Below are 48,781 nucleotides of genomic sequence, written 5' to 3' on the forward strand. Positions count from 1 at the left end.
GGGCGGGCAGCGCGGCTGGCACGCGCTGGTCACCGTCAAGGTGCGCGGCGACGTCGAGCTGCCCGACAACTCCGTTGCGACGATCGGCCAGACCAGCCTCCTCGGCGAGAAGTTCGTGCAGCTCGACTCGCCGGAGAACGAGGCCCCGTCCGGGGAGCTCGGCGAGGGCGACCTGATCCCGCTGAACCGCACGACGCGCGGCACCGAGATCGAAGAGGTGCTGTCGGCGATGTCGCTGCTGCTGAACGGCGGCGGGCTGGAGCAGGTCTCCACGATCAGCCACGAGCTGCAGGCCGCGATGGGCGGCCGCGAGTCCACGATCAAGTCGGTGCTGCACCGGGTCAACACCTTCGCCGGGACGCTGGACCGCAACCGGGCCGCGATCACCCGGGCGCTGGACAGCATCGACCGGCTGAGCGGGAAGCTGGCGGCCGAGCGCAAGACGATCCAGGACACCATTGACAAGACGGGTCCGGCGATCTCCGTCCTCAACCGCAACCGGGCCGACCTCACCAAGATGCTCGTCGCGCTGAACAAGCTCAGCCGCACCACCACCAACGTGATCGACCGGTCCAAGGCCGACCTGCTCGCCAACCTCAAGGATCTCGACAAGATCCTGCGGAACCTCAACAAGGCCGGCTCGGACCTGCCGAAGTCACTGGAGACGCTGATCACCTTCCCGTTCCCCGCCACGTTCCAGAACGTCATCGAGGGCGACTACGGCAACGTCCACCTGACCGTCGACCTGGACTTCGAGTCCCTGGGCCGGAACCTCCTCGGCGGCACCGACCTGGAGGGCCTGCTCGGCAGCGGCACGGAGATGCGCGGCATGCTGGACGTGCCGAACGTGACGCTGCCCGAGACCCCGCTGGGCGTGCTGCCGCAGTCGTCCGGCGGCGGTGGCGGCTCCGGGGGCCTGCCCGGCCTGCCCGGCACGAACCAGCAGGGGAACCAGCCATGATCCTCAAGCGCGGCGTCATCTTCCAGCTGCTCGTCTTCGCGGTCATCACGGTCGTCGGCGTGTCGATCGTGCTGGTGAACTACATCGGGGTCGGCCGCGACCTGCTCGGCCGGGAGTACGTCAGCTACGTCGACCTCACCGACTCCGGCGGCGTGTTCACCAACGCCGAGGTCACCTACCGGGGCGTCCCGGTCGGACGGGTCGGGCCGATCGAGCTGACCGACGACGGCATCCGCGTCAAGCTGGAGCTCGAACGCGGCGAGCGCATCCCGCGCGACGGCTTGAAGGCCGTGGTGGCGAACCGGTCGGCCGTCGGCGAGCAGTACGTCGACCTGGTGCCCGCCAAGAAGGGCGGGCCGTACCTGGACGAGGGCGACCCGTACACGATCCCGCGCGAGCGCACGACGCTTCCGGTGTCGACCGCCGAGCTGCTCCAGAACGTCGACTCGCTCGTCGGGTCGGTGGACACCAGGGACCTCGGCGTCATCGTGGACGAGCTGAACAAGGCGTTCTCCGGCTCCGCCGAGGACCTGCAGTCGATCCTGGACGACACCGACCGGATCCTGCAGACGATGGACGAGTCCTACCCCGACACCAAGCGCCTCCTGGACAACAGCGTGACCGTCCTCGGCACCCAGCGCGAGCAGGGCGCCAACATCCGGGGCTTCGCGCGGAACCTGAACGAGCTGACGACCTCGCTCCGCAACGACGACCCGGCCCTGCGCAGGACCGTCGACGCCGTGCCGGGCGCGGTGGACGAGACGCACAAGGCGATCAACCAGCTCGCGCCGACCCTGCCCGTCTTCCTGGCGAACCTCACCACCACCGGCCAGATCATCTCGTCGCGCAAGGCGGGCCTGCGTTCGCTGTTCATCCTCTACCCGGTGACGGTCGCGGGCGCGCAGACCGTCACGCCTGGCGACGGGACGCAGCACCTCGGTCTCGCCCTGAACATCGACTCGCCGCCCCCGTGCACCGAGGGCTACGAGAAGGTGAAGCGCCGCTGGCCGCAGCAGACCGAGAAGAAGAAGCCGCGCCTGGACTCCGGCTGCAAGGCGCCGAACGACGCGCCCACCGCCGTGCGCGGCCCGCGCAACTTCCCGAGCGACGCCATCGCCCCGTACCCGCAGGTGCCGCCCGGCGCCACCGCGGGCGCCGGTTTCCCGGACGGCGGCGCGACCGCCGAGGACGACGAGGACGGCGGCAAGTCGCAGGCCAAGGGCAAGGACCAGGGCGAGGGCAACGGCAAGGCGCCGGTGGCCCCGACCGCGCAGCTGACGAACAACCGGCTGTACCTGTCGTATCCGGCGAACTCAGTCGAATTCGCTGGATACGATCCAACGACCGGTGCGGTCTTCGGACCCGATGGCAAGCGCTACGCCATGCCGCGCAGCGCCGGTACCCGTGAGTTGGGAGAGGAAAACTCGTGGAAGTGGCTCCTGCTCGGTCCGCTGAGCCAGTGAATTCCGGAGGGCGGATCTGATGCGGCGCCGGCTGCCCCTGATCGTGCTGAGCGTCGTCGTGGCCGGCCTGGCCGTCGCGGCGGGCTGGCTCGGCGTGATCAGCCTCCAGAACAAGGAGGAGGCCGACCAGCAGGCGAAGGCGATCCAGTCGGGACGGCAGATGGGCGTCAACCTCATGTCGCTCAACGTCGACACCGCCCAGAAGGACCTGGACCGCATCGTCGACGGCACCACCGGCGAGCTGAAGAACAAGCTGGCGTCCCAGTCGAAGGCCTTCATGGACCAGGTCACCAAGGCCAAGGCCAAGTCGTCGGTCAGTGACGTCGAGGCCGCGCTGGTCTCCATGGACGACGACTCCGCCGAGGTCATGGTCTCCCTGACCGGGACGGTCACCAACGACAAGGTGAAGAACGGAACGCCGCAGTCGTACCGCTATCAGATGGACCTGACGCGGGTCGACGACCGCTGGCTCGTGTCCGGACTGGAGGTTGTCCCGTGACGATGCTCGGCCGGGGCAAGCGCTCCGCGAAGGACAAGAAGAAGCCGCAGACCAAGGCGGACAAGGCCGCCGAGCAGGCCGCCGAGGCGGCCGACCGTGCGGCGACGGCCGAGGAGCGGGCCGCGAAGGCCGAGGAGGCCGCCGAGGCGGCCCGCCTGGCGGAGGAGGCCGCCGCCAAGGCCAAGGAGGCCGCGCGGCTGGCCCAGATCGCGGCCGACGAGGCCGCCGCCGAAGCCGACGAGCCCGAGGACGAGCCGGACGAGGCTCCCAAGTCCACCGAGAAGCCCGAGAAGGCCCAGAAGGTCTCCGAAGTCCCGTCCGACACCGAAGACGCGGCAGAGGAAGACTCAGAAGCCCCAGAGGTGACCTCCGCAGACGCCGAGACCGGGTCCGAGGTCGAGGCCGAGTCCGAGGCCGACTCCGAGGAGTCCGGCAAGGACGAAGCGGAGTCCGGTAAGGACGAAACCGCCGGAGTCGAGGACGCCGAGGAGCCGGCGAAGGCCGAAACCGAAGCCGACGCCGACGAGGAACCGGAAGAGGACGACGGCAAGCCGGCGAAGCCCGCCCGCCCGAAGCTCAAGAAGACCGTCAAGGCGCCGAAGGCGAGCGACGACGACGATGACGACGAAGCCGCCGACGACGACGAAGCGGACGAGGACGACGACGCGGCCGTCACGTCCCGTCGGCGGTTCCGTGCGGGCGGTCTCTCGTCGGTCGTCGGCGTCCTGGTCGTCCTGGCGATCGCGCTGGGGGTCGGCACGACGATGCTCGCCCTGAAGGTGCAGGAGCAGAAGGCGACCGACGCGGCGTCCAAGGAGGCTTCGATGGCCTCGTCCCGCGCGGCCCAGAAGCTGTCGTCGTACGACTTCCAGACGCTCGACTCCGACCTGAAGTCCGCGTCCGCCACGACGACCGGCAAGCTGCGCGGCGAGTACGAGAAGCTCGCCGAGCAGCTCAAGACCGTCGCCGTCCAGCAGCAGGCCGTCTCCACCACGACGGTGATGAAGGTGGGCGTGATCGACGCGTCGCCGGACAAGGTCGAGACCCTGGTCTACGCCAACCGCTCCTCGGCGACCAAGGACGACAAGCAGCAGCGCCTCCCCGAGCCGCTCCGCATCAAGATGACGATGGTCAAGGACGGCGACAAGTGGCTCGCCTCCGAACTGATCGTCCTGTCCTGACCCGCCCCTGACGTACGCGACGGCGTCGGCCGACGACCTCGGCCGACGCCGTCCGCGCTAGGTACACACCGGGGTCTTCCCGCAATAAACTATGGCCTTCCTCACTGCAGGTCAGGGCCCGAAAAGTCCAAGTCCGCTCTTGACTGAGAGGCGCTGAGGGGCGATGCTCCATGACAACGTGATGCATACTGCGGCGCTAGAGTTGCGAGCGGTGTACCAGTCGGCTACACTGCCCCTTTGCGCTGCCCTCTGACTATCCGCGTGTGAGAGCACCCCTGCCTTGGCCCTTTTCGGGCCCGTCTGTGCAGGTCTCGGACGTGGACCGTCTGGCGTGCGTGTTACCAGTTACGCCGCGAGCCCTCGGAAGGACCACTCTTGGCAGCCTCGCGCAACGCCTCGAATACCGCAACCGGTCCGAACCGCGTCTCCTTCGCGCGCATCAAGGAGCCGCTCGAAGTCCCGGACCTCCTTGCTCTGCAGACCAACTCCGTTGACTGGCTGCTGGGCAATGAGAGGTGGAAGGCCCGGGTCGAGGCGGCCCAGAAGGCCGGAAGTAAGAGCGTCCCGACACAGTCGGGCCTGGAGGAGATCTTCGAAGAGATCAGTCCGATCGAGGACTTCTCCGGAACCATGTCCCTCTCGTTCCGGGATCACCGGTTCGAGCCGCCCAAGTACTCCGTCGAGGAGTGCAAGGACAAGGACATGACCTACTCCGCCCCGCTGTTCGTCACGGCGGAGTTCATCAACAACACCACCGGTGAGATCAAGAGCCAGACGGTGTTCATGGGCGATTTCCCGCTCATGACCCCGAAGGGCACCTTCATCATCAACGGCACCGAGCGCGTCGTGGTCTCGCAGCTGACCCGTTCGCCCGGTGTCTACTTCGACCGCGCCCTCGACAAGGCGTCCGACAAGGACATCTACGGCTGCCGGGTCATCCCGAGCCGTGGCGCCTGGCTCGAGTTCGAGATCGACAAGCGCGACAACGTCGGCGTGCGCATCGACCGCAAGCGCAAGCAGCCCGTCACGGTGCTGCTCAAGGCGCTCGGCTGGGACGAGGCGCGCATCCGTGAGCGCTTCGGCTCCTACGAGTCGATCAACGTCACCCTGGAGAAGGACCACACGTCCGGCCAGGACGACGCGCTGCTCGACATCTACCGCAAGCTGCGCCCGGGTGAGCCGCCGACGCGCGAGTCCGCGCAGACGCTGCTGGAGAACCTGTACTTCAACCCGAAGCGCTACGACGTCGCCAAGGTCGGCCGCTACAAGATCAACAAGAAGCTCGGCCTCGACCTGGAGATGCGGCAGGGCACCCTCACCGAGGACGACATTGTCGGCACGATCGAGTACCTCGTCCGGCTGCACGCCGGCGAGGAGGAGGCCACCCTCGGGGCGGTCGCCGTGCCGATCGAGGTCGACGACATCGACCACTTCGGCAACCGGCGCCTGCGCACGGTGGGTGAGCTGATCCAGAACCAGGTCCGCCTGGGCCTGGCCCGGATGGAGCGTGTCGTCCGCGAGCGGATGACCACTCAGGACGTCGAGGCGATCACGCCGCAGACCCTGATCAACATCCGGCCGGTCGTGGCCTCCATCAAGGAGTTCTTCGGCACCAGCCAGCTGTCGCAGTTCATGGACCAGACCAACCCGCTGGCCGGGCTGACGCACAAGCGGCGCCTGAACGCGCTGGGTCCCGGTGGTCTGTCGCGCGAGCGGGCGGGCATGGAGGTCCGCGACGTCCACCCGTCCCACTACGGCCGCATGTGCCCGATCGAGACGCCGGAAGGCCCGAACATCGGCCTGATCGGCTCGCTCGCCGCGTACGGCCGCGTCAACCCGTTCGGGTTCGTCGAGACCCCGTACCGCCGGGTCACCGACGGCATCGTCACCGAAGAGATCGACTACCTGACGGCCGATGAGGAAGACCGCTTCATCATCGCCCAGGCCAACTCGCTGATCAACGACGACGGCACGTTCGTCGACGACCGCGTGCTGATCCGCAAGAAGGGCGCCGAGGTCGAGCTCGTCCCGCCGCAGGCGGTCCAGTACATGGACGTCTCGGCGCGGCAGATGACCTCCGTCGCCACCGCGATGATCCCGTTCCTGGAGCACGACGACGCCAACCGGGCGCTGATGGGCTCCAACATGCAGCGCCAGTCCGTCCCGCTGCTGCGCAGCGAGGCGCCGCTGGTCGGCACCGGCATGGAGTACCGTGCCGCGACCGACGCCGGCGACGTCATCACCGCCGAGAAGGCGGGCGTCGTCGAGGAGGTCTCCGCCGACTACGTGACCGTCATGAACGACGACGGCACGCGGACGACCTACCGCGTCGCCAAGTTCAAGCGGTCGAACCAGGGCACCTGCTTCAACCAGAAGCCGATCGTCGAGGAGGGCCACCGGGTCGAGATCGGTCAGGTCGTCGCCGACGGTCCCTGCACCGACGACGGCGAGATGGCGCTCGGCAAGAACCTCCTCGTGGCGTTCATGCCGTGGGAGGGCCACAACTACGAGGACGCCATCATCCTCAGCCAGCGCCTCGTGCAGGACGACGTCCTGTCCTCGATCCACATCGAGGAGCACGAGGTCGACGCCCGCGACACCAAGCTGGGCCCCGAGGAGATCACCCGGGACATCCCGAACGTCTCCGAGGAGGTCCTGGCCGACCTCGACGAGCGCGGCATCATCCGCATCGGCGCCGATGTCGTCCCCGGCGACATCCTGGTCGGCAAGGTCACGCCCAAGGGCGAGACCGAGCTGACCCCCGAGGAGCGGCTGCTGCGCGCGATCTTCGGCGAGAAGGCGCGCGAGGTGCGCGACACCTCGCTGAAGGTGCCGCACGGCGAGCAGGGCAAGGTCATCGGCGTCCGGGTGTTCTCCCGGGACGAGGGCGACGAGCTCCCGCCCGGCGTGAACGAGCTGGTCCGGGTGTACGTCGCCCAGAAGCGCAAGATCACCGACGGGGACAAGCTGGCCGGCAGGCACGGCAACAAGGGCGTCATCTCCAAGGTGCTGCCGGTCGAGGACATGCCGTTCCTGGAGGACGGCACCCCGGTCGACATCGTCCTGAACCCGCTGGGCGTCCCCGGGCGCATGAACGTGGGCCAGGTCCTGGAGACCCACCTCGGCTGGGTCGCCTCCCGCGGCTGGAAGGTCGAGGGCGACGACCAGGACTGGAAGAAGGCCCTCAAGGCGATCGGCGCCGACGAGGCCGAGCCGTGGACGAACACCGCCACGCCGGTGTTCGACGGCGCCCGCGAGGACGACGTCACCGGCCTGATCGAGAGCACGCTGCCGAACCGCGACGGCGACCGGCTGGTCGGACCGGGCGGCAAGGCGAGGCTGTTCGACGGCCGCACCGGCGAGCCCTACAAGGAGCCCGTCTCGGTCGGCTACATCTACATCCTCAAGCTGCTCCACCTGGTCGACGACAAGATCCACGCGCGCTCGACCGGCCCGTACTCCATGATCACCCAGCAGCCGCTCGGCGGTAAGGCCCAGTTCGGCGGCCAGCGCTTCGGTGAGATGGAGGTGTGGGCGCTGGAGGCGTACGGCGCCGCCTACGCACTCCAGGAGCTGCTGACCATCAAGTCCGACGACGTCCTCGGCCGCGTGAAGGTGTACGAGGCCATCGTCAAGGGCGAGAACATCCCCGAGCCCGGCATTCCCGAGTCCTTCAAGGTGCTCATCAAGGAGATGCAGTCGCTGTGCCTGAACGTCGAGGTGCTCTCCAGCGACGGCATGTCGATCGAGATGCGCGACACCGACGAGGACGTCTTCCGTGCGGCGGAGGAGCTCGGCATCGACCTGTCCCGGCGTGAGCCGAGCAGTGTCGAAGAGGTCTGATCAACTCAAGGGGAAATCTGTTGCTTGACGTCAACTTCTTCGACGAACTACGCATCGGCCTGGCGACCGCTGACGACATCCGCCAGTGGTCGCACGGCGAGGTGAAGAAGCCGGAGACGATCAACTACCGGACCCTCAAGCCGGAGAAGGACGGGCTCTTCTGCGAGAAGATCTTCGGTCCGACCCGGGACTGGGAGTGCTACTGCGGCAAGTACAAGCGCGTCCGGTTCAAGGGCATCATCTGCGAGCGCTGCGGCGTCGAGGTGACCCGCGCCAAGGTGCGCCGTGAGCGGATGGGCCACATCGAGCTGGCCGCGCCGGTCACGCACATCTGGTACTTCAAGGGCGTCCCGTCCCGGCTCGGCTACCTGCTGGACCTGGCCCCGAAGGATCTCGAAAAGATCATCTACTTCGCGGCCTACATGATCACCAGTGTGGACGCCGAGAAGCGCGACCGCGACCTGCCCACGCTGGAGGCCCACATCTCCGTGGAGCGCCAGCAGATCGAGCAGGCCCGCGACGCGCAGGTCGAGGCCCGCCAGCAGAAGCTGGAGGGCGACTTGGCGGAGCTGGAGGAGGCCGGCGCGAAGGCCGACCAGAAGCGCAAGGTGCGCGACGGCGCCGAGCGGGAGATGAAGCAGCTGCGCGACCGCGCGCAGCGCGAGATCGACCGCCTCGACGAGGTCTGGAGCCGCTTCAAGAACCTCAAGGTCCAGGACCTCGAGGGCGACGAGCTGCTCTACCGCGAGATGCGCGACCGCTTCGGCAAGTACTTCGAGGGCGGCATGGGCGCCGCGGCCATCCAGGCCCGGCTGCAGAACTTCGACCTCGACGCCGAGGCCGAGAAGCTGCGCGACGTCATCCGCACCGGCAAGGGCCAGAAGAAGGCCCGCGCCCTCAAGCGGCTGAAGGTCGTCTCGGCGTTCCTCAACACCCGCAACAGCCCGCTCGGCATGGTGCTGGACTGCATCCCGGTGATCCCGCCGGACCTGCGTCCGATGGTGCAGCTGGACGGCGGCCGCTTCGCGACCTCCGACCTGAACGACCTGTACCGCCGTGTCATAAACCGCAACAACCGGCTCAAGCGCCTGCTCGACCTGGGCGCGCCCGAGATCATCGTCAACAACGAGAAGCGGATGCTGCAGGAGGCCGTCGACGCGCTGTTCGACAACGGCCGCCGCGGCCGCCCGGTCACCGGGCCGGGCAACCGTCCGCTGAAGTCGCTGTCCGACATGCTCAAGGGCAAGCAGGGCCGGTTCCGGCAGAACCTGCTGGGCAAGCGCGTCGACTACTCGGGCCGTTCGGTCATCGTCGTCGGCCCGCAGCTCAAGCTGCACCAGTGCGGCCTGCCCAAGCAGATGGCGCTGGAGCTGTTCAAGCCGTTCGTCATGAAGCGGCTCGTCGACCTCAACCACGCGCAGAACATCAAGTCCGCCAAGCGGATGGTCGAGCGGGCCCGCCCGGTCGTGTGGGACGTGCTGGAAGAGGTCATCACCGAGCACCCGGTGCTGCTGAACCGGGCGCCGACCCTGCACCGTCTCGGCATCCAGGCGTTCGAGCCGCAGCTGGTCGAGGGCAAGGCCATCCAGATCCACCCGCTCGTCTGCACCGCGTTCAACGCGGACTTCGACGGCGACCAGATGGCCGTGCACCTGCCGCTGTCGGCCGAGGCCCAGGCCGAGGCGCGCATCCTGATGCTCTCGACCAACAACATCCTGAAGCCGTCGGACGGCAAGCCCGTCACCATGCCCACCCAGGACATGGTCATCGGCCTGTACTGGCTGACGACGCAGAAGGACGGGGCCGAGGGCGAGGGCCGCGCGTTCGGGTCGATCGCCGAGGCGATCATGGCCTACGACCGGAACGAGCTGGACCTGCAGGCCAGGATCAGCCTGCGGCTGAAGGACGTCCCGCCGCCGCGCGACTGGATCGCGCCCGAGGGCTACGACTCCGGCCGGCCGTACCGGCTGGAGACGACGCTCGGCCGCGCGATGTTCAACGAGACGCTGCCGGCGGACTACCCGTTCGTCGACGACGAGATCGGCAAGAAGCAGCTGTCGGCGATCGTCAACGAGCTGGCGGAGACGTACCCGAAGGTCGACGTCGCGACGGCCCTCGACGCGCTGAAGAGCACCGGGTTCCACTGGGCGACCAGGTCCGGTGTCACGATCGCGATCGACGACGTCATCACGCCGCCGAACAAGCAGGACATCCTCGCCGGCTACGAGGCGCGCGACGAGAAGGTGCAGCGGGAGTTCAACCGCGGCCTGATCACCGACGATGAGCGCAAGCAGGAGCTCATCGAGATCTGGAACAAGGCCACCGCGGACGTCGCGGTGGACATGGAGGACGCGTTCCCGAAGGACAACCCGATCTGGATGATGATCCAGTCGGGCGCCCGAGGCAACCCGCTCCAGCTCCGCCAGATCGCCGGTATGCGCGGCCTGGTCTCCAACCCCAAGGGCGAGACCATCCCGCGTCCGATCAAGTCGTCGTTCCGCGAGGGCCTGTCGGTCGTCGAGTACTTCATCTCGACGCACGGCGCCCGCAAGGGCCTCGCCGACACGGCGCTGCGCACCGCCGACTCGGGTTACCTGACCCGGCGCCTGGTGGACGTCGCGCAGGACGTCATCGTCCGGGAGACCGACTGCGGCACCGACCGCACGATCCCGTTCGAGGTCGCCGACAGGATGGCCGACGGCACGCTGGTCAAGCTGGCCACGTCGGAGACCAGCCTGGTCGGCCGCACGATCGCCGAGGACGTCGTCGTCGACGGGACGGTCATCTTCCCGGCCGACACCGACCTGGCCGACTCGGTCGTGTCCCGCCTGGTCGAGGCCGGTGTGGACAAGGTCCGCACCCGCAGCGCCCTGGTCTGCGAGGCCAAGATCGGTGTCTGCGCCGCCTGCTACGGCCGTTCGCTGGCCACCGGCAAGCGGGTGGACGTCGGTGAGGCCGTCGGCATCATCGCCGCGCAGTCCATCGGCGAGCCCGGCACGCAGCTGACGATGCGCACCTTCCACACCGGTGGTGCGGCGGGCAGCGACATCACGCACGGTCTGCCGCGTGTGCAGGAGCTGTTCGAGGCCCGTACCCCCAAGGGTGTCGCCCCGATCAGCGAGGTCGCCGGCAGCGTCAAGATCGACGAGACGGAGAAGTCGCGGAAGGTCGTCGTCGTCCCCGACGACGGGGCCGAGGAGATCGCCTACCAGGTGCCGATGCGGTCCCGCCTCCTGGTCAAGGAGGGCGAGCGCGTCGGTGTCGGCCAGCAGCTCATCGCGGGTGCCGTCAACCCGCACGAGGTGCTGCGCATCCTCGGTCCCCGCGCCGTGCAGCTCCACCTGGTCCAGGAGGTCCAGGAGGTCTACCGGTCGCAGGGCGTGTCGATCCACGACAAGCACATCGAGATCATCGTCCGCCAGATGCTGAAGCGGGTGAACATCCTCGAGTCGGGCGACACCGACCTGCTGCCCGGTGACCTGATCGAGCGGCCGATCTTCGAGGGGCGCAACCGGAACGTCGTGGCCGAGGGCGGGGTTCCCGCCGCCGGCCGTCCCGTCCTGATGGGCATCACCAAGGCCTCGCTCGCGACCGAGTCGTGGCTGTCGGCGGCGTCCTTCCAGGAGACGACCCGGGTGCTCACCGAGGCCGCGATGCACGCCAAGAGCGACCCGCTGCTGGGCCTCAAGGAGAACGTCATCATCGGCAAGCTCATCCCGGCCGGTACCGGCATGCCGCAGTACCGCAACGTCCGGGTGGAGCCGACCGAGGAGGCCAAGGCGGCGGTGTACTCCGTCGGTTCCTACGACGACGGCGCCGAGTACGCCTTCGGTTCGGGTTCCGGCGAGGCCGTGCCGCTGGAGGAGTACGACTTCGGTCAGTACAACCGGTAGTTCACGCACGCACGAAGGCCGCCGCCCGCAGCACGCGGGCGGCGGCCTTCGTGCTTGCGGGCCCGTGCTTGCGGGCCCGTGCCGCGGACGTCAGGGCTCGGATGTGTCGTGGATGAGGCGTTGGACGCGGTCGACGTCCGGTAGCCGCGAGGTGGTGTCGTCCCGTGCCGGGGGCGGTTCGTTCGCGGCGTTCGCCGGGTCCACGAGCCGGCGCAGGCCGGTGCGCAGCAGCGCGTCGCCGGCGGAGGCGACGCCGCTGAGCGCGAGTACCGATATGCCCTGGTCGAGGGCGGCCATGAGCCGCGCGACGTCGTCGGCGGGGAGATCCTCGCCGGGCGGCCGTCGCGCGGCGGCGGCGCGTTCGTAGGCGTCGATCAGTACCTGGGACCGTGCGCGGAGCGAGTCGATGAGGCTGGCGTCGCGGGCCGCGGTCGTGATGAACTCCAGCGTCGCGAGGCCGAAGCCGCGCACCATCTCCGCCGCGTCGGCCTCGCCCTGCTCCGCCGCGCCGGTCTGGCCTTGCTCCGGTGCGCCGGGCTCGCCCTGCTGCGGTGCGCGGTCGTCGCCCGTCTCCGCCGCCGCGAACGGGTCCCAGTCATCGCCGCGCAGCGTTTGCAGGCTGTAGTCCATCACCGCCAGGAACAGCTCCGCCTTGCCGCCGAAGTTCGAGTAGACGGCGCCCTTGGAGAACCCGGCATCGCCCGCGATGGCCTCCAGGCTCGCGCCGTGGTAGCCGTCGCGGGCGAACGCCACCAGTGCGGCCAGGGTGAGCGCGTCGCGGGTCTCGCGCTGGCGCTCGGCGCGGCTCCGCCGCACCCGCGCGGCGGGCGTCGAGTGGCGATCCATGTACGCAGCCTAGTTGACGTACCCTCGGTATCGGGATACCAATAGTATCCAAATACCGACGGTATCTCGATGCTGGGAGGCGCGATGGGCGCGGTGCTGGAGGTCGAAGGCCTCACGAGACGGTTCGGCTCGGTGGTGGCGAACGACCAGGTCGGCCTCCGGGTCCGGCCCGGCGAGGTCGTCGGGCTGCTGGGACACAACGGCGCCGGCAAGACCACGCTGGTCTCGCAGGTCGTGGGGCTGCTCAAGCCGCACGGCGGTTCGATCCGGGTGGCCGGTGCGGACGCGGTCGCGGACCCGGCGACGGCACGCCGCTGCGTGGCGCTCCAGGCCCAGGCCCAGGCGCCGATCGACGGCCTCACCCCCAGGGGAGCGATCGAGATCGCCGGGCGGCTGCGCGGCATGTCCCGGGCCGACGCGAGGGCCGCCGCGCGCACCCTGGCCGACGAACTGGACATCGGCGAGTGGTTCGACCGGCGGGCCACACCGGACGGCGGCGGGCTGTCCGGCGGGGTGCGCCGCCTGACCGCGTTCGCCATGGCCGCGGTCGCGCCGGTGCCGCTGGTCATCCTCGACGAACCGACCAACGACGTCGACGCGGCCCGGCGGCGGCGCCTGTGGGAAACCGTCCGCCGGCTCGGCGACGGCGGGGCGGGCGTCCTGCTCGTCACCCACAACGTCGCGGAGGCCGAGCGCGTGGTGGACGAGCTGGTGGTGCTCGACCGCGGCGAGGTCGTCGCCGCCGGGTCCCCGAGCGGACTCCGGGGGACGGGCGACCACGACCTGCGGCTTGAGCTCTCGCTGCATCCCGGCGGCGCCGACCCGTCCGACCCCCTCACCGATGTGCCGATCCCGGTGACCCGGCGCGTGCGGGCCGGCCGGCGGGTGCTGCTGACCCTCGGCGCGCCCGACGCCGAGGCCGCCGTCGCCTGGGCCACGACCCTGCGCTCGGACGAGCGCATCGAGGGTTACGCGCTGGCCCCCACCACCCTCGAAGACGTCTACCTCGCCGCCACCACCAGGGAGACCGCCACCGATGACCGAGACGAGCACCGATGACTGAGACGACGACCGTCACGACACCCGCGCGGGTGCCCGCCGGGGTCCCGCCCCGCACCGCCCTCTGGACGACCTACGGAACCCTTCTGCGCTGGACCATGGCCCAGACCGGCGCCATGCTGCCGCTGATCATCGTCGTCCAGGCACTGCTGGCCGCCGGCGTCATCCTCGGTTTCGGGTTCCTCATCCCCGGCATCGACACCCGCTCCGCCCAATTCCTCTCCACGGGCGCCCCCACCGTGCTGCTGATGGTCATGGGCCTCGTCATGGTCCCCCAGGGCGTGGCGCAGTCACGCACCAGCGGCACGTTCACCTACCTGCGCGCCCTGCCGGTGCCTCGCGCGTTGCTGCTGCTGACCGACCTGACGGTGTGGACGCTCGTCGCGCTGCCCTCCGTCCTTGTCGCGGTGGTCGCGGCACGGTTGCGCTACGACTTCGCCTACAGCTTCGACTGGCCCATGCTGGTGGCCGCGTCCGTCCTGACGGCGGTGATGGCCGCCGCGGTCGGCTACGCGGTCGCCGTGCTCCTGCCTCCGCTGCTGGCCCAGCTCATCAGCCAGGTGCTGGTGTTCTTCGTGCTGCTGTTCTCGCCGATCACCTTCCCGGAGACCCGGCTGCCCGAGTGGTTCCAGTCGGTCCACGACGTGCTCCCGTTCCGCCCGGCCGCCGACCTGCTCCGCGCTGGGCTGCTGTCGCAGACCTACAGCGCGGGCTGGCGGGAATTCGCCGTCCTGCTGGCCTGGTGCGCGCTCGGGCTCCTGATCAGCGTCCGCGCGCTCGTTCGCCGCGCTTGATGCCTTCCGAGGCCCCGCTCGTCCGGGGCGAGAGGGAGTGCCGGTGGGTGCGGACGGCGAGGACGAGACGCAGGAGTGCGGTGGCGGCACCGGCGACGGCCGCGGCGCACACGGCGGCGAAGGCGTCGGGCACCCAGATCATCAGCGGGCGGATCTGGCCGGACTGCGTCATCGCGGCGACCCCGGGCAGCGCGCCTATCGCGACCCAGGCGGAGGTCACGGTGACGAGGCGTCGCCGTGTGGCGGGGACCGCCGGGCGGCGCAGGAGCAGCGCCGAACGTCCCGCCGCCAGGAGCAGCACGGCGGCCAGCGCGGTGAGGCCCCAGACGGTCAGGTGATGGACTGACGCCGAGGGCGCGGCGGCGGGCTCGCCGCCCGCGAGGAGGAGGGCGGCACCGAAGCCGGCCTGCATGACGGCCTTGTCCTGCATGAGGCCGTAGAGGTTCTGGTGCAGGACGAGGGCGACGTTCTGCCGTGGCAGCAGGAACAGCATCGCCGAGTAGCCGGGGGTTCCGCCCGTGTGCCAGATCGCATCGTCCAGGGGAGCCTCCAGCCCTCCGACCCGCCAGCCCAGTCCGTAGCCCGTCCCCGAGCCTCCGGCGCTGCCCTCCTGACGCATGAGCCGCACGGACTCATCGGTGAGGACGGTACCTGCGCCCTTCCCCGCTCGGAGTTGCAGTGCCGCGAAGGCGGCCAGGTCGTTCAGGTCGCCGCCCAGGTAGCCGTAGGCGGCGCCGTGGTCGTCGTACCCGTCCGAGGTCGCGGCTGGAAACCCCCAGAGGAGCTGGTGTCCGGGCGGCAGGTTCCGCTTCCGGGCCGAGGCGGCGTCGGCGATGGCGCCGTCCATCCCGGCGGGTCCGAGCACGGTGCGCCGGAGGTGGTCGGCGAACGGGCGTCCGGTGACCGACTCGGCGACGGCGGACAGGGCGAGGTAGTTGGCGCTGCTGTAGGCGTACTCGGTGCCGGGAGGCCCGAGCGGCGTCACGTCGTTGAGCGCGTCGAGGCGTTCGGCCGGGCGGGGGCATCCCGAGCCGTGGCAGTCGGTGACCTTGAACGTGGCCGCCGCGGGGATCCCCGCGGTCTGGCCGAGCAGGTGACGGATCGTGACCTCGGACGCGTGCGCCGAGCCTCCGAACCGGAAACGCGGCAGATGATCGACGACCCGGTCGTCCAGCCCCAGCCGCCCGGACTGGACGAGCGTCATGACGGCGGTCGCCGTGACGGGCTTGGCGACCGACCCCCAGAGGAACGGGGTCTCGGCCGTGACGCGCTCGTCGTGCCCGTCCGTCCCCCAGGCCCGCTGGTGGATCGGGCCGCCGGGGCCGACCACGGCGTAGGCGAGCCCGGGTGCGCTGGTGGCCTCCATCCGGTCGCGGACGTAGGCGTCGATCGTGGCGTACCGGTCGGGCTGCGCGGAGGCGGGGGTGATCGGGATGCAGAGAAGGGTTGCCAGCAGGGCCGCGACGAGCCGCCACGGACGTCGGATTCGCATCGGAGGTCCTTGCGAGGAGGGGATAACCGTATCGTCATACGGTTTTACCGTACGACGATATGGTTATCAAGTGCCGAGAACCGCCGATCACGAGCAGCGCCGCCGCCAGATCGCCGTGGCCGTCTGCGACCTCATCTCCGAGCACGGGCTCGACGCCGTCACCGTGGCCCGCACCGCAGGCGCCGCGGGCATCTCCGTCGGCCTGGTGCAGCACTACTTCCGCACCAAGGACGAGATGCTCCTGCACGCGTTCAACCACGTCAGCGCGTCGATCCGGGGCCGGATCGACGAACGCATCCAGGCCGGGATCGAGCACCGGCAGCCCATCTCATGGGTTCTGTCCGAGGCGCTGGCCGAGTTCCTCCCCCTGGACGAGAAGCGCCGCGCCGAGTTCCGCGTCGCCAAGGCGTTCGCCGGCCGCGCCCTCGACGCCCCGGCCCTGGCCGAGATCGACATGGCGACCTCCAGCACGCTGCTCGACGATCTCGCGAGGGCCGTCCACAACGGCAAGGAATGCGGGGAGGTCGAGCCGGACCTGGACCCCCGCCCCGCCGCCGTCCGCCTCGCCGCCGTGACGGAGGGGCTGGCGATGCAGGCCTACCGCGACCCGGCCGAGCTGAACGACGTCGCCCCTGCGATCATCGAAACCGAACTCGCCGCCGTCTTCACCGGCGAATGCCGCCAGTACACCGCGTCCCCGGCATCCCAGGGCGATGACCTGGGCGTTTAGTCGTTTTCTTTGACCTTGAGGGTGTTTTGTCGTCAGATGCCTAGGGCATGGTGACGGCCGTTGGCTGATGTGCACGACGGGGGAGGAAGTATGAAGAGGGTCATGACCGGGGTACTGGTCGCCGCGGCCGTCGGCGTCACCGGTGTGGGCGGTGCGACCGCCGCGCAGTCGTCGCCCCACGAGCCCGCACGCCAGGACTGCCGCACGTATTCGAGCGTCAAGGAGTGCGGCCAGCCCAAGCTGAACGAGAAGCAGCAGCAGTGCGTGACCGCCGCGACCCAGCAGGGCATGACCGAACGCCGAGCCACGGTGGAGTGCCGAGCCTTCGCCTAACCCGCCGCACGCACAAGAAGGGGCCCGTCTCCCGGCGGGCCCTTTCGCGCCATCTGAAGGCTGATCACCGCGACTCTTGGGCCGCCTCCACCGCCTCCCGGACGTCCGGGTCCGGGTCGCCGGCGAGACCGTCCAGCAGCTCGGTGACCCCGGGGGTGGTCCAGCGAGCGACCGCCCACACCAGGTCCTCCCGGACGCCGGGGTCGGGGTGGGCGGCAAGGCGGATCAGCTGGTCGAGCGGGCCCCGCCGGCGCATGCCGAACCAGTGCAGTGCCTCCCGCAGCACGGCCGGGTCTCCCGGGTCGCCGGCCGCCGTCACGCTGGCGAGCAGCACTCTGGCGGGCGGCGGCGGACCGTCCTGCGGATGCGGCAGCCGCTCGCGCAGGCGCCGGGACCCGTACTCTCCGCGTACCCGGCATCCGAAGCAGGTGCAGGGACGGCGACCATGCGCGTCCGGCTTGTACCGCCAGCCCACGACCTGCGGCGCGGCGCGAATCCGGTGCACCTCACGCGGCCGGACCGCCCGGGGTACGAAGACCTCCCACCCGCGCGGGTCGTCCAGCGCGGCGATCCACCGGACCGCCTCGGCCGCGGCGACGGTGGAGCGCGTCCGGTCCCCGTAGTGCCCGACCAGCACCTGCTCGTCGTCGTCCAGCCGCAGGTGGACGGCCACGAGCCTGCCCCGGCCGCCGAAACGGGCCAGTTCACGCAGCCACTGGTGGGTGAGGGTGTACGACCGCAACACCGGGAAGCAGTACACCCCGCGCTCGCCGTCCGGCCCGTGGTCGGCGGCCCGGATCCCGGACCGTCGGATGCGCGGCGCGTTCGCGGCCGACGTCAAATGCACGAACATCGCCATGAACCGGCATGTTAGGTGAGGAAACTGCCGGACAAGGTCGCCCGGTGGAACCGGGCCGGCCCGATCTTCGCCGCACACGGCGTCCGATGGGGCCCGGCGGCGTGGGCTGCGGCGGTACGACTGGAGCTCGCACCGAGCGACGCCGAGGACGACCTGACCGCCCTGCCGACCCAGGGGCTGGCGACCACTGCCCCCAGCCACCGCCGCGACCCCGTCTGGGGCCGCACGGCACTGGCCGCGCTGCGCGGGGCCAGCCTGTCCGCGCGCCGCCTCGGCCACCCGGTCTCGGCCCGGACGATCGCGGCTATTCGGCGAAGCCGGCACCTGATAGCATCTGATGAATATAGCGTAGCTGCTATGGACGACACCTATGTGATCGAAGTAGAGCCCGAGGTACGAGCTTGGCTGGACGCGCTGTCCCTGGGGGAGTATCGACATGTGATGTTCTATGCCGACTTACTGGCTGGCAATGCGACGACACTGGGCGAGCCGTACTCTCGTCACCTTGGTGAAGGCGTGCGGGAGTTGCGTTTCTACATGGGTAGGCAGGCGACTCGCATCACATACTGGCTGGCGCCCGGACGACGTGTGGTGCTCCTGACCGTGTTCTGCAAGACCCGTCCAGTGGAGACCGCGGAGGTCGACAGGGCAAAGCGAGCGAAAAAGGTCTGTGAGGCAGAGCACGGCATGGCGGGCGAGATCTACGATCGCAGAGATCAGTGAGACTGCGGGAGCTGGGTATGAGCGACGAGCACTCCAAGTTGGTGATTACCGATGAGGATCGGCAAAGCGAGGAGTACCAGGCGGCCCGCTATGCCTATGAACTGGGCAAGGCGGTGCGAGAGCGGCGCTTGGAGCTTGGGCTGACTCAGGTCGAGTTGGCGCGCCGGAGCGGTATGACGCAGTCTCAGCTGTCCCGGCTCGAAGCGGGTGGTACGGAACCGACCATCCGGGTTCTCGACCGGCTGGCGCACGCCTTGGACGCGACTCTCGAAGTGGCCTTCGTCCCGCACGCGGCCTGACGCATGACATGACCGGACGTCGGCTTGGCGGGTGGACGGGTCCATGCGGTGTTTGAGGAGGCCGTCCGGAAGCGGGGCGGGCCGGTAGAGCTTGGCCTACGGGGCCGTTTCGGCGGGTGAAGTCGCTGGTTGTAGGCGTTTTTCTTGATCATCTACAGGTTTGGCGGCATGAATGCTAGCGTGGCGCCCTTGCAGCCGGCCACATGCTGGGTGTGCGCAGGGTCGAAGCCGCATGAAGGCTCCCAGAACAAGTGCGCGGCAGGCCCTGGCGGATGACTGTGGACTTTTCGTCCTCCCATGTGCAGAACAGCCACCAGGTGGAGGGACAGCCAATGGGTTTCGACGGTACGAAGTATTCCGACGGCGACTTCTCGGGCATCACCAGCAAGCTGGATGGCGCGTCGGGCAAGGTCGAGGACGGGCCTGACGCTCCCCCCGAGCCCGACGCGGGCGAGGTCACCGGTGAGGTGCTCAGCGCGCTCGGCCTGCTCTCGGGCGGGGCGGCGAAGGTCGCTGAGGGGCTGTCCGCGATGAGCAGCGCCGTCACCGACAACCGCAGGGTCTACATCACCAACGAGGACGGGGTGACGGCGGGCGTCAACCGCGCGGGCTGAGACCACGCCGCACCAGCGCTGGATGGAGGTTCCGGTGACTCTGCAGACCAAAGTCGAAGGCGACCCTGGCAGCATCCGCTCGACGGCCGAGTGGTTGGGGACGATGTCCGGCCGCCTGGACGAGGGCGCTCGGCTGACCCATCAGGCGGGGACGGGGTCCAAGGGCGGCTGGGACGGTCCGGCCTCCGAAGGGTTCCGGTCGACCGTCGAAGGCGTCAGGCCCCGGATCGCCGCGATCGCCGATGAGTACGACGACGTCAAGGGCAAGCTGAACGCGCATGCCGACGCCCTGTCCTCGGTGAAGAAGGACATGGAGCGGGCGAAGACGATCGCGACGGACGCCGGTTTGACCGTGACCGGCGATACGATCCACCCGCCCAAGAAGCCGCCCTCTCCCGAGCCCCTGGGTGACAACCCCTCACGGTCGGAGCGCACGGCGCACAGGGAAGCCGAGGCCGCGGTCACGGAGTACAACGACCAGGAGAAGGCCTACAAAGACGCCGCCGAGATCGTCCGGGCCGCGCGTGAGGAAGAGGACAAGGCCATTGAGAACTTGAAAAGGTTCCTCAACGTCCTGTCCAGGAACGACACCATCTTCACCGGTGACCTGACCTCCGGCCTGGCCGGTGCGGGGTTCGCCGCGTACGCCAACGGGGCCGGCAGGAAAGAGAGCAAGTTCCGCGGCCTGCAGAACAAGTACGAGACGAAGGCGGCCACCGCGCGCGCCAAGTACGACGCGTTGCGGAATCAGCGCATTAACCGGTTCCGGTTCGTCAAGAGGCTCACGAACTCGATCCGGCAGGGCAGCGCATTGGCCTCCGCGCAGACCGCCGCGCAGAGGGCCGCCGGCCACGGGGCCACGGCCAACAACTATGCGGCCAAGGCCAGCAAGTTTGCCAAGGTCGGCAAGGCCGTTCCGTTCGTCGGGGCGGGAATCGCGGTCCTGGGCGGCATCAACGACTACACCTCCGGCCGGGAAAGCGCCGCGCAGGCGGCGACGTCCACCGGGGGCGGGATCCTCGCGGGCGCCGCGACGGGCGCCGTGATCGGTACGGCGATCCCCGTCCCCGTGGTGGGCACCGCGGTGGGCGCGATCGTCGGTGCCGGCGTGGGCCTCGGCGCCAGCATGGCGATCGACGCCAACTGGGACTCGATCAGCTCGGGCGCGGAAGCCGTCGCGGACGGGGCCAAGGACGTGGTCAGCTCGCTCAACCCATTCGACTGAGGCGGTGACGGATGCCTGCGGACAAGCCGGACGAGAAAGACCGTGCCTACGGCGACCAGGGCTGGTTCGAGTCGGATGCCGAGGTCGCCCCCGAGGTGATCACTGGCGGGTCGGACGAGCAGGTCCTGGGCGAGACGGCCTTCGTGCCCACGGAGGTCGAGCTGTCGCCGGGGGACGAGAACGCCATGGTCAAGCTGGTGAACACGGTCGATGGCGAGCTGGCGACCTTGGCGTATTCGTCGCTGGAGGACTTGGTACGTTGCTGCGGCGAGAAGCAGCCGTGGGTCGCGTTCCGGACCGAGAACATCGACGAGCTGCCCGGTGTCGCCGGAGCCGACGTTCTGCTATGGAACGAGGAACTGCCCATGGAGCTACGCCGAGACACCGGCAACGGTGACGCGAGCTCCGACTCCGACCAGGGACGGGACGCGCCACGCCGGGAGCCATGAGGAATCGCGAACCACCACCGCCGGACTCACCGGCCGCTCCACCCACCCCGGGGGAGCCGACCGGCAATATCGCGCCGATCCCTCCGGTCGGGCATGGTCCGGCGCTGGCTTGGCACAACCCGCGCTGGTGGAAGGACGGCTTCCGGCCCGCCATCACTTACGTCTTCACCGTCCTGGTCCTCTTCCTGACCGTGAAGGAGCAGGGCATCGGCTGGATGGGGACGTTCTGGTGGTGGCTGCTACTGGGTGGGATCTCGCTGCTGAGCGTCCCCTACTTCCGTGGCCGTCCGCTCGCCGCCGGGGCCGACTGGTTCCGCCACGGCGGGACATGGGTGAACACGACCGAGTTGGTGTCGATCCGGGCGGCGGCCTACTACGGCTTCAACAGCCTCAAACTTGAGGACGCCGACGGCCGCAGGATCTCGATACAGACCGGAACGATCCAGCAGAACCGCCGCCTCTGGGAACTCGTCCACGACGGAATCGCGCAGTCGGCGCGCAACGGCCGGCTCGCCCTGGACAGGTTCACCCGCAGGACGCTGGACCTGCCCGTCCTGCACACCGATCCGCCCAAGCCGCCCGCGCGGAGCGTGATCTGGGCGTTGTTGCCCTTTTTCAGCTTCGGGCTGTTCACCCCGTTCGCGGTCGGCCGCGCCGCCCGGCGCCTGCACTCCACAAGGCTCGCGCTGGGTTCCGTGGCGTACGCCGTCCCGATTCCGGCCTTCCTGGTCGCGGCGGTCCTCGTGCCGTCTTCGGGCGCGGCGATCGAATGGGCGACCGCGGGCCTGCTCATCGGCCTCCTCATCACGTGGCTGCCGGGCGGCGTCCACGCCTACCGCCTGTGCTGGCGCATCTTCGCCGCCCCCCGAGCCGAGAAGGCCCGCGAACAGATCCTGGCCCGCAGGACCACGACGGAGAACTAGCCGCACCATCGCGCCGTTTCACCAGGTGGACGGGTACATGCGGTGCTTGAGGAGGCCGTCCACCACTTCCGCTGCGGCCTTCGCGTCGCCGCAGGGGGAGAGGTATCCGCGACGTCCGCGCCGAGCCTCGTGGTAGCCCCAGGTGCCGCCTGGCGTGGCGAGGACGCTCACCACGATCCCGATCTCCTCGGTCCCGTTGGCGTAGACGCGTAGAAGCGGGATCGGGGCGGGCCGGTAGAGCTTGACGAACCGCCAGCCCTGCGGCCGCAGCGCCACCGCCAGGGTGTCGAGGTACCGGATGGTGGTCTTTCGTCCCGTTCGCGTCCGCAGGAGCAGTATCGCGCGTTCCGCCCTCAGCACTTCGCCCACGTCAGCTTGCCTCCTTCCAGCAGCGGCCGCGTGCCCCACTCCACCGCGAGCTGCGACACCATGAGCAGCCCGCGCCCGGACGTGGCGGCGTGATCTTCCGGCTGGATCGCCGGCCGCCCCTCTCCGCCGTCCCACGCCTCGATCACGGGACGGCCGTCGCGCTCGTCCCGCAGCACCCGGACGACGATCGGCCCGTCCCCGTGCACCAGGGAATTCGTGACGAGTTCGGAGACGACGACCCGCGCATCCGAGTCGTCCGCGATCCCCCACTCCCGGAACCATTCCGCGACGAACCTCCGCGCCAGCGAGGGCGCCCGTTCGGACGGTTCGAGGACGATCGTCGGCACCTCAGGCGCAACAGCTGTCGGAGGCATCGGGCACCACCTTTGGTCGAGTTCTGCATTCCCAGCGACAGTCAGCCACATTCGAAGTACTCTGCGTCACAAACCGCAGGCCATGCGAGGCAAGTCAGGTTCCGTGCGTCCGCGCCGCTTGGGTGTTGGTTGGGCGCCCTTTACGAGGGAGGATGAGGACATGGCTCCACAGCGGAAGCGCGGGACGGTCTCGCCTACGCTGCTCGCGTTCGGACGCCGCTTCCGGCGACTCCGGGAGGCCAAGGACTGGACGCAGGAGGCCGTAGCCCGGCGCGCGAACGGCGGCATGGGCGTAAAGCCGCAGTACATCGGGGCCGTCGAGAACGGCCGAACCCGCTGCACGCGGGAGTTCGCCGAGACGATGGACCACGCCCTGGACGCGAACGGCGAACTGCTCTACCTCTACGACGACCTCGTCAAGGACGCCACGTTCCCGACGTGGTTCGACTGGCACACCGTCGAACCCGAGGCCATCATGCTGGAGTCGTACCAGCCCCTGCTGGTGCACGGACTGCTCCAGACCCCGGCCTACGCCTCCGCAATTCTCAAGGGGAACAAGGATGCAGTGGAGGCTCGGATAAATCGTCAGAGCATCCTGACCAGGGAGAATCCGCCGCCCCCAGACTTCTCGCTTCTCCAGGACGAGGTATCCCTCCACCGCCTCACCGGCAGTGCCGAGATCATGAAGGAGCAGTGGGAGCACCTGCTCTACATGGCGGAGCAAGGAACAGTGGCCTTGCAACTGGTCCCGAGCCGAGGGGAGCACGTCGGCAACAGCGGGGCCTTCAACATCGCTACCCTGGCTGACCGAACCGAGATCGCCTACGCGGACATGGCAGCGCGCGGGCTGACCATGAGCGACCCAGACGACATTGCGACCCTCCGCAGGACCCTGATGGTGGTTCGATCACTGGCCTTGCCTGTGGATCAGTCCATCGAAATGATTCGTAAGGTGGTACGCGAAAAATGGACCTGACCAAAGCTGTTTGGCGTAAGTCCAGCTACACAACCGCCAATGGCGGTGACTGCGTGGAGCTGACCTCAGTTCCTAGCACGGTTGCCGTTCGTGACAGCAAAGACCCGGATGGGCCGAAGCTGTTGGTGACGCGGCAAGCGTTCGCGGCACTACTCACTGACCTCAAGCGCTAGTCCCGGCTGGTGGACGGTCGATGTGATGGGCCTGAGTAACGCTCTGTGGCGAAAGAGCAGCCGCAGCACCAACAACGGTGGTGCATGCGTCGAGTTGGCTTCCGCTCCGGACACGGTCGTGGTTCGGGACAGCGAGCATCCGGAGGGGGCGAAGTTGGTGGTGACGCGGCGGGCGTTTGCGGTGTTGTTGGCCGGCCTCAAGGAGTACGGCCGGTAGTTCGCAGCGTGGGGCGGCCGCCGGCCGCATCTCGCGGGCGGCGGCCTTCCGCTATGGCCTGCTCAGTCGATGATGGCGGTGGCCTCTACCTCGACCAGGTGGTCTGGGGCGGAGAGGGCGGCGACGCCCAGCAGGGTTCCCGGCGGTACCGGGGTGCCGCCGAGCTTTGCTGCTGCGCGGGCGACCCCCTCTAGGAACAGGTCCAGCTTGTCGGGGGTCCAGTCGACGATGTAGACGGTCAGTTTCGCCACGTCGTCGAAGGAGGCGCCGACTTCGGCCAGGGCGGTGCCGATGTTGAGGTAGCACTGCTCGACTTGGGCGGCGAGGTCGCCTTCGCCGACCGTGACTCCATCGGCGTTCCAGGCGACCTGCCCGGCGATGAAGACCAGCTTCGACCCGGTCGCGATGGACACCTGCCGGTAGGCGCCGATCTGTGGCAGTCCGGCGGGGTCTACCAAGGTAATGGCCATGAGGTCTGCCTCCATACTTTGTGGTTATGCGGACGGTGAGCGGCTTCCGCCCACGAGGTGTTCCTCCCGGAGCGCCACCTTCTGGATCTTGCCGGACGCGGTCTGCGGCAGCTCGCTCCGGAAGTGCCAGCTGCGCGGAACCTTGTACGAGGCGAGCCGGTCGCGGCAGAAGGCATCGAGTTCGTCCCCGGTGAGCCGTGGCCCGTCGGCCGCCACCACGAATGCGGCGACGGTTTCGCCCCATTCGGCGTCCGGCAGTCCGATCACCGTCACCAGGCTGATGCCGGGGTGGGTGTAGAGGACGTCTTCGATCTCGCGCGGGAAGATGTTCTCGCCGCCACGGATGATCATGTCCTTGAGCCGGCCCTCGACTGCGACGGACCCCGACGCGTCCATGGTCCCCAGATCGCCGGTGTGCAGCCAGCCGTCGGCGTCGATGGCCTCGGCGGTCGCTGCGGCGTCGTCGAAGTACTCGGTCATCACGCAGACGCTGCGGGTGCAGATCTCACCGAGTTCGCCGACCCCGGCCACCTCACCGGAGCCCGGCGCGATGATTTTGACCTCGGTTCCGGGGAGCGGACGTCCCACCGTGGCCAGCGTCTCCGTGTCCTGCTCCCCGCCGGCGGTGTGCGTGATGTACGGCGACGCCTCCGTCTGGCCGTACCCGATGCCGACCCCGACCCCGAGATCACGCTGGGCGCGCAGGACCAGGTCGATCGGTACGGGCGCGCCCCCGAGCGTGGTCAGCCGCCAGCTCGACACATCACGCGGCCGGTCCGCCTGCCGTTCGAGCATGCGGATCAGCATGGTCGGGACGCTCAGCATGAGGGTTCCCCGCTCGGCTTCGAACAGGTCCAGCATGAGGTCGGCGTCGAACCCGGCGGGGATCACGTGGCAACCGCCGGTCTGGAGGGCGCCGAGTGTCACCAGCCCGCAGCCCGCGGTGTGGAACAGGGGCATCGGGTTGACCCAGACATCGTCCGGATGTGCGCCTATGACGGTCGCATACCGCCGCCCGTTGGCGACGAGTCCGCGGTGGCTGAGCAGCGCTCCCTTCGGTCGCCCGGTGGTCCCCGAGGTGTATTGGATCTGAGCGGGATCCTTCGGCGCGACATGCGGGAGGCCGTCGCGCGCGCTGCTCTCATCGGCCCGGAGCCCGTCCCAGTCATCGAGGGAGATCACCTCACGCACCTGGGTGCCGTCCCGCGCCGCATTGGCCATCGGCAGCAATTCGGCGGATCGGTACCGTGGCTGGACGACGATGCCGGCTGCGCGGGACTGCTCCAGCACATACGACAGTTCCGCCTGCCGGAAGGCGGGATTCACCGTGACCAGGGTCAATCCGGCGAGCGCGGCACCGAATTCGAGTTGGATCCACTCCGGGCTGTTTCCGGCCCACACCGCCAGGCGCTCACCGGGGCTGAACCACCGGAGCAGAGCGTGGGCGACGCGGACGGAATCCTCCAGCAGTTCTTCGAACGTCCAACGCCTCGCGTGCTCTCCCACGACACCGTCGACGAGTGCCGTCCGATCCCTCCATTGTGAGGCGGCACGTGTCAGAGCGTCCCCGATGGTGCTGTCCGAGTAGCCGGGGTCGGGATCCGCGTGCCAGAGGGCGGCGGGCAGGACCGGGCGGTGGTCCTTCGCCGCGGTCATGTCCTCGCCCCCGCGAGGAATCGACGCGGATTGTCCACGAGAATGGTTTCGATGGTGCGGTCGGCCACGCCCGCCTCGAGCAATGCGGGAATGACCTCCGTGGAGATGAGGCGGTAGTTCCATTTCTCGCCCAGCTGGGGACGTTCCTTCTCCGAGACGAAGTCTATGAAGCAGGACGCATCGTGCGAGACGACGATGCTCTCCCCGTAGCCACGTCGCACAAGGCCCACGAGGGTGTCGATCCGCTGCTGGAGCGGGAGGAACGCGTCGAGTCCGAAACGGTCGAGGCCCAGCATCGAACCGGCATCCGCCAGGCGGCACAGATAGTCCGGATCGGTGCTGTCGCCCGCATGGCCGATCACCACCCGGCTCAGATCGACCCCCTCTTCCGCGAGCACCCGCTGCGCGACCAGCCCGGACTCGGATCCGGCGTGCGTGTGCACGGTGATCGGGGCCCCGGTCTCGACACTGGCCTGCCCGACCGCCCTCATCGTGCGCTCCACACCGGGCGTGAGGCCTTGAGCGTCGATGGCGCACTTGAGGATCGCGGCGCGGACGCCGGTGTCGCCGACCCCCTTCGTGAGGTCCTTGACGAACAGTTCGGTCAGCGGTTCCTCGATGTCGATGAGCAGGCCCGGCCCGCGGCTGAGGAACTGGTGCGGAAGGTCGCTGAATGTGTAGAGCCCGGTCGCGACGACGATGTTCAGGTTCGTCCGTGCGGCGATGCGCTGGACGCGCGGAATGTACCGACCGAGGCCGAGAACCGTGGGGTCGATGATGGTGTCGATGCCGAGGGACTTGAGCTCGTTCAGGTCTCGGACCGCCTGCTCGACCTTCTCCTCCTCATCCCAATCGTCCTGGTAATTCTGCCGGTACTCCTCACCGAGCACGAAGATGTGCTCATGGACGAGCGTCCGGCCGAGCTCACTGGAATCGACCGGCCCGGCGACTGTCTGTATGTCGGTCATGCTTGCCCACCTCGGATTTCACAGGGCCACGACGACGGATTTGGTTTCGAGGTACTGCTCCAGGACGGCGTCGCCCTTCTCCCGGCCCCAGCCGCTCTGCTTGTATCCGCCGAAAGGCAGCTCGGAGCCGAACACGTGGTAGGTGTTGACGTGCACGGTTCCGGCCTTCAGCCGCTTGGCCAGCCGGTGCGCTTTCGACAGGTCGCGCGTCCACACGCCGGCCGCGAGACCGTAGATGGTGTCATTGGCCTGGGCCGCCAGATCGTCGATATCGCTGAACGGGAGCGCCGTGACGACCGGACCGAAGATCTCCTCCCGGACGATCGGATGGTCCCGGTCGGGCCGCGCGATCACACTGGGCTGGACGTAGTATCCGTCGCGGTCCAGCGCGCCGCCCCCGGCCAGCGTCCGGCCCCCCGAGTCCTTGCTCAGATCGAGATACCGGCCGACCCGTTCGAAGTGCTCCGCCGACACCAGCGGACCCATGTCGGTGTCCGGATCGAGGCCGTAGCCCACGGTGATGCCGCGCGCATGTTCGGCGAGGCCTTCGACGACGCGGTCGAACTGGGACTCGTGCACGTAGAGACGGCTGCCGGCGGAGCACACCTCGCCCTGGTTGTAGAAGATCGCAAGCGCGGATCCCGCGATCGCGGCGTCGGCGTCCGCGTCGTCGAGGACGATGTTCGGCGACTTTCCGCCCAGTTCCAGCGACACCCGCTTGAGATTGCCCGCCGCGGCGCGCACGATGCCGCGGCCGACCTCGGTCGAACCGGTGAACGCGATCTTGTCGACGCCGTCGTGTGCGGCCAGGTGGGCTCCGGCGCGTCCCCCGAATCCCGGCACGATGTTGACCACGCCCGGCGGGACACCGGCCTCGTTGAGCAGTTCACCGATCCGCAGGGCGGTCAGCGGCGTCTGCTCGGCGGGTTTCAGGACGACCGTGTTACCGGTGGCCAGTGCAGGGGCGAGCTTCCACGCGGCCATGAGGATCGGGACGTTCCAGGGGATGATCTGCCCGGCGACGCCCAGCGGTTCGCGGGTCGTGTAGGCGTGGAACTCCTGGCCCGGCATGTAGGGCACCGACGGCGTGACCGTCTCCCCGGTGATCCGCCGTGCCGCGCCGGCCATGTACCAGAACATGTCCGCGGCGAGCGGGATCTCGACGGTGAGCGCCGCGCCGGCCGGCTTTCCGCTGTCGAGTGATTCCAGTTCCGCGAGTTCTTCGGCGTGCTCGGCGATCAGGTCGCCGATGCGGTGCACGATGCGGCCCCGCTCGCTGGGCGACATGGTCGACCACGGACCTTCCGTGGCGCGACGGGCCGCGGCCACCGCGCGATCGACGTCCCGTTCCGATGCTTCCGCCACCGTGCTGAGCACTTTGCCGGTGCCCGGATCGATCGTCTCGAACGTCCTGCCGTCGAGAGCGTCGACGAACTCGCCGTCGATGAACAGCCGGTGCGGCCGGGCGAGGAAGTCCACCGCGAGCTTGGGGGGAGTGGTCATGGCTCCTTCTCCGTTCCGCATCAGGCGAGGAACTCGAGGACGCGCGGGATGACGGTGTCCGGGGCTTCGAGACAGGGACTGTGACCAGCGGTCTTGATGCGCCAGAGTTCGGCGTCCGGAATCGCCTCGAACATCTCGTCCGACCAGGCCGGCGGTCGGGCCTGGTCCTGGGTCCCGGAGATGATGAGCGTCCGCGCGGTGATCAGGGGCAGCAGGTCGAGCGCGCTCTCCCGCTGGACGACGCCCCGTGCGGCATGAGCGAGCCTGGGGGAGAGCTCACCGAGACGCTCGGTCCACGTCTTGTGAATGTCGGAGCGCTCCGGGTCGTTGAGAACGGTCGCCGCGAACAGGATGCCCTTGACGAACTCGACGTCCTCTGGGGTGAATCCCTCCCGCTCGAACCTGTCGACGAACGCCCCGAACAGGTCGCGGTTCTCGTCGGTCTCGGCTCCCGCCGACGAGCCCATCAGCACCAGCTTGCCGACCAGTCCGGGTCGGCGGGCCGCCATGCGGACCGCGACGTCACCGCCCATCGACTGCCCGACGATCGACACGGAGGCGAGACCGAGCCGGTCGATCAGGGCGAGCATGTCGTCGGTGCACTGATCCATGGTCACGGTCGCGTCGGCTTCGTCGAGGCGGCCGGCCTGCCCGGGGAACTCCGGCGCGATGAACCGGAAGCGTCCGGCTCCGGCCGCGACGAGGCCTTCGAAAGCGCGCGGGTCGAGGAACAGCGAGTGCAGGCAGAGCAGGGGGCTCAGATGCGATTCACCGGTGTCGATGGTCATGGGACCTCCAGATCGTTCGTGACGAGGGAGCCGAGGCGCGCTCATCGTCCGAGGGTATGGACCAGGTCACAATGATGTCAATATATGAACGAGATTGCAAATAATGAAAGATTCGGTATTTGCCATGTAGTTCATAATTTGCAAGGATTCGCTCCATGACCACTGTCGCTGACGTCATCGCAGGTGCACTGGCCCGTCACGGGGTCGAGACGATCCTGGGCCAGAGCAATCCGACCGAGCTGATGCTCGCCGCCGAGCGCATCGGGATCCGCCAGATCCTTTACCGGACGGAGAACGCGGGCGGCGCGATGGCCGACGGGTTCGCCCGGATCTCCGGCCGGATCGGGGTGGTGGCCGCCCAGAACGGCCCCGCCGCGGCCCTGCTCGTCGCCCCGATGGGGGAAGCCCTCAAGGCGTCGATACCGATGCTCGTGCTCGTGCAGGAGGTGCCGTCGGGCAGCCGCGACCGCAACGCGTTTCAGGAGTTGGACCACTTCGCGCTGTTCGCGAGCGTCTCGAATTGGACCCGGCGCATCGATGATCCGGCGCGTGTGGAGGACACCATCGACCAGGCGCTCACCATGGCCAACAGCGGACGGCCCGGGCCGGTCGTCCTGCTCGTCCCCCGGGACGTCCTCGGAAAGCCGGCCGTGCCCGGACGATTCGCGCGCACCGCGGACCTCGGGGCCTTCCCGCTCGACCGTCCCCGGCCGGACGCCGCCGCGGTGTCGCGGGCGGCGCAGCTCATCGCCGCTGCGCGGTCGCCCCTGGTCGTCGCGGGCGGCGGAGTGCACGGTTCGGGCGCGGTGGCCGAACTGGCCGCGCTGCAGGAGATCGCCCACCTTCCCGTGGTCACGACGAACATGGGCAAGGGCGCCGTGGACGAATCGGGCCCACTGTCACTGGGGGTCGCCGCCAATCTCACCGGCGAGCGCGGACCCGCGCACTTTCACCTCGACCTGATCGGCGAAGCCGATGTCGTCCTGCTGGTCGGTACCCGGACGAATGAGAACGGCACCGAGGGCTGGACGCTGACATCCCCCGACGCCACCTATATCCACATCGACGTCGATCCGCTCGAAGTGGGACGGAACTACGAGTCCCTTCGCCTGTTCGGCGATGCCCGGGCCGCGCTCGGGGACCTCACGGCCGCCCTGGCGGAAACCGATCTCACCGCCCGCGCCGCCCGGTCGGAAGAGCTCAGAGCCACCATCGCCGCCGGCCGTCAGCAGCATTTCGAGGCCGTCACCCCGCTGCTGGAATCGGGCGAGACCCCCATTGCCCCGGAACGCCTCTTCGCGGAGCTCGGCCAGCTCCTGGATTCCGACGACATCGTGGTCGCCGACGCCAGTTACTCCTCTTTCTGGATCGCCGCCCACCTCCTGGCGAAGCGCCCAGGCCAGCGCTTCCTCATGCCACGAGGTCTAGCCGGCCTCGGCTGGGGACTGCCGCTGGCGCTGGGAGCGAAAATCGCCGCGCCCGCGCGACGCGTCATCGCGATCGTCGGGGACGGCGGCTTCGCACACGTCTGGCCGGAGCTGGAAACCGCTCTGCGAGAGCACCTCCCGGTGACCGTCGTGGTGCTCAACAACTCGGTCCTGGGAGCCCAGCGGCATGCCGAGAACGCCGTGTTCGGCGAAACGACCACCGGTGTGGAGTTCGATCCCGTGGACCACGCCGCCATCGCGACCGCCGTTGGCGCCACGGGGGTCGTGGTCGATCACCCGGACGCCATCGCCCCCGCATTGCGCAAGGCGCTGGAATCCGGCCACACCACGGTCCTCGACGTGATCGTCGACCCCGACGCCTATCCGCCCGTCCGGTCGTTCGACGCGTTCACCGACCGGCTCAACGCCCCCCTGCATCGGGCCCACGCCCGTCCAGCAACTGATAGTTTCAAATAGTGAACAGCCCTTCGACGAAGCCGGCCCAGCAGACTCTGCAAACAGTCGAGCGAGCGCTGAGCTTTCTCGAGTACGTGGCCGCCGCCGAGGCCGCGCCGACGGTGCAGCAGGTCTCCGCCGGCCTCGGCTTGAACATCACGACCTGCTACCACCTGATGCGGACCCTGCTCGCGCGCGGCTACCTCGAACGCCGAGCCGATGCCACACTCCGGCTCGGAGCCGGCGTGGGCACCCTGTTCCGTGCCTACCAGCTCGGTTTCAACGTCAACGACAAGCTCGCGAGCATCGTCGGCGAGCTCGCCGGCACGACTGCCGAAACCTCGTTCCTGTCGACCCTCGATGACAGGAACGTCATCTTGAAGGTGCTGGTCGAAGGGTCACAACCGCTGCGTGTCAGCGGGCTCTACGTCGGCCTCACGGGCAACGAGCCACACCGTGCGTCCGGCAAGGCGGTACTCGCCCATGCCGACGCCACGCTGCGGGACGAGATCATCGCGCGCAACATGACCGGTATGGCCCCGACCGCCCAGCGGCGATTTCGCGCGGCCCTGCTACGGGAACTCAAGGACGTCCAGGAAAGGGGGTGGGCCGTTGACATCGACTCCAGCCCCGGCATCACGGCGATGGGCTCCCCGTTCTTCAAGCCTGACGGTTCCATAGTCGGTGCCGTCGGAATCGTCGCACCGACATCGCGTTTCACCGAAGCCCAGGACAAGCTGGTCGGCACGGTGCGCGCTGCATCGGACAAGGCAACGGAAACCCTCGCTCTCGCCCCCTGAGCCCGCACACCGCAGTCGCAACTTCCCCGGCTCGAATGGGTCACGTGACCTGGCGCCGCGCCGCCGGAACGCTTACCTACGCGTGGAAGAGAGCGGAGTGGCCGATCGCCGAACCGGCGAGCAGGATCCTTCAGGGCCTCTTGGCAGCCCTGCTGAGGCTGGACGGCCCGGCAGCCGAGTCCCTGGCCCGGTGGGTCCCCGACGAAGTCCTGCTGCTTGAGAATGTCGCCGCGTTCCTCCGGCGCTGGCGATGTAATGGGCCGTCCTCCTCGCCGTCGCAGTCCTGACCGGTTGTGGATCGGGGCAGAGCCCGGCCATCGCCCGGTTCACGGCGGGGGATGTGGGCGTGACCATCGCGGTCCTGGCGAGCGTGGTGGACGTGACCTTCCGTCCGACCCGGCCCGGCTTTCACATCTACGGTCTTGACCTGCCGCCCGGCGGCCTTGGCATCCCGACGCGGGTGGACGTGCGGGCGGGGCTGGAGGCCACGGGCGCACCCAGCGCGAGTGAGCCCGTGCAGTGGCTGGCGCTGCCGTCACTGGGCGCGCGGCTCCCCGTCTATCCCGACGGGCCGGTCACGATCTCGCTCCCGGTCCGCCGGACGGATCGCACAGTGGAGGTCGTCGTCTCCTACGGGGCCTGCAGCCGTACCGTCTGCCTCACGCCGGTGATCGACCGGGTGACCAAGGTGCGGATCCCCGCCTGAGCGGTCGATTCGGCATCGAATGAGCAGGCCGCGGTATCGGGATACTCTTGCGGGCGGTCCGGTCGATGGGCGGCGCAGGCGGCCGGGAGGCGTTGTGGACGAGTTGACTTTCCTGGCGGTCTTCGGGGGCTTCCTCGTCCTGGCCGGGAGCGTCCTGTTGCTCAGATCCCGGCTGTTCCGTGCCCGCGCGGTGCGCGTTTCCGGGCGGATCACCAAGCTCAACTACATCCCTGGGGAGAACGGGCAGAGCGTCTGGGACGCGACCGTCGAGTTCGTCACCGAGGACGGGGGAGAGATCACGACCGAGGCCGGCGACGTCGGGTCGCTGCGTCTACGTGAGGGAAGCCCGGTCAAAGTCCTGTACAACCCCAAGAAGCCCACTCGGGCCTCAAGCGAAGGCACGTCGATGCGCGGCGCTGGGGTCGGCGGCATGCTTCTCTGTATCGGGCTATGCATCATGCTCGTCCCCGCCCTAGCCCCGCTCTTCCGTCCCTAAGGGGGCTGACGGAACGCAGAGTGGACGTCGCCACGGCCGTTCGCATCACCCTCGCGCGTCGCGATTAGGGTGGGGCGCGGAGAATGGGGGGCAGATGGCGCGAAGACCGCTGGGGCGGTTGGAGGCTGAGGTGCTTGCCGCGCTCGCCGGTGCGGATGATGCCGTCAGTACCGCCGAGTTGCGCGACCGCATCCCCGGCGACCCCGCCTACACCACCGTCAACACGATCCTGTTCCGGCTGTACGCCAAGCATCTGGTCACCCGGGAGCGCGAGGGCCGCCACTACCGTTACCGGCTGGCGGTGGACGAGTCCCGCCTGGTCGCCGACCGGATGCGCGACCACCTGCGGCACGCCAGCGACCCGTCCAGCGTGCTCAGCCGGTTCGTCCAGACGCTCACCTCCGACGAGGAGGAGACACTGCGCATGATCCTGGACCACACGGGCCCGGGGGAAAGCGCGTGATCTGGCTGACGGTCCTGCCCGCCGCGCTCGCGGTGACGCTCGGGGTCGTCCTCAGCGTGGTGCCGCTGCCGCTGCATCCGGCATGGACTTCGCGCCTGCTCGCCACGGTCGCCGCGAGCGCCGTGGCCGCCACGGCCGGGACGCTCCTATTCATCACCGTCAACTACGCCGCGACCCTGTTCCCACGTGACGCGGAGCGGCTGCCCGAATGGGCGCTGTTCGGTGACGACCAGCCCGTGTCCGCCGTCTACGGTGTCCCGGCCGTCGCGCTGACGGGCCTGTACGTCCGCACCATCGTCAAGCTCGCACGTCACTGGGTCGGCGAGGTCCGCAACGCCGCGCGGACCTCCCGGACGATCGTGGAGTCGGACTCTCCAATGGCCATGGCCGTCCCCGGTCGCGGTGGCGGGGTCCTGGTCTCCCGCGGCCTGCTGCGGACTCTCGACCGCGCGCAGTTGCAGGTGGTGTTCCAGCACGAGGCGTCCCACCTGCGCCACGGGCACCACCGCTACCTCGCGCTGGGCGCGCTCGCGGCGGGCACCGTTCCGCCGCTGCGCAGGCTCAACGCCCGTCTGCGCTTCGCGCTGGAGCGCTGGGCGGACGAGGACGCCGCCGAGGCCGTCGGCGACCGCTCCCTCGTCGCCCGCACCATCGCCGAGGTCGCCCTGGCGCACTCGTCCGCGACGCCCTTCCCGGCCTTCGCCGACTCCGGTGTCGTCCAGCGCATCCAGGCGCTCCTGGCGACGCCGCCCGCCAAGAACGCCGTCACGGGCCCCGTCGTCCTCACCGGCGCCGGACTGACCACCGGCTTCCTCGCCTCGGTCGCCTGGCAGGTAGACCACGCCCTGGCCCTCCTATGAGTTGCCCGCGCTCTTCGTAAGGGATGTGAGCGTGGCCGAGGTTGCGGGGCCGCCGCCGGACGCTCCATGGAAGATCGACCGTTGACACCGGGCGCGCGGGGGGAAGGCGCTATTCGGGTGACTGGTCGACGATCTTGCGGAGGGCGGCGACGTGGCCCCGGTAGGCGGCGCGGCCCTTGGTCGTGAGCTGGAGCCACACTCGCTGCCGTGTGTCGCGGACCGCCTTGTGCTGCTCGACGTACCCGGCGTCCATCAGGACGCTCACGTGCTTGCTGAGTACCGAGGCGCTGACTTCCAGCCGCTCCTGGACCAGGCTGAACTCGATCTGCGTCGCCGGGTCGAGCATCGCGCAGATGCGCAGGCGCTGGGGGGCGTGGATGACGGCGTCGAACGCGTCGGCGGACGGGGCCGGCCGGGTCATGACGACCGGCCGCCCGTGAGCCGGTGGTGCGCGCCGAAGACGATGATTCCCGCCCCGACGACCACGGTGATGGCGTCGGAGCTCCAAGGCAGGCCGGTGACGTTCTGCGCGATGGCGTGGGCGCCCAGCAGCACGAGCATGATCACGGCCAGCGGCCACATCTGCCGGCCGGACAGCCACATCAGCACCCGCATCCGCTTGACGACCACGTGCATGAGCGTCGCGAGTCCCGCGCCCCAGATCGCCACCCCGGCCAGGAGTGCCACCATCCCCAACGGTGAGTCCGGAGCCAGCGACACCAGGGGACCGACCGGCGCGACCCAGATCCCGAGGGCGACGAAGTACCACAACGGGGTGCGGATGTCCGACACGGCGGCGCGGGCCTGCTCGGCCTCGCGCAGTGCCGCCGCGGCTTCGCCGGGAGTCGGTCGCGGGTCGGCGGCGCCCGCGTCATCGTGTGTTTCCATATTAGAAACTGTGGCCTTTGGTTTCCGGTATGTCAACTCACGACTTTCCGGGACGGCAAGTGACAGGCCGACCCTTGCCGTCCCCGGTCCTGTGGTGTTCGCGCTGGTGGAGGGACAATGGTGGGGTGGCTCCTTGGGTCCTGCACGTTGATCTGGACCAGTTCATCGCCGCCGTCGAGGTGCTGCGCCATCCGGAGCTTCGCGGGCGGCCGGTCGTCGTCGGCGGTGACGGCGATCCGGCGAAGCGCGGCGTGGTCAGCACCGCGTCCTATGAGGCCCGTGTCCACGGCGTGCATTCCGGGCTGCCGCTCCGCACGGCGGCGCGGCGCTGCCCGGACGCCGTGTTCCTGCCCGTGGACAGAGAACACTACGAAGCCGTCTCGGACCAGGTCATGGCGGCGTTGCGGAGCTTCGGCGCCGTGGTCGAGGTGCTCGGCTGGGACGAGGCGTTCCTGGCGGCCGACGGCGATCCAGAGGCGATGGCACAGCAGATCCGCGTCCGGGTGCGTGCGGCGACGGGACTCGAATGCACGGTGGGCATCGGGGAGAACAAGCTCCAGGCGAAGCTGGCAACCGGTTTCGGCAAGCCCGCCGGGATCTTCCGCCTCACCGGGGAGACCTGGTTCGAGGTGCTCGGCGACCGGCCGACGGATGCGCTGTGGGGCATCGGAGCCAAGACCGCCAAGCGGCTCAGGGGCCTCGGCATCGGCACGGTCGGCGAACTCGCGGCGGCCGATCCGGGCGTCCTCGCCGGGGAGATCGGCCCCACGATCGGCCCGTGGCTGGTGCGACTTGCCCAGGGCCTGGACGCCTCGCCGGTGAGCGACGCGCCCCACATCCCGCGTTCCTGCGGCCGGGAGACCACGTACCAGCACGATCTGGACGACTGGCAGGACGTGCGCCGCGAGGTCGCCCGGCTGGCACGGCAGGTCGCGCAGGACGTCGCCGACGACGGAAGGAGCGTCGGGCGCGTCATCGTCAAAGTCCGGTACGCGCCGTTCATCACCCAGACGCACGGCCGCACACTGGACGCGCCCGCCACCGAGGCGGACCGCATCGAGGAAGCCGCCCTCGCCGCCCTGGACGGATTCACCAGACGACGGCCGGTACGCCTTCTGGGCGTCCGCGCCGAGTTCGCACGCTGACTAACCGCTGTAGTACCGCGCCTCGGTGCCAGGAGGGAGCCCGAACGCACGCGCCGCCTCGTCGTCCGGAGGGTCCAGTCCCTCGCCCAGACGCTCGCGGCGGTCGAACTCGGCGACCCCGCGCGCGGAGAACACGCGCTCCAGGGACGGACGGAATCCCGCGCCGTCGACCGGCCTCGCCACGTCCCGGACGACCGGCGCCCCACCGCCGTGATCCAGCGTCACCAGCAGCGGTGTGCGCGTCCCGGCATGGGTCAGCAGACCGTCGCCCTCCCGCGCGTAGTCGTTGCACACGGCCTCCACCGACACGCGCACCTGGGAGCCGCGCCGCTCGGTCTCGATCGGGTCCTCGGCGCAGAACCAGCGCGGCCGCAGCCGCTCGGGCAGCGAACTCGGCCACACCACCGCGCGGCCGCTCTCAAGAAACCGGTCGATCACCGGCAAGGCGGTGCCGGCGAGGTGCCGGTCGACCGGCGGGACGGGCGGCCACACTCGCCAGGACTGCCGCCAGGCCATGACACCGGTGGCGAGCACCGCGACGGCGACGACGGTCAGCCACGTCCTCGGTTTCATCGCCCGCAATTCGCAACTCGCTCTGTCGGTAGATCTCGCCACATCATCGCGCGAAGGTAGCAAGCGCGGGGCCCCACTGCCCGGGAGCGGCCGGACGGGCGCATGATCTCCACGATCCGGTCCGGCTCAGCCTCGCCGCTCCGACCGTTCAACGGCCGACCGGTCCGCTGGGCGGGTCTGGCCGTGCACCTGCCGCCTGCGCGGGCGCCGCGTTCTCCAGGTCGTCGATGGTGCCGGACATGATCGTGCGGATGTGCTCGGTGATGTGCGGGAGCGGCCAGTCCCACCAGGCCAGGGCCAGGAGGCGGTCGACGTCCGCGTCGCCGTAGCGGCGGCGGACGAGCCGGGCGGGGTTGCCGCCCGCGATGCCGTAGTCGGGAACGTCGTCGACGACGACGGAACCGGAGGCGATGATCGCTCCGTGGCCGATGCGGACGCCGGGCATCACCATGGCCCGGTAGCCGAGCCAGACGTCGCTGCCCAGCACGGTGTCACCCCGTGCGGGCAGGCCGGTGACGAGGTCGAAGTGCTCGGCCCAGGACCCGCCCATGATCGGGAACGGGAACGTCGAGGGGCCGTCCATGCGGTGGTTGGCGCCGTTCATGATGAACCGGACGCCCTCGCCCAGCGCGCAGAACCTCCCGATGACCAGCTTTTCCGGCCCGTAGTGGTAGAGCACGTTGCGGGTCTCGAACGCGGTCGGGTCGTCGGGGTCGTCGTAGTAGGAGAATTCCCCGGCCTCGATCAGCGGCGAGGTGATCAGCGGCTTCAGCAGCACCAGACGCGGCTGCTCGGGCATCGGATGCACCACGGTCGGGTCGGCGGGAACGGACGGCATGAAGAAGGGCCCCTTTCGGAAGAGGTGTCTGCGGGTCTGGAGGACGTCAGGTCTTGGCGGCGGACGCCGCCGGCCGCATGGCCATGTGGGTGCCCTGCCAGCGCCGGCGCAGCCGGCGATCGTGGCTGACGATGACGATGGCGCCGTCGTACCCGTCCAGGGCGGTTTCCAGCTCCTCGACGAGGGCCGGCGACAGATGGTTGGTGGGTTCGTCGAGCAGCAGGACGTCCGACGGCTCGGTGAGCAGCCGCGCCAGGGCGAGACGCTGCCGCTGCCCAGCGGATAGCAGGCCCACCGGCACGGAGAACCGGTCGCGGTCGAACAGGCCGAGGGACAGCAGCCGTTCGGTGTGCTCGGCGGCGTCCCCCGCCCGTCCACGGGCGAAGGCGGCCAGCACGGTCTCGTCCGGCTTCCCGGGGCGCGGCTCCTGGGGGAGGTGGCCGGTCCTGGCGCGGCGGGTGACGCTCCCGCTGTCGGGGGCGGTCTCGCCTGCCAGGACGCGGAGCAGGGTGCTCTTGCCCGCCCCGTTCGGTCCCGTGATCAGCAGCCGCTCGCCCGCGTCGACGGTGAGGCTCGTGCGGCCGAGCCGGTCCGTGACGGCGATGCCGGCGGCGTCCAGGACGGTGCCCTCAAGGCGGCGGGCCCGGAGGACGGGAGTGAACCGCAGCGGCTCCGGCGGGGGCGGGACCGGGTCCGCGAGGAGCCGGCGCAGCCGCTCCTCGGCGTTGCGCACCCGGCCGGCCAGCGACTGCTGTACCCGGCCGCCCGCCCGGTCGTAGGCCATCTTGTTGCCGTCCTTCATCGGACGGCCCGGGGCGACCTGGCGGGCGGTGGTCGCGGCGGCCTCGCGGAGCCGGTCGATGTCGGCCCGCCAGCGGTCGTGCGCCTGCGTCCAGCGCCGCCGGGCGGCCGCCTTCTCCGCGAGGTAGCCGGCGTAGCCGTTGCCGTACCGGTCGACGGTGCGCCGGTCCGCGTCGACCTCAAGCAGGCTGGTGGCGACGCGTTCGAGGAAAGTCCGGTCGTGCGACACGGCGACCGTGGTGCCCCGGCGGGTGCGCAGGTGTTCCTCCAGCCAGCTCAGGGCGTCGTCGTCGAGATGGTTGGTCGGCTCGTCCAGCAGCAGCACCTCCGGCGCGGCCGCCAGGACGGCCGCCAGCCGCAACCGGACCTGTTCGCCGCCGGACAGGCCGCCCACGGCACGGTCACGGCCCACCAGTCCCAGGCCGAGGCCATGCAGGGCGCGTTCCACGCGGGCGTCGGCGTCGTAGCCGCCGCGCAGTTCGAAGACGGACGTCAGTTCGCCGTACTCGGCCATGCCCGACTCGTCGCCGCCGGCCATCGCCGCCTCCAGGCGGCGCATCCGCCCCTCGACGGCGCGCAGGTCACTCAGCGCCCGGTCGATGACCTGCTGGACGGTCGCCTGCGGAGGCAGCCGCTCGTCCTGGGCGAGATAGCCGACGCCGCCGTCGGCATGGACGACGACCTCGCCCTGATCGGGCCGTTCGCGCCCGGCGAGCAGACGCAGCAGGGTGGTCTTGCCGGATCCGTTCTCACCGATGATCCCGGTGCGCTCGCCCGCGGCGAGCGAGCAGGTCACCGAGTCAAGGACGGGCCTGCCGTCGAAGGACTTGCTGACCGCGAGCGCGGTGATCTGCGTGGGCATGCGGGCACTCCGAAGCATTCGGGAACGAGGCGGCCCTCGGGGACCGCGCGGCCGGGTGAACGCTTCGGACGAGCATCGACGACTCCACTAGTGCGACAACTGTTACTTTAAGATGGTGCCATGACGCCGCCTCCTCCGCAAACGGACCACCCTCGATGACTCCTCCAGCACCACGCCCAGAGGCCGGCCCGCAGGTGCCGCCGCCCCGGCGCCGCCCCGGCGGCCGCACCGCCCGCATCCGCACGCAGGTACTCGACGCGGTTCTCGCGGAGCTCGCCGAGCACGGCTACGACGGGCTCACCATGGAAGCCGTCGCCACCCGCGCCGGTGTGCACCGCGCGACGGTCTACCGCCGGTGGGGCGACCCCGGCGGCCTGCTCGCCGACGTCCTCGACGCGGCCGGCGACGACGACTGGCGACCGTCGGACACCGGCTCACTGCAAGGCGACCTGGCGGCACTGAACGATGAGATCCAGACGGCGCTGACCGCACAGCCGCCGGTCGTCGCGGCCCTGATCGCCGCCTCGTTCCGGTCCGAGAAGGCCGCCCACGCCCAGCAACGGCTCTGGGAGGACCGCTACGCCCGCTGCGAGATCGTCGTCAGCCGAGCCGTCCAGCGCGGTGAGCTCCCGCCCGGCACCGAAGCCCGGCCCCTGCTGATCGCCGCAACCGCGCCGCTGTACCACCGGCTGGTGCTCCTGCGGACACCCCCCGACCCGCAGCTGCCCGGCCACGCCGCCAGAACCGCCGCCCTCGCCGCAGCCGCCGGCGCCTTCGCCGCGCCCGGCGACACCTGACGGGACTGGGTGACACTGACCGGCGAGGCGGAAGCCCAGGCCGCGGTCACGCGAAAATGCCGGCGTTGCTGCCGTCTTCGAGCAGCTCCGGCCAGAACCGGTAGTCGTCCTCGTCGCCGGCGGGACGGCAGGCGACCGGGTCCGCGGCCGCCAGGATCCGCGTCAGCTCCGCGATCAAGGAAGCCTCCGCGGCGATGAGGTCGTGGACGGGGTCGAGGAGCTGCACCTGGCGGATCAGCCACTGCGCGAAGGCCGCCGTCGAGACGTCGACGCTGACCGGGCGGTGTGTCCCTTCCGGCCTGAACCAGCCGAGGAGCCGCCCGGTGGCGCCCTCCATCACCAGGTCGATCTCATCGGCGATGGAGCCCAGCCGTATGAGGTTGTCGACAGACTCACTGAGCGTCTCGCCGTCATCGACGAAGTGGCCGCGGAAGTAGTCGGTGAAGAGGTCGGGATAGGCGTCGCGGTTGCTGTGGAAGTAGTCGGTGAGCGTCTGCGGCAGCTCGTCGAGCATGCAGTAGTTCGGCTCCGCCAGTCCGTGCTCGCGCAGGAAACGCCGTGTGGGTTCGTGGGTGAGCACATCGGGGAGGTCCGCGTCCTCGTATAGGCGGAGGTCGTCGTCGAACGCCTCTGCCAGGAGACCGCGAGGCAGGTCCAGCGCGAGATCTTCACCCGGCCCGGCGACCCGGCCCAACGGCGAGATGTAGGCGGCCACCCTCCAGTGCGCGGAGATCCCGTTGGAGACGTCGAGCAGCCTGGGGTTGTGCTCACGGATCACGCTGAGCATGGCCTGGGTCATCTCGGCGACCACCGCCGCTCCCCGCCGCCCGGCGAACCGCGCGAACTCACCCTGGTCGCGGTGCATCCGGGTGACGGCGGCCATCAGCCCCACCAGCGACGGCAGATCCGAGGCGAGCAGCTCCGGTTCCATCCCGCCATTGCTCAAGAGGCCGAGGTAACCCTCGTAGACCGCTCCGGTCGTCCCGTCCAGCAGCACCGTGGCGCCCTGCTCGCTCACGGTCCCGAGCACCAACATTTCACCGATCTCCTTGGGCAACGCCTTCGGCGAGACCTGAGCTGCGGTGCGCATGTCACCCGCGGAATCCAGCCGCAGGTTCGCCGCCTCCCGCGGCAGCCCGACTTCCGCCAGCCACCGCCGCGTCGGCTCATGCGCCACCCCGGCACCGGGCACGCGCACCACCGCGTCCACCCCGAAGGTCTCCAGCAGCCCCTCATAGGTCATCCGCATAGCGCCCATCGCGGATGACTACCACAACAAGTCCGCCCGGTACCGGCGCTCAGCGGGAACGCACGCCTTGGGCCCCGGCGGGAGTGCGAGCGGCGCTGACGGCTCCCGTTAGTCGAGGGGGAGGGGGCGGCGGGGGACGGGAGCGGACTGGAGGATCGACGTCGTCGTGCGGGCGTACGGGGTGAAGCGGTCGAGGATGGGTTCGAGTTCCTCCACCGTGTGCAGGTGGGCGATGAAGTAGAAGCAGTCGTCACCCGTGATGCGGTGGCATTCGACGATCTGCGGGATCTCGTCGGCGATCTTGGGGATGCGGCTCAGCTCGCGAGGGCTCGGGCTGACGCGGACGAGGACGGCGATGGGGAAGCCCAGGGCGACCGGGTCGACGGTGGCGTGGTAGCCGGTGATGACGCCCGTGTCCTCAAGGCGCTGGACGCGTTCGGCGACCGCGGGCGCGGACAGCGCGACGCGGCGGCCCAGCTCGGCGAGGGACGCGCGGCCGTCCCGCTGCAGCTCCGTGAGGATCCGCAGGTCGATCGGGTCGAGCGGCTTGGGTTCGTAGGCGCGGCCGGGGCGGCCCCTTCGGTTCGCCATTCCTCCAACTTACGGACCGGCCGACGATACGGCCATGTCGTTTCCGCCCTGGACGTACTTCGTCGGCAGCGCGGTCTTCCACTATCTGGGGCCCTCGTTCGCCGTGCTGCTGTTCTCCCGCGTGGGGCCCCTGGGCGTGGCCGGCCTGCGGATCTGGAGCGCCGTCCTGGTGTTCCTGCTGTGGCGCCGCCCATGGCGCAGGTTCAGCCGGGAAGGGTGGCGGACGATCGTGCTCTGGGGCGCCGTCCTCGCGGGGATGAACTCGTCCTTCTATATGGCGATCGCGCGGCTGCCGCTGGCGACGGTGGCGGCGATCGAGTTCCTGCCCGTCATCGGGCTCGCCGCCCTGGGGGTGCGGACCGGCCGTAACTTCGCCGCCCTCGCGGCGGCCGTGGGCGGGGTGTGGGTCCTGATGGACGTCCGGCTCGAGGGGGAGCCGCTCGGATTCGCCTTCGCGTTCGCCAACGCGGGACTGTTCGCGCTGTACGTGGTCGTCGCGCACAGGGCGGCCCAGTCGGACGCCGGGGGCATCGACGGGCTGGCCATGGCGATGGCCGCCGCGACCGTGTTCGTCCTCCCGCTGGGAGGCGCGCAGGCCGCGACCGTGCTCGCGGATCCGGTGGTGCTCGCCGCGGGCATAGGTGTGGGCGTCACGTCGTCGGTCGTTCCCTATGTGTGCGACCAGCTGGCGATGGCGCGGCTCAGCCGTGCCACGTACGCGTTGATGGTCGCCCTACTGCCCGCGACCGCGACCGTGGTCGGATTGGTCGTGCTGCGGCAGGTGCCCACCGGGGCGGAACTCGCCGGGGTGGGGCTGGTGATCGCCGGCGTGGCGGTGCACCGTGGAGAACGTTGAGAGGAGTCGGCATGGAACAGGTACGTCTCGGCACGACGGGGATGAAGGTCTCGCGGATCTGCCTGGGAATGATGAGCTACGGCGATCCCGCCGTGCGGGCATGGGCGCTGGAGGAGGACGCGTCGGAGCCGATCGTCCGGCGGGCCGTGGACGCGGGGGTGACGTTCTTCGACACCGCCGACGCCTATTCGCTGGGCGTGAGCGAGGAGATCACCGGCCGCCTTCTCCCGAAGCTCTTTCCCCGGAGGGACGACTACGTCCTGGCCACCAAGGTGTACGTGCCGATGGGGTCGGGGCCGAACGAACGGGGGCTGTCGCGCAAGCACGTGATGGCGGGCATCGACGCGTCGCTGCGGCGGCTCGGCACCGACTACGTGGACCTCTACCAGATCCACCGGTGGGACTACGAGACGCCCATCGAGGAGACCATGGAGGCCCTGCACGACATCGTGAGGTCGGGCAAGGCACGCTACATCGGCGCGTCCAGCATGTACGCGTGGCAGTTCGCCAAGGCGCAGCACGTAGCGGAGACGCGGGGCTGGACGAAGTTCGTCTCCATGCAGAACCACTACAAATAGTACTGCACTTCATGCAGGTTTGCTTCCCGATCTCGTTCATCACTGAGAGTGAGATGCTCGGCTCCCCGGTCAGTATCCCGCCTTGATCTGAGACATTGCTTTCTGTCATTGATATGCCACATAACGTGGACATTGGCGAGATGTGCGAACTGGGGGCGGGTAACCCGATACCGTCTAAGCACCTCCGGAACTCCGGACCTGTCGGCGAGATCTCGTCAACAGGCGGGATTCTCTGAGCCTGTCGGCGGAATCTCGTCAACAGGTAGGGAGGAGGTGATCTGGTGGGCAGGCGTCGTTGCTGCTGTGAGCATCGTTGTCGCTGTGGAACTTGGCGGGTGGTCTTGGCTGCCGCTGGTTTCGGGCGACTCGGGCTCGCTCTCGCGCGCTACGTGCGGGAGCGGCTGAGCGGCGAAAACCCTTGGTCGCTCCTCTGAACGAGGTGACGACCAAGGGCGTCCGCCGATGAGGGGCCTTGCGGCTTACGTCTGACGGGACGGCCGCAAGGTCCCTTCTTCGTGTCTGCCCTGCTCACAGGCTGGGAGACGTCTATCGGATGCTGTATCGAAGGTAGCAGATGGACGCATCGTTTACCGTCTTTTACGTGCCTTTCACATCGTTAGGAAAGGTTTGAGTCGCATCATCTGGGATGGCAGTGCAAAGGCGTTTGATAGACGTGTGCCTCATGACTCTGGAGCGATCCGGACACCAGTCCCGGTGCAACGATGTGATGTGTGTCACTTTTGAGCCCTGTGCGACCATACGTCAGCAGTCATCAGCGGACGCCACCGGACGCCACCGGACGCCAGCGGTCACCAACGGACAACCCCACACAGCGCGAAAGGCCCTACGGGCAGGGGCTTGTAGGGGTTTGGTTGTCGCGGATCCGTGGCATTCTTGATCACGGAGTCGCGCGAGCGTCTTCGTGACAGGCCGAGTGGCATGCCGGGTCGGCTCCGGCACCGGGGTTCCCGTGAGGGGACCTCACACCAACAGAGAGCCGTACGACATCGCATCTACGCACGGGCAGTTGCCCGCCGGGGTGGGCTCCCGGCACCGGAGATAGGCGCCAGGCGGAAGGCGTTCCGCTGAACAAGCCTCACACACCGATAGCCCTTACCAACTTCTCTCAGATACGCCACTCGCCGAGAAGCATCTGACCATCTGGGTTGGCGCAAGCATGCCCGGCGTCAGGTGCTCCGGTCCCGGAGCAACACCGCGCGCTCTTTCCGCCGAGAGAAGGAGCGACCAGGGTTGGAACCCAGTCCGGAAGCCATCGCATGGGGCAAGCGCCAGGCCGAGCGCTCCCCGCGCTGGACGGCTGCCAAGTGGCGCCAGGTCGGGACGATCTTCGGGGTTGTGCTGTCTCCCGAAGGCGCCCCCGCCGAGCAGGACCAGGACGCCGACGACCAGACCCCCGAGACGTTGCGGGACGCGGCATGAACGCCCCGCAGATGCCCGAGCTACCGCCCGAACTAGAGGCCGCCGTCCAGCGCGCCGCGATGCCGGATTTCGACCGCTGGCACCAGATGATCCGCTCCGCCGGAGGGTGCGAGCAGCCGGTCAGGCTGCGCGGGGAGCGGATCACGCTGGACGGCGAGACCGGCGAGCTGATCGAGTCCTACTCGACGGCCGATGAGCCGACCGGCTACCTGATCACCGCGTGCGGCAACCGCCGCGCGTCCCGCTGCGCCGCGTGCGCCGAGGTCTACCGGGACGACACCTACCACCTGATCATCTCCGGACTCACCGGAGGGAAAGGCGTCCCGGAGGAGGTCAGCGACCACCCGCGCGTGTTCCTCACCCTCACCGCACCGTCGTTCGGCGCCGTCCACGCCCACCGGTCCAAGGCCGGGAGGACCCAACCATGCCGACCCCGACGAGACGACCCGCTATGCCCGCACGGCCGCCCCGAAGGATGCCGAGCCCGCCACCGGCCCGACGACCCGCAGGCAGGGCAGCCGATCTGTGCCGACTGCTACGACTACCCCGCCGCCGTCCTATGGAACGCCCACGCCCCCGAGCTGTGGCGACGTCTCACGCTCACCGTGCCGAGGTTGATCACGGCCGAGCTTGGCATCACCCACAAGGCCCTACGCGAGCAGGCCCGCGTGTCCTACGCCCGCGTGATCGAGTACCAGCGACGCGGCCTGATCCACTTCCACGCCGTCGTCCGCCTGGACGGACCGGACGGCCCCGACCAGCCCCCGCCGCCATGGGCCACCGCCGAACTCCTGGAGCGCACACTTCGCACCGCCGCCGCACAAGTCGAGGTACCGGCCCCGCACCCGGACGAGGCCAGCCCACCGTTCACCCTGCGGTGGGGTCGCCAACTCGACACCCAGGCGATCCAGGTCGCTGCCGAGCTGGACGGCATCGCTGACAAGCACGTGGCCCGCTATATCGCCAAGTACGCCACCAAGGGCGCCGAGGACTCCGGCACCGTAGACCGCCCCATCCGCTACGCCACACAGATCAACTCACTGAAGGTGTCCGAGCACGCCCGCCGCATGATCTGGACCTGCTTCACACTCGCCGACCAGCCTGCCTACCACGACCTACGGCTACGCCACTGGGCACACATGCTCGGATACGGCGGACACTTCTCCTCCAAGTCCCGCCGCTACTCGGTCACCCTCACCCAGCTACGCCAGGCCCGCGTCGACCACGCCGCCGAGGCCGCCCGTCAGGCCGAAGGACGACCAGAGCCCGACCCGGACCGCAGCACCGTGACCACGGGGCGATGGAAGTACCTCGGAAGCGGCCTCATGCACGGCGAACACTTCTGGGCCGAGCAAGCTCGCAACCGTATTCAGCAAGCCCGAGCCATCCGCAACCAGCACACAGAGCGTGACGAGGAGCGAAAGGCGAGCTAGCCAGGACCACCCGACGTCGAGGAGTTTCACTACAGAGTCAAGGCGGCCCTACGGGCCGCACGCACGGGGCCGGGGACGGGTGCCGCAGGCCGGTTCCGTACTTGCGCGGGGACCCCTCGCGGGGGCCGCCATCGGGCCATTGCGGGCAGGCCAAGTGCCAGCCCGTTCGCCGTGAGGCTAGCGGCCCCCGCCCCCGCGCAAGTCCGGAACCGTCCAGCTTCAACGCGCGGCATGTCCGACGCATGAGGCTTGATCTCGATGAGGGGAGCGCGGGGGCGGGTGCGTGGTTGGGCCCGTCCACCGCGGGGCGGGACCGTGGACGGCCGCCGCGCCTTGCGCGTGCGGCCTGGGGGCCGTTCGCGGCGCGGCCCCGACCACCGCCCCGCCCCGCCGTGGACGGCCCGCACGTACCGCACCGCGCAACCCGAGGTAGGCCCCCGCGAAGGCCAGGCGCACAGGGGGCGGGCAGCGGCTTCCATGCCGGGCGACGCTTGAGACGGAATTGCTGACACGGCGCCGGCTGACTCCCTGCGGTCGCCCCTGCGGGGTGGCCTACGGCCATCGACCGGCCCCGACCATGTCAGCACGCAAGAGAAGCCGCGGCCCTCAACTCAGCGATCAAGTACGAGGCCCCGCCTGTCTGCTTCGGGGGGAAGGAGACAGGGGGGGCCAGTGACGACGAGCAGCGGCCCAAACTCCCCAGCAGAGCCACGCGCGTCACCACCAGGACGAGGAACAACCCCAGAGCCCACCCCAGGGGTCATCCCTCATGCGGCCTACCAGGTGCCGGGGAACATGCGGTGCTTGAGAAGGGCGTCGACTTGATCGGCCGCCGCTTTGGCGTCGCCGCAGGGAGCCAGGTAGCCGCGCCGACCACGCTCGGCAGCGTGATACCCCCACGCGCCGCCGGGAACGGCCAACGCCAGGACGCCGAGGCCGACGTGATCGTCAGGGCCGCTGGCGTAGACCCACAGCACCGGCGCCGGGAAACCCTGGGAACGGTAGAGCCGAACCAGACGCCAGCCACGAGGCTCCAACGCCACGGCCAGCAGGCTTAGATACCGCTCCGCCGCAGCGCCGCCCCGCAGCGTCCGCCACCGCAGGACATGCCGCTCCACCTGGACACTCCAAGGGCGCACTTGGCCCACGTTCTTCCCCTCCATGATCGGTTGCGTCCCCGGCGCCCGCACCCACGGCGGCAGCGGGGAGGAACTTGTGTCGGGGCCACGGCCACGCCGCAGGGTTCTCGACTGCTTCCCGCAGCTCACGAGGGTTGGCCGCTTCCACGAGCCGCGCCCCCTGCGGCGACGGCACCATGGCCCACCATGCGCCCGTGGCATGCCCGTACCAGGTCACCACGTCGGGCAAGGGCGGCCTATCCATCGGCCTGTGCGGCGAGCTTGCCTTTGACCGCCACGACCACATCGGGCATGTGCGCGTCATCGGCCGGAGCGATTGCACCGCCACCGGGGAAGGTGAACCACAGCTCACCGCCGCAGACCGCCCGCTGATCACACCGCACAACCACCGGCGACCCGAATGCGGACGGGACCGACAGCAACGGATCCGACTCGGCCACCTCCACCGCGTACCCATGCGACTTCAGCGCTTGCGCCAGCGCCCAGACGCGTAGCCGCCGGGCCTCTGTCACCTCGGTTGTCTCCGTTGCCATGGACTGTCCTTTCACAGTGCCGGGGATGGACTGGAGCAGCCGCAGCGGATGCCGATCTAGGTTGACCGGCGACCCATGCCGCGCTTTCCATGGCATTGAGCCTGTCTTTCTCGCCGGATCTCTCAGAGGCACCAGCCGGGGGGCCAGGGAGGGGCCAGACTGGAGGCAGG

At 69.4% G+C, this 48,781-nt stretch carries 50 protein-coding genes and 1 pseudogene; 32 read left to right on the forward strand and 19 right to left on the reverse strand.

The features are described from left to right. The 6 genes from E1285_RS10460 to E1285_RS10485 all read left to right on the forward strand — a co-directional run. Positions 1-961: MCE family protein (locus E1285_RS10460; protein WP_132150597.1), on the forward strand; the 961-nt coding region annotated here is incomplete at its 5' end. After that, positions 958-2,424 (forward strand): MlaD family protein, encoded by a 1,467-nt coding sequence (locus tag E1285_RS10465; protein WP_132150599.1) that lies wholly within the window; start codon positions 958-960, stop codon positions 2,422-2,424. The genes E1285_RS10460 and E1285_RS10465, both read left to right, overlap by 4 nt. A gap of 19 nt (positions 2,425-2,443) precedes the next feature. Continuing rightward, entirely contained in the window at positions 2,444-2,923 is a 480-nt protein-coding gene (locus tag E1285_RS10470; RefSeq protein WP_243722708.1) for a hypothetical protein, read from the forward strand. Next, on the forward strand, positions 2,920-4,104 hold the full coding sequence (locus E1285_RS10475; RefSeq protein WP_132150603.1) for a hypothetical protein: 1,185 nt from the start codon (positions 2,920-2,922) through the stop codon (positions 4,102-4,104). The genes E1285_RS10470 and E1285_RS10475 overlap by 4 nt, the downstream gene beginning before the upstream one ends. Before the next feature lie 375 nt (positions 4,105-4,479). Then, positions 4,480-7,947, forward strand: coding sequence for a DNA-directed RNA polymerase subunit beta (gene rpoB / locus E1285_RS10480; RefSeq protein ID WP_132150605.1), 3,468 nt, complete (start codon positions 4,480-4,482; stop codon positions 7,945-7,947). A 20-nt stretch (positions 7,948-7,967) separates the two neighbouring features. Next, a complete protein-coding gene (locus E1285_RS10485; RefSeq protein WP_132150607.1) occupies positions 7,968-11,840 on the forward strand; it encodes a DNA-directed RNA polymerase subunit beta' in 3,873 nt (1,290 codons plus the stop codon). Between the two features lie 90 nt (positions 11,841-11,930). On the opposite strand, the gene E1285_RS10490 is transcribed toward E1285_RS10485, so the two are convergent. Next, positions 11,931-12,686 carry a TetR/AcrR family transcriptional regulator gene (locus E1285_RS10490; protein ID WP_132150609.1) on the reverse strand — a complete coding sequence of 252 codons (756 nt, stop codon included), beginning with the start codon at positions 12,684-12,686 and terminating at the stop codon, positions 11,931-11,933. A 69-nt stretch (positions 12,687-12,755) separates the two neighbouring features. On the opposite strand from E1285_RS10490, the gene E1285_RS48130 reads away from it, so the two are divergent. Together E1285_RS48130 and E1285_RS10500 are read left to right on the forward strand one after the other, a co-directional pair. Beyond that, positions 12,756-13,745, forward strand: a complete 990-nt coding sequence (locus E1285_RS48130) for an ABC transporter ATP-binding protein (RefSeq protein ID WP_279510042.1) — start codon at positions 12,756-12,758, stop codon at positions 13,743-13,745. After that, on the forward strand, positions 13,742-14,539 hold the full coding sequence (locus E1285_RS10500) for an ABC transporter permease (protein ID WP_132150611.1): 798 nt from the start codon (positions 13,742-13,744) through the stop codon (positions 14,537-14,539). The genes E1285_RS48130 and E1285_RS10500 overlap by 4 nt, the downstream gene beginning before the upstream one ends. On the opposite strand, the gene E1285_RS10505 is transcribed toward E1285_RS10500, so the two are convergent. Further along, positions 14,508-16,031 carry a serine hydrolase domain-containing protein gene (locus E1285_RS10505; protein WP_132150613.1) on the reverse strand — a complete coding sequence of 508 codons (1,524 nt, stop codon included), beginning with the start codon at positions 16,029-16,031 and terminating at the stop codon, positions 14,508-14,510. The genes E1285_RS10500 and E1285_RS10505 overlap by 32 nt on opposite strands. A gap of 70 nt (positions 16,032-16,101) precedes the next feature. On the opposite strand from E1285_RS10505, the gene E1285_RS10510 reads away from it, so the two are divergent. Both E1285_RS10510 and E1285_RS10515 read left to right on the forward strand, forming a co-directional pair. Beyond that, positions 16,102-16,761, forward strand: a complete 660-nt coding sequence (locus E1285_RS10510) for a TetR/AcrR family transcriptional regulator (protein ID WP_132150615.1) — start codon at positions 16,102-16,104, stop codon at positions 16,759-16,761. A gap of 102 nt (positions 16,762-16,863) precedes the next feature. Further along, positions 16,864-17,094 carry a hypothetical protein gene (locus E1285_RS10515; RefSeq protein ID WP_132150617.1) on the forward strand — a complete coding sequence of 77 codons (231 nt, stop codon included), beginning with the start codon at positions 16,864-16,866 and terminating at the stop codon, positions 17,092-17,094. Between the two features lie 64 nt (positions 17,095-17,158). Here the strand turns inward: E1285_RS10515 and E1285_RS10520 are convergent, their stop codons facing one another. After that, the gene (locus tag E1285_RS10520) at positions 17,159-17,953 is read right to left on the reverse strand and encodes a HEAT repeat domain-containing protein (RefSeq protein ID WP_207946518.1); all 795 of its coding nucleotides are present in this window, start codon (positions 17,951-17,953) and stop codon (positions 17,159-17,161) included. 15 nt (positions 17,954-17,968) lie between these two features. On the opposite strand from E1285_RS10520, the gene E1285_RS47240 reads away from it, so the two are divergent. The 6 genes from E1285_RS47240 to E1285_RS10550 all read left to right on the forward strand — a co-directional run bounded on the left by E1285_RS47240 (position 17,969) and on the right by E1285_RS10550 (position 22,186). Then, the gene (locus tag E1285_RS47240) at positions 17,969-18,676 is read left to right on the forward strand and encodes a type II toxin-antitoxin system RelE/ParE family toxin (protein WP_243722710.1); all 708 of its coding nucleotides are present in this window, start codon (positions 17,969-17,971) and stop codon (positions 18,674-18,676) included. Between the two features lie 17 nt (positions 18,677-18,693). Further along, entirely contained in the window at positions 18,694-18,975 is a 282-nt protein-coding gene (locus E1285_RS10530; RefSeq protein WP_132150619.1) for a helix-turn-helix transcriptional regulator, read from the forward strand. A gap of 332 nt (positions 18,976-19,307) precedes the next feature. Next, complete coding sequence (locus tag E1285_RS10535) at positions 19,308-19,589, forward strand: hypothetical protein (RefSeq protein ID WP_132150621.1); 282 nt, start codon at positions 19,308-19,310, stop codon at positions 19,587-19,589. A gap of 34 nt (positions 19,590-19,623) precedes the next feature. Then, complete coding sequence (locus E1285_RS10540) at positions 19,624-20,814, forward strand: hypothetical protein (protein ID WP_132150623.1); 1,191 nt, start codon at positions 19,624-19,626, stop codon at positions 20,812-20,814. An 11-nt stretch (positions 20,815-20,825) separates the two neighbouring features. Beyond that, positions 20,826-21,263: an SAV_915 family protein gene (locus E1285_RS10545; protein ID WP_132150625.1), complete on the forward strand. Its 438-nt coding sequence runs from the start codon at positions 20,826-20,828 to the stop codon at positions 21,261-21,263. Then, the gene (locus tag E1285_RS10550; protein ID WP_132150627.1) at positions 21,260-22,186 is read left to right on the forward strand and encodes a hypothetical protein; all 927 of its coding nucleotides are present in this window, start codon (positions 21,260-21,262) and stop codon (positions 22,184-22,186) included. Before E1285_RS10545 ends, E1285_RS10550 begins: the two co-directional genes overlap by 4 nt. A gap of 18 nt (positions 22,187-22,204) precedes the next feature. On the opposite strand, the gene E1285_RS10555 is transcribed toward E1285_RS10550, so the two are convergent. Both E1285_RS10555 and E1285_RS10560 read right to left on the reverse strand, forming a co-directional pair. Continuing rightward, the gene (locus tag E1285_RS10555) at positions 22,205-22,555 is read right to left on the reverse strand and encodes a hypothetical protein (protein ID WP_132150629.1); all 351 of its coding nucleotides are present in this window, start codon (positions 22,553-22,555) and stop codon (positions 22,205-22,207) included. Beyond that, the gene (locus E1285_RS10560) at positions 22,540-22,929 is read right to left on the reverse strand and encodes an ATP-binding protein (RefSeq protein WP_165966542.1); all 390 of its coding nucleotides are present in this window, start codon (positions 22,927-22,929) and stop codon (positions 22,540-22,542) included. The genes E1285_RS10555 and E1285_RS10560 overlap by 16 nt, the downstream gene beginning before the upstream one ends. A 160-nt stretch (positions 22,930-23,089) precedes the next feature. Between E1285_RS10560 and E1285_RS10565 the strand changes: the two genes are divergently transcribed. Genes E1285_RS10565 through E1285_RS10575 form a run of 3 tightly spaced genes read left to right on the forward strand, consistent with a single transcriptional unit; the run spans position 23,090 to position 24,295 of the window. Next, positions 23,090-23,905 carry a helix-turn-helix transcriptional regulator gene (locus E1285_RS10565; protein ID WP_132150633.1) on the forward strand — a complete coding sequence of 272 codons (816 nt, stop codon included), beginning with the start codon at positions 23,090-23,092 and terminating at the stop codon, positions 23,903-23,905. Continuing rightward, entirely contained in the window at positions 23,896-24,078 is a 183-nt protein-coding gene (locus E1285_RS10570) for a DUF397 domain-containing protein (RefSeq protein WP_132150635.1), read from the forward strand. Before E1285_RS10565 ends, E1285_RS10570 begins: the two co-directional genes overlap by 10 nt. Positions 24,079-24,103: 25 nt before the next feature. Beyond that, on the forward strand, positions 24,104-24,295 hold the full coding sequence (locus E1285_RS10575) for a DUF397 domain-containing protein (RefSeq protein WP_132150637.1): 192 nt from the start codon (positions 24,104-24,106) through the stop codon (positions 24,293-24,295). Positions 24,296-24,357: 62 nt separating this feature from the next. On the opposite strand, the gene E1285_RS10580 is transcribed toward E1285_RS10575, so the two are convergent. The 5 genes from E1285_RS10580 to E1285_RS10600 are packed head-to-tail and all read right to left on the reverse strand — an operon-like array spanning position 24,358 to position 29,680. After that, on the reverse strand, positions 24,358-24,765 hold the full coding sequence (locus E1285_RS10580) for a RidA family protein (protein WP_132150639.1): 408 nt from the start codon (positions 24,763-24,765) through the stop codon (positions 24,358-24,360). Between the two features lie 24 nt (positions 24,766-24,789). Further along, complete coding sequence (locus E1285_RS10585; RefSeq protein ID WP_132150641.1) at positions 24,790-26,421, reverse strand: AMP-binding protein; 1,632 nt, start codon at positions 26,419-26,421, stop codon at positions 24,790-24,792. Then, positions 26,418-27,389, reverse strand: coding sequence for a phosphotriesterase-related protein (locus E1285_RS10590; RefSeq protein ID WP_132150643.1), 972 nt, complete (start codon positions 27,387-27,389; stop codon positions 26,418-26,420). The genes E1285_RS10585 and E1285_RS10590 overlap by 4 nt, the downstream gene beginning before the upstream one ends. Before the next feature lie 18 nt (positions 27,390-27,407). Then, a complete protein-coding gene (locus E1285_RS10595; RefSeq protein WP_132150645.1) occupies positions 27,408-28,892 on the reverse strand; it encodes an aldehyde dehydrogenase family protein in 1,485 nt (494 codons plus the stop codon). 20 nt (positions 28,893-28,912) lie between these two features. Next, entirely contained in the window at positions 28,913-29,680 is a 768-nt protein-coding gene (locus E1285_RS10600; protein WP_165966543.1) for an alpha/beta hydrolase, read from the reverse strand. A 155-nt stretch (positions 29,681-29,835) separates the two neighbouring features. Between E1285_RS10600 and E1285_RS10605 the strand changes: the two genes are divergently transcribed. The 7 genes from E1285_RS10605 (at position 29,836) to E1285_RS10635 (ending at position 34,888) form a co-directional block, all read left to right on the forward strand. Beyond that, positions 29,836-31,584, forward strand: coding sequence for an acetolactate synthase catalytic subunit (locus E1285_RS10605; protein WP_132150649.1), 1,749 nt, complete (start codon positions 29,836-29,838; stop codon positions 31,582-31,584). Beyond that, positions 31,584-32,363 carry an IclR family transcriptional regulator gene (locus tag E1285_RS10610; protein ID WP_132150651.1) on the forward strand — a complete coding sequence of 260 codons (780 nt, stop codon included), beginning with the start codon at positions 31,584-31,586 and terminating at the stop codon, positions 32,361-32,363. The genes E1285_RS10605 and E1285_RS10610 overlap by 1 nt, the downstream gene beginning before the upstream one ends. 44 nt (positions 32,364-32,407) lie before the next feature. Beyond that, entirely contained in the window at positions 32,408-32,650 is a 243-nt protein-coding gene (locus E1285_RS10615) for a hypothetical protein (protein ID WP_132150653.1), read from the forward strand. Between the two features lie 59 nt (positions 32,651-32,709). Then, positions 32,710-33,069, forward strand: coding sequence for a protein-disulfide reductase DsbD family protein (locus E1285_RS10620; protein WP_132150655.1), 360 nt, complete (start codon positions 32,710-32,712; stop codon positions 33,067-33,069). A 94-nt stretch (positions 33,070-33,163) separates the two neighbouring features. Continuing rightward, entirely contained in the window at positions 33,164-33,565 is a 402-nt protein-coding gene (locus E1285_RS10625; protein ID WP_165966544.1) for a DUF3592 domain-containing protein, read from the forward strand. A 94-nt stretch (positions 33,566-33,659) separates the two neighbouring features. After that, positions 33,660-34,028 (forward strand): BlaI/MecI/CopY family transcriptional regulator, encoded by a 369-nt coding sequence (locus E1285_RS10630; RefSeq protein ID WP_132150659.1) that lies wholly within the window; start codon positions 33,660-33,662, stop codon positions 34,026-34,028. Next, a complete protein-coding gene (locus E1285_RS10635) occupies positions 34,025-34,888 on the forward strand; it encodes a M56 family metallopeptidase (protein ID WP_132150661.1) in 864 nt (287 codons plus the stop codon). The genes E1285_RS10630 and E1285_RS10635 overlap by 4 nt, the downstream gene beginning before the upstream one ends. A gap of 109 nt (positions 34,889-34,997) precedes the next feature. Here the strand turns inward: E1285_RS10635 and E1285_RS10640 are convergent, their stop codons facing one another. Next, positions 34,998-35,309: a transcriptional regulator gene (locus E1285_RS10640; protein WP_132150663.1), complete on the reverse strand. Its 312-nt coding sequence runs from the start codon at positions 35,307-35,309 to the stop codon at positions 34,998-35,000. Then, positions 35,306-35,776: a hypothetical protein gene (locus tag E1285_RS10645; RefSeq protein WP_132150665.1), complete on the reverse strand. Its 471-nt coding sequence runs from the start codon at positions 35,774-35,776 to the stop codon at positions 35,306-35,308. Before E1285_RS10645 ends, E1285_RS10640 begins: the two co-directional genes overlap by 4 nt. 125 nt (positions 35,777-35,901) lie before the next feature. Here E1285_RS10645 and E1285_RS10650 point away from each other — a divergent pair, with 125 nt between their 5' ends. Beyond that, on the forward strand, positions 35,902-36,921 hold the full coding sequence (locus E1285_RS10650) for a DNA polymerase IV (protein ID WP_207946519.1): 1,020 nt from the start codon (positions 35,902-35,904) through the stop codon (positions 36,919-36,921). Here the strand turns inward: E1285_RS10650 and E1285_RS10655 are convergent, their stop codons facing one another. The 3 genes from E1285_RS10655 to abc-f form a co-directional block, all read right to left on the reverse strand. Next, positions 36,922-37,494: a hypothetical protein gene (locus E1285_RS10655; RefSeq protein WP_132150669.1), complete on the reverse strand. Its 573-nt coding sequence runs from the start codon at positions 37,492-37,494 to the stop codon at positions 36,922-36,924. Between the two features lie 148 nt (positions 37,495-37,642). Continuing rightward, the gene (locus tag E1285_RS10660) at positions 37,643-38,332 is read right to left on the reverse strand and encodes a CatB-related O-acetyltransferase (protein WP_132150671.1); all 690 of its coding nucleotides are present in this window, start codon (positions 38,330-38,332) and stop codon (positions 37,643-37,645) included. 46 nt (positions 38,333-38,378) lie between these two features. Further along, positions 38,379-39,995, reverse strand: coding sequence for a ribosomal protection-like ABC-F family protein (gene abc-f / locus E1285_RS10665; RefSeq protein WP_207946520.1), 1,617 nt, complete (start codon positions 39,993-39,995; stop codon positions 38,379-38,381). Positions 39,996-40,150: 155 nt separating this feature from the next. Here abc-f and E1285_RS10670 point away from each other — a divergent pair, with 155 nt between their 5' ends. Beyond that, on the forward strand, positions 40,151-40,792 hold the full coding sequence (locus tag E1285_RS10670) for a TetR/AcrR family transcriptional regulator (protein ID WP_132150675.1): 642 nt from the start codon (positions 40,151-40,153) through the stop codon (positions 40,790-40,792). A gap of 46 nt (positions 40,793-40,838) precedes the next feature. On the opposite strand, the gene E1285_RS10675 is transcribed toward E1285_RS10670, so the two are convergent. Next, positions 40,839-42,041 carry an SUKH-4 family immunity protein gene (locus E1285_RS10675; protein WP_165966545.1) on the reverse strand — a complete coding sequence of 401 codons (1,203 nt, stop codon included), beginning with the start codon at positions 42,039-42,041 and terminating at the stop codon, positions 40,839-40,841. Positions 42,042-42,149: 108 nt separating this feature from the next. Further along, positions 42,150-42,632, reverse strand: a complete 483-nt coding sequence (locus tag E1285_RS10680) for an Lrp/AsnC family transcriptional regulator (protein WP_132150679.1) — start codon at positions 42,630-42,632, stop codon at positions 42,150-42,152. A gap of 34 nt (positions 42,633-42,666) precedes the next feature. Here E1285_RS10680 and E1285_RS10685 point away from each other — a divergent pair, with 34 nt between their 5' ends. The 4 genes and pseudogenes from E1285_RS10685 to E1285_RS10700 all read left to right on the forward strand — a co-directional run bounded on the left by E1285_RS10685 (position 42,667) and on the right by E1285_RS10700 (position 46,939). Further along, the gene (locus E1285_RS10685) at positions 42,667-43,488 is read left to right on the forward strand and encodes an EamA family transporter (RefSeq protein ID WP_132150681.1); all 822 of its coding nucleotides are present in this window, start codon (positions 42,667-42,669) and stop codon (positions 43,486-43,488) included. Positions 43,489-43,499: 11 nt separating this feature from the next. Next, positions 43,500-44,060: pseudogene (locus tag E1285_RS10690) on the forward strand (aldo/keto reductase); the annotation flags it as partial. A 1,257-nt stretch (positions 44,061-45,317) separates the two neighbouring features. Continuing rightward, positions 45,318-45,506: a hypothetical protein gene (locus E1285_RS10695; RefSeq protein ID WP_132150683.1), complete on the forward strand. Its 189-nt coding sequence runs from the start codon at positions 45,318-45,320 to the stop codon at positions 45,504-45,506. Then, positions 45,503-46,939 (forward strand): replication initiator, encoded by a 1,437-nt coding sequence (locus E1285_RS10700; RefSeq protein WP_207946521.1) that lies wholly within the window; start codon positions 45,503-45,505, stop codon positions 46,937-46,939. Before E1285_RS10695 ends, E1285_RS10700 begins: the two co-directional genes overlap by 4 nt. Before the next feature lie 776 nt (positions 46,940-47,715). On the opposite strand, the gene E1285_RS10705 is transcribed toward E1285_RS10700, so the two are convergent. Both E1285_RS10705 and E1285_RS10710 read right to left on the reverse strand, forming a co-directional pair. Beyond that, entirely contained in the window at positions 47,716-48,078 is a 363-nt protein-coding gene (locus E1285_RS10705) for a hypothetical protein (RefSeq protein ID WP_132150685.1), read from the reverse strand. Between the two features lie 236 nt (positions 48,079-48,314). Further along, entirely contained in the window at positions 48,315-48,611 is a 297-nt protein-coding gene (locus E1285_RS10710; RefSeq protein WP_132150687.1) for a hypothetical protein, read from the reverse strand. Between the last annotated feature and the right edge of the window lie 170 nt (positions 48,612-48,781).

This window comes from Actinomadura sp. 7K507 (assembly GCF_004348425.1).
GTDB lineage: Bacteria > Actinomycetota > Actinomycetes > Streptosporangiales > Streptosporangiaceae > Spirillospora.

Bases quoted from the DNA above. Each gene is read 5' to 3' on its own strand.
- E1285_RS10670 (WP_132150675.1), top strand. From the start codon at position 40,151: ATGACTCCTCCAGCACCACGCCCAGAGGCCGGCCCGCAGGTGCCGCCG.
- E1285_RS10655 (WP_132150669.1), bottom strand. From the start codon at position 37,494: ATGAAACCGAGGACGTGGCTGACCGTCGTCGCCGTCGCGGTGCTCGCC.
- E1285_RS48130 (WP_279510042.1), top strand. From the start codon at position 12,756: ATGCTGGGAGGCGCGATGGGCGCGGTGCTGGAGGTCGAAGGCCTCACG.
- E1285_RS10550 (WP_132150627.1), top strand. From the start codon at position 21,260: ATGAGGAATCGCGAACCACCACCGCCGGACTCACCGGCCGCTCCACCC.
- E1285_RS10515 (WP_132150617.1), top strand. From the start codon at position 16,864: ATGACCGGGGTACTGGTCGCCGCGGCCGTCGGCGTCACCGGTGTGGGC.
- E1285_RS10585 (WP_132150641.1), bottom strand. From the start codon at position 26,421: ATGACCGCGGCGAAGGACCACCGCCCGGTCCTGCCCGCCGCCCTCTGG.
- E1285_RS10660 (WP_132150671.1), bottom strand. From the start codon at position 38,332: ATGCCGTCCGTTCCCGCCGACCCGACCGTGGTGCATCCGATGCCCGAG.
- E1285_RS10605 (WP_132150649.1), top strand. From the start codon at position 29,836: ATGACCACTGTCGCTGACGTCATCGCAGGTGCACTGGCCCGTCACGGG.
- E1285_RS10590 (WP_132150643.1), bottom strand. From the start codon at position 27,389: ATGACCGACATACAGACAGTCGCCGGGCCGGTCGATTCCAGTGAGCTC.
- E1285_RS10640 (WP_132150663.1), bottom strand. From the start codon at position 35,309: ATGACCCGGCCGGCCCCGTCCGCCGACGCGTTCGACGCCGTCATCCAC.
- E1285_RS10630 (WP_132150659.1), top strand. From the start codon at position 33,660: ATGGCGCGAAGACCGCTGGGGCGGTTGGAGGCTGAGGTGCTTGCCGCG.
- E1285_RS10465 (WP_132150599.1), top strand. From the start codon at position 958: ATGATCCTCAAGCGCGGCGTCATCTTCCAGCTGCTCGTCTTCGCGGTC.
- E1285_RS10600 (WP_165966543.1), bottom strand. From the start codon at position 29,680: ATGACCATCGACACCGGTGAATCGCATCTGAGCCCCCTGCTCTGCCTG.
- E1285_RS10580 (WP_132150639.1), bottom strand. From the start codon at position 24,765: ATGGCCATTACCTTGGTAGACCCCGCCGGACTGCCACAGATCGGCGCC.
- E1285_RS10565 (WP_132150633.1), top strand. From the start codon at position 23,090: ATGGCTCCACAGCGGAAGCGCGGGACGGTCTCGCCTACGCTGCTCGCG.
- E1285_RS10595 (WP_132150645.1), bottom strand. From the start codon at position 28,892: ATGACCACTCCCCCCAAGCTCGCGGTGGACTTCCTCGCCCGGCCGCAC.
- E1285_RS10530 (WP_132150619.1), top strand. From the start codon at position 18,694: ATGAGCGACGAGCACTCCAAGTTGGTGATTACCGATGAGGATCGGCAA.
- E1285_RS10545 (WP_132150625.1), top strand. From the start codon at position 20,826: ATGCCTGCGGACAAGCCGGACGAGAAAGACCGTGCCTACGGCGACCAG.
- E1285_RS10560 (WP_165966542.1), bottom strand. From the start codon at position 22,929: ATGCCTCCGACAGCTGTTGCGCCTGAGGTGCCGACGATCGTCCTCGAA.
- E1285_RS10680 (WP_132150679.1), bottom strand. From the start codon at position 42,632: ATGGCGAACCGAAGGGGCCGCCCCGGCCGCGCCTACGAACCCAAGCCG.
- E1285_RS10700 (WP_207946521.1), top strand. From the start codon at position 45,503: ATGAACGCCCCGCAGATGCCCGAGCTACCGCCCGAACTAGAGGCCGCC.
- E1285_RS10520 (WP_207946518.1), bottom strand. From the start codon at position 17,953: ATGGCGATGTTCGTGCATTTGACGTCGGCCGCGAACGCGCCGCGCATC.
- E1285_RS10570 (WP_132150635.1), top strand. From the start codon at position 23,896: ATGGACCTGACCAAAGCTGTTTGGCGTAAGTCCAGCTACACAACCGCC.
- E1285_RS10505 (WP_132150613.1), bottom strand. From the start codon at position 16,031: ATGCGAATCCGACGTCCGTGGCGGCTCGTCGCGGCCCTGCTGGCAACC.
- E1285_RS10490 (WP_132150609.1), bottom strand. From the start codon at position 12,686: ATGGATCGCCACTCGACGCCCGCCGCGCGGGTGCGGCGGAGCCGCGCC.
- E1285_RS10500 (WP_132150611.1), top strand. From the start codon at position 13,742: ATGACTGAGACGACGACCGTCACGACACCCGCGCGGGTGCCCGCCGGG.
- E1285_RS10535 (WP_132150621.1), top strand. From the start codon at position 19,308: ATGGGTTTCGACGGTACGAAGTATTCCGACGGCGACTTCTCGGGCATC.
- abc-f (WP_207946520.1), bottom strand. From the start codon at position 39,995: ATGCCCACGCAGATCACCGCGCTCGCGGTCAGCAAGTCCTTCGACGGC.
- E1285_RS10470 (WP_243722708.1), top strand. From the start codon at position 2,444: ATGCGGCGCCGGCTGCCCCTGATCGTGCTGAGCGTCGTCGTGGCCGGC.
- E1285_RS10675 (WP_165966545.1), bottom strand. From the start codon at position 42,041: ATGCGGATGACCTATGAGGGGCTGCTGGAGACCTTCGGGGTGGACGCG.
- E1285_RS10575 (WP_132150637.1), top strand. From the start codon at position 24,104: ATGGGCCTGAGTAACGCTCTGTGGCGAAAGAGCAGCCGCAGCACCAAC.
- E1285_RS10685 (WP_132150681.1), top strand. From the start codon at position 42,667: ATGTCGTTTCCGCCCTGGACGTACTTCGTCGGCAGCGCGGTCTTCCAC.
- E1285_RS10645 (WP_132150665.1), bottom strand. From the start codon at position 35,776: ATGGAAACACACGATGACGCGGGCGCCGCCGACCCGCGACCGACTCCC.
- E1285_RS10710 (WP_132150687.1), bottom strand. From the start codon at position 48,611: ATGGCAACGGAGACAACCGAGGTGACAGAGGCCCGGCGGCTACGCGTC.